The 57,671-nt window shown below is 45.3% G+C and carries 52 protein-coding genes (1 of these 52 running past the window's edge); 27 read left to right on the top strand and 25 right to left on the bottom strand.

Annotation, left to right across the window (positions count from 1 at the left end):
- A protein-coding gene (locus ACQEXU_RS19455; RefSeq protein WP_427011987.1) for a dicarboxylate/amino acid:cation symporter crosses the window boundary here: on the top strand, positions 1–1,123 show its 3' portion. Its footprint begins 182 nt before the window's first position; the window shows 1,123 of its 1,305 coding nt (coding positions 183–1,305); its start codon lies off the left edge, out of view; its stop codon occupies positions 1,121–1,123.
- Positions 1,124–1,173: 50 nt separating this feature from the next.
- On the opposite strand, the gene ACQEXU_RS19450 is transcribed toward ACQEXU_RS19455, so the two are convergent.
- The gene (locus ACQEXU_RS19450; protein WP_367990403.1) at positions 1,174–1,641 is read right to left on the bottom strand and encodes a YjiG family protein; all 468 of its coding nucleotides are present in this window, start codon (positions 1,639–1,641) and stop codon (positions 1,174–1,176) included.
- Entirely contained in the window at positions 1,638–2,375 is a 738-nt protein-coding gene (locus ACQEXU_RS19445; RefSeq protein WP_367990404.1) for a nucleoside recognition domain-containing protein, read from the bottom strand. Before ACQEXU_RS19445 ends, ACQEXU_RS19450 begins: the two co-directional genes overlap by 4 nt.
- A gap of 325 nt (positions 2,376–2,700) precedes the next feature.
- Between ACQEXU_RS19445 and nhaD the strand changes: the two genes are divergently transcribed.
- Positions 2,701–4,134, top strand: coding sequence for a sodium:proton antiporter NhaD (gene nhaD / locus ACQEXU_RS19440; protein WP_427011986.1), 1,434 nt, complete (start codon positions 2,701–2,703; stop codon positions 4,132–4,134).
- A 57-nt stretch (positions 4,135–4,191) separates the two neighbouring features.
- Here the strand turns inward: nhaD and ACQEXU_RS19435 are convergent, their stop codons facing one another.
- Positions 4,192–4,665, bottom strand: coding sequence for a methylated-DNA--[protein]-cysteine S-methyltransferase (locus tag ACQEXU_RS19435; protein WP_427011985.1), 474 nt, complete (start codon positions 4,663–4,665; stop codon positions 4,192–4,194).
- Positions 4,662–6,035 (bottom strand): DNA-3-methyladenine glycosylase 2 family protein, encoded by a 1,374-nt coding sequence (locus ACQEXU_RS19430; RefSeq protein ID WP_427011984.1) that lies wholly within the window; start codon positions 6,033–6,035, stop codon positions 4,662–4,664. Before ACQEXU_RS19430 ends, ACQEXU_RS19435 begins: the two co-directional genes overlap by 4 nt.
- A 183-nt stretch (positions 6,036–6,218) precedes the next feature.
- On the opposite strand from ACQEXU_RS19430, the gene ACQEXU_RS19425 reads away from it, so the two are divergent.
- Complete coding sequence (locus tag ACQEXU_RS19425; protein ID WP_427011983.1) at positions 6,219–6,422, top strand: hypothetical protein; 204 nt, start codon at positions 6,219–6,221, stop codon at positions 6,420–6,422.
- A gap of 54 nt (positions 6,423–6,476) precedes the next feature.
- Here ACQEXU_RS19425 and ACQEXU_RS19420 read toward each other — a convergent pair whose 3' ends face one another.
- Positions 6,477–7,370 (bottom strand): LysR family transcriptional regulator, encoded by an 894-nt coding sequence (locus ACQEXU_RS19420; protein ID WP_427011982.1) that lies wholly within the window; start codon positions 7,368–7,370, stop codon positions 6,477–6,479.
- Positions 7,371–7,509: 139 nt separating this feature from the next.
- On the opposite strand from ACQEXU_RS19420, the gene ACQEXU_RS19415 reads away from it, so the two are divergent.
- Positions 7,510–7,866, top strand: a complete 357-nt coding sequence (locus ACQEXU_RS19415; protein WP_367990410.1) for a DUF413 domain-containing protein — start codon at positions 7,510–7,512, stop codon at positions 7,864–7,866.
- Positions 7,867–7,930: 64 nt separating this feature from the next.
- On the opposite strand, the gene ACQEXU_RS19410 is transcribed toward ACQEXU_RS19415, so the two are convergent.
- The 6 genes from ACQEXU_RS19410 to ACQEXU_RS19385 all read right to left on the bottom strand — a co-directional run bounded on the left by ACQEXU_RS19410 (position 7,931) and on the right by ACQEXU_RS19385 (position 13,021).
- Positions 7,931–8,182, bottom strand: a complete 252-nt coding sequence (locus ACQEXU_RS19410) for a DUF3081 domain-containing protein (RefSeq protein ID WP_367990411.1) — start codon at positions 8,180–8,182, stop codon at positions 7,931–7,933.
- Positions 8,183–8,300: 118 nt separating this feature from the next.
- Complete coding sequence (locus ACQEXU_RS19405; protein ID WP_427011989.1) at positions 8,301–8,630, bottom strand: bactofilin family protein; 330 nt, start codon at positions 8,628–8,630, stop codon at positions 8,301–8,303.
- Positions 8,631–8,650: 20 nt separating this feature from the next.
- Positions 8,651–9,592: a M23 family metallopeptidase gene (locus tag ACQEXU_RS19400; protein ID WP_427011981.1), complete on the bottom strand. Its 942-nt coding sequence runs from the start codon at positions 9,590–9,592 to the stop codon at positions 8,651–8,653.
- Between the two features lie 213 nt (positions 9,593–9,805).
- Complete coding sequence (locus ACQEXU_RS19395) at positions 9,806–11,194, bottom strand: SLC13 family permease (protein ID WP_427011980.1); 1,389 nt, start codon at positions 11,192–11,194, stop codon at positions 9,806–9,808.
- 246 nt (positions 11,195–11,440) lie between these two features.
- Complete coding sequence (locus ACQEXU_RS19390) at positions 11,441–12,295, bottom strand: alpha/beta hydrolase (protein ID WP_427011979.1); 855 nt, start codon at positions 12,293–12,295, stop codon at positions 11,441–11,443.
- Positions 12,296–12,427: 132 nt separating this feature from the next.
- Positions 12,428–13,021, bottom strand: a complete 594-nt coding sequence (locus ACQEXU_RS19385; protein WP_367990416.1) for a TetR/AcrR family transcriptional regulator — start codon at positions 13,019–13,021, stop codon at positions 12,428–12,430.
- 245 nt (positions 13,022–13,266) lie between these two features.
- Here ACQEXU_RS19385 and ACQEXU_RS19380 point away from each other — a divergent pair, with 245 nt between their 5' ends.
- Together ACQEXU_RS19380 and ACQEXU_RS19375 are read left to right on the top strand one after the other, a co-directional pair.
- On the top strand, positions 13,267–14,292 hold the full coding sequence (locus ACQEXU_RS19380) for an acyltransferase (protein ID WP_427011978.1): 1,026 nt from the start codon (positions 13,267–13,269) through the stop codon (positions 14,290–14,292).
- 24 nt (positions 14,293–14,316) lie between these two features.
- Positions 14,317–14,946 carry an START domain-containing protein gene (locus tag ACQEXU_RS19375; RefSeq protein WP_427011977.1) on the top strand — a complete coding sequence of 210 codons (630 nt, stop codon included), beginning with the start codon at positions 14,317–14,319 and terminating at the stop codon, positions 14,944–14,946.
- A 12-nt stretch (positions 14,947–14,958) separates the two neighbouring features.
- On the opposite strand, the gene ACQEXU_RS19370 is transcribed toward ACQEXU_RS19375, so the two are convergent.
- The 4 genes from ACQEXU_RS19370 to ACQEXU_RS19355 form a co-directional block, all read right to left on the bottom strand.
- Complete coding sequence (locus ACQEXU_RS19370) at positions 14,959–15,471, bottom strand: DNA mismatch repair protein (RefSeq protein ID WP_427011976.1); 513 nt, start codon at positions 15,469–15,471, stop codon at positions 14,959–14,961.
- Positions 15,472–15,649: 178 nt separating this feature from the next.
- A complete protein-coding gene (locus ACQEXU_RS19365; protein WP_427011975.1) occupies positions 15,650–16,888 on the bottom strand; it encodes an NAD(P)/FAD-dependent oxidoreductase in 1,239 nt (412 codons plus the stop codon).
- A 27-nt stretch (positions 16,889–16,915) separates the two neighbouring features.
- Entirely contained in the window at positions 16,916–17,986 is a 1,071-nt protein-coding gene (locus ACQEXU_RS19360) for a methyltransferase (RefSeq protein ID WP_427011974.1), read from the bottom strand.
- A 27-nt stretch (positions 17,987–18,013) separates the two neighbouring features.
- The gene (locus ACQEXU_RS19355; RefSeq protein ID WP_367990421.1) at positions 18,014–18,406 is read right to left on the bottom strand and encodes a hypothetical protein; all 393 of its coding nucleotides are present in this window, start codon (positions 18,404–18,406) and stop codon (positions 18,014–18,016) included.
- Between the two features lie 76 nt (positions 18,407–18,482).
- Here ACQEXU_RS19355 and ACQEXU_RS19350 point away from each other — a divergent pair, with 76 nt between their 5' ends.
- From ACQEXU_RS19350 to ACQEXU_RS19270, 17 genes are read left to right on the top strand one after another with little or no spacing between them, the layout of a single operon-like run.
- Positions 18,483–19,214, top strand: a complete 732-nt coding sequence (locus tag ACQEXU_RS19350; RefSeq protein WP_427011973.1) for a beta-ketoacyl synthase chain length factor — start codon at positions 18,483–18,485, stop codon at positions 19,212–19,214.
- The gene (locus ACQEXU_RS19345) at positions 19,214–19,978 is read left to right on the top strand and encodes a lysophospholipid acyltransferase family protein (protein ID WP_367990423.1); all 765 of its coding nucleotides are present in this window, start codon (positions 19,214–19,216) and stop codon (positions 19,976–19,978) included. Before ACQEXU_RS19350 ends, ACQEXU_RS19345 begins: the two co-directional genes overlap by 1 nt.
- A 16-nt stretch (positions 19,979–19,994) precedes the next feature.
- Complete coding sequence (locus tag ACQEXU_RS19340) at positions 19,995–20,255, top strand: phosphopantetheine-binding protein (protein ID WP_427011972.1); 261 nt, start codon at positions 19,995–19,997, stop codon at positions 20,253–20,255.
- 15 nt (positions 20,256–20,270) lie between these two features.
- Positions 20,271–20,528, top strand: a complete 258-nt coding sequence (locus ACQEXU_RS19335; RefSeq protein WP_367990425.1) for an acyl carrier protein — start codon at positions 20,271–20,273, stop codon at positions 20,526–20,528.
- Positions 20,528–21,088, top strand: a complete 561-nt coding sequence (locus ACQEXU_RS19330; RefSeq protein WP_427011971.1) for a septation protein IspZ — start codon at positions 20,528–20,530, stop codon at positions 21,086–21,088. The genes ACQEXU_RS19335 and ACQEXU_RS19330 overlap by 1 nt, the downstream gene beginning before the upstream one ends.
- Positions 21,089–21,091: 3 nt before the next feature.
- Entirely contained in the window at positions 21,092–22,465 is a 1,374-nt protein-coding gene (locus ACQEXU_RS19325) for an AMP-binding protein (RefSeq protein WP_427011970.1), read from the top strand.
- Positions 22,466–22,479: 14 nt separating this feature from the next.
- A complete protein-coding gene (locus ACQEXU_RS19320) occupies positions 22,480–22,848 on the top strand; it encodes a 3-hydroxyacyl-ACP dehydratase (RefSeq protein WP_367990428.1) in 369 nt (122 codons plus the stop codon).
- Entirely contained in the window at positions 22,841–24,547 is a 1,707-nt protein-coding gene (locus ACQEXU_RS19315) for a glycosyltransferase family 2 protein (protein WP_427011969.1), read from the top strand. Before ACQEXU_RS19320 ends, ACQEXU_RS19315 begins: the two co-directional genes overlap by 8 nt.
- Positions 24,525–26,078, top strand: coding sequence for an HAL/PAL/TAL family ammonia-lyase (locus ACQEXU_RS19310; RefSeq protein WP_427011968.1), 1,554 nt, complete (start codon positions 24,525–24,527; stop codon positions 26,076–26,078). Before ACQEXU_RS19315 ends, ACQEXU_RS19310 begins: the two co-directional genes overlap by 23 nt.
- Entirely contained in the window at positions 26,078–26,521 is a 444-nt protein-coding gene (locus ACQEXU_RS19305; RefSeq protein ID WP_427011967.1) for an acyl-CoA thioesterase, read from the top strand. The genes ACQEXU_RS19310 and ACQEXU_RS19305 overlap by 1 nt, the downstream gene beginning before the upstream one ends.
- Positions 26,521–27,129, top strand: coding sequence for an outer membrane lipoprotein carrier protein LolA (locus tag ACQEXU_RS19300; RefSeq protein WP_427011966.1), 609 nt, complete (start codon positions 26,521–26,523; stop codon positions 27,127–27,129). Before ACQEXU_RS19305 ends, ACQEXU_RS19300 begins: the two co-directional genes overlap by 1 nt.
- Positions 27,101–29,455, top strand: coding sequence for an MMPL family transporter (locus ACQEXU_RS19295; protein WP_427011965.1), 2,355 nt, complete (start codon positions 27,101–27,103; stop codon positions 29,453–29,455). Before ACQEXU_RS19300 ends, ACQEXU_RS19295 begins: the two co-directional genes overlap by 29 nt.
- On the top strand, positions 29,452–30,075 hold the full coding sequence (locus tag ACQEXU_RS19290; protein WP_427011964.1) for a DUF3261 domain-containing protein: 624 nt from the start codon (positions 29,452–29,454) through the stop codon (positions 30,073–30,075). Before ACQEXU_RS19295 ends, ACQEXU_RS19290 begins: the two co-directional genes overlap by 4 nt.
- Positions 30,076–30,084: 9 nt before the next feature.
- The gene (locus ACQEXU_RS19285; protein ID WP_427011963.1) at positions 30,085–31,272 is read left to right on the top strand and encodes a beta-ketoacyl-[acyl-carrier-protein] synthase family protein; all 1,188 of its coding nucleotides are present in this window, start codon (positions 30,085–30,087) and stop codon (positions 31,270–31,272) included.
- A complete protein-coding gene (locus ACQEXU_RS19280; RefSeq protein WP_367990436.1) occupies positions 31,265–31,729 on the top strand; it encodes a hotdog family protein in 465 nt (154 codons plus the stop codon). The genes ACQEXU_RS19285 and ACQEXU_RS19280 overlap by 8 nt, the downstream gene beginning before the upstream one ends.
- Positions 31,726–32,451, top strand: coding sequence for a 3-ketoacyl-ACP reductase FabG2 (locus ACQEXU_RS19275; protein WP_427011962.1), 726 nt, complete (start codon positions 31,726–31,728; stop codon positions 32,449–32,451). Before ACQEXU_RS19280 ends, ACQEXU_RS19275 begins: the two co-directional genes overlap by 4 nt.
- On the top strand, positions 32,448–33,671 hold the full coding sequence (locus tag ACQEXU_RS19270; RefSeq protein WP_367990438.1) for a beta-ketoacyl-ACP synthase: 1,224 nt from the start codon (positions 32,448–32,450) through the stop codon (positions 33,669–33,671). Before ACQEXU_RS19275 ends, ACQEXU_RS19270 begins: the two co-directional genes overlap by 4 nt.
- Positions 33,672–33,761: 90 nt before the next feature.
- On the opposite strand, the gene ACQEXU_RS19265 is transcribed toward ACQEXU_RS19270, so the two are convergent.
- The 4 genes from ACQEXU_RS19265 to ACQEXU_RS19250 all read right to left on the bottom strand — a co-directional run bounded on the left by ACQEXU_RS19265 (position 33,762) and on the right by ACQEXU_RS19250 (position 42,361).
- Positions 33,762–35,048 carry a methyl-accepting chemotaxis protein gene (locus ACQEXU_RS19265; RefSeq protein ID WP_427011961.1) on the bottom strand — a complete coding sequence of 429 codons (1,287 nt, stop codon included), beginning with the start codon at positions 35,046–35,048 and terminating at the stop codon, positions 33,762–33,764.
- Positions 35,049–35,270: 222 nt separating this feature from the next.
- On the bottom strand, positions 35,271–37,439 hold the full coding sequence (gene glgB, locus ACQEXU_RS19260) for a 1,4-alpha-glucan branching protein GlgB (protein ID WP_427011988.1): 2,169 nt from the start codon (positions 37,437–37,439) through the stop codon (positions 35,271–35,273).
- A gap of 180 nt (positions 37,440–37,619) precedes the next feature.
- Positions 37,620–39,806, bottom strand: coding sequence for a 4-alpha-glucanotransferase (malQ, locus tag ACQEXU_RS19255; protein ID WP_427011960.1), 2,187 nt, complete (start codon positions 39,804–39,806; stop codon positions 37,620–37,622).
- Between the two features lie 101 nt (positions 39,807–39,907).
- Positions 39,908–42,361: a glycogen/starch/alpha-glucan phosphorylase gene (locus ACQEXU_RS19250; RefSeq protein WP_427011959.1), complete on the bottom strand. Its 2,454-nt coding sequence runs from the start codon at positions 42,359–42,361 to the stop codon at positions 39,908–39,910.
- 559 nt (positions 42,362–42,920) lie between these two features.
- Between ACQEXU_RS19250 and malT the strand changes: the two genes are divergently transcribed.
- Complete coding sequence (gene malT / locus ACQEXU_RS19245; protein ID WP_427011958.1) at positions 42,921–45,629, top strand: HTH-type transcriptional regulator MalT; 2,709 nt, start codon at positions 42,921–42,923, stop codon at positions 45,627–45,629.
- A 46-nt stretch (positions 45,630–45,675) separates the two neighbouring features.
- Here the strand turns inward: malT and manA are convergent, their stop codons facing one another.
- From manA to malX, 3 genes are read right to left on the bottom strand one after another with little or no spacing between them, the layout of a single operon-like run.
- Positions 45,676–46,863, bottom strand: coding sequence for a mannose-6-phosphate isomerase, class I (gene manA, locus ACQEXU_RS19240; protein ID WP_427011957.1), 1,188 nt, complete (start codon positions 46,861–46,863; stop codon positions 45,676–45,678).
- 22 nt (positions 46,864–46,885) lie between these two features.
- Complete coding sequence (locus tag ACQEXU_RS19235; RefSeq protein WP_427011956.1) at positions 46,886–48,073, bottom strand: MalY/PatB family protein; 1,188 nt, start codon at positions 48,071–48,073, stop codon at positions 46,886–46,888.
- A 48-nt stretch (positions 48,074–48,121) separates the two neighbouring features.
- Positions 48,122–49,696, bottom strand: coding sequence for a maltose/glucose-specific PTS transporter subunit IIBC (gene malX / locus ACQEXU_RS19230; protein WP_427011955.1), 1,575 nt, complete (start codon positions 49,694–49,696; stop codon positions 48,122–48,124).
- A gap of 205 nt (positions 49,697–49,901) precedes the next feature.
- Between malX and malI the strand changes: the two genes are divergently transcribed.
- The gene (gene malI, locus ACQEXU_RS19225) at positions 49,902–50,924 is read left to right on the top strand and encodes a Mal regulon transcriptional regulator MalI (RefSeq protein ID WP_427011954.1); all 1,023 of its coding nucleotides are present in this window, start codon (positions 49,902–49,904) and stop codon (positions 50,922–50,924) included.
- 66 nt (positions 50,925–50,990) lie between these two features.
- On the opposite strand, the gene ACQEXU_RS19220 is transcribed toward malI, so the two are convergent.
- From ACQEXU_RS19220 to ACQEXU_RS19210, 3 genes are all read right to left on the bottom strand, one after another.
- Positions 50,991–51,605: a hypothetical protein gene (locus ACQEXU_RS19220; RefSeq protein ID WP_427011953.1), complete on the bottom strand. Its 615-nt coding sequence runs from the start codon at positions 51,603–51,605 to the stop codon at positions 50,991–50,993.
- 27 nt (positions 51,606–51,632) lie between these two features.
- Complete coding sequence (locus tag ACQEXU_RS19215; RefSeq protein WP_427011952.1) at positions 51,633–53,660, bottom strand: hypothetical protein; 2,028 nt, start codon at positions 53,658–53,660, stop codon at positions 51,633–51,635.
- Positions 53,661–54,241: 581 nt separating this feature from the next.
- Positions 54,242–54,598, bottom strand: coding sequence for a YibL family ribosome-associated protein (locus ACQEXU_RS19210; protein ID WP_367990455.1), 357 nt, complete (start codon positions 54,596–54,598; stop codon positions 54,242–54,244).
- Positions 54,599–54,737: 139 nt separating this feature from the next.
- On the opposite strand from ACQEXU_RS19210, the gene ACQEXU_RS19205 reads away from it, so the two are divergent.
- Positions 54,738–55,469 (top strand): DUF4344 domain-containing metallopeptidase, encoded by a 732-nt coding sequence (locus tag ACQEXU_RS19205; protein ID WP_427011951.1) that lies wholly within the window; start codon positions 54,738–54,740, stop codon positions 55,467–55,469.
- Between the two features lie 262 nt (positions 55,470–55,731).
- Complete coding sequence (locus ACQEXU_RS19200; RefSeq protein WP_427011950.1) at positions 55,732–57,393, top strand: methyl-accepting chemotaxis protein; 1,662 nt, start codon at positions 55,732–55,734, stop codon at positions 57,391–57,393.
- The last annotated feature ends 278 nt before the right edge of the window (positions 57,394–57,671 follow it).

Genomic DNA, 57,671 nt, shown 5'->3' with positions numbered 1-57,671 from the left:
TGTCCCACTGATTTTTGTCTCACTAGTATGTGGTACTAGTTCATTAAAAGACATTTCAACCCTTGGCCGGATGGGTGGTAAAACACTCGGCTTTTACATTGCAACCACCGCCGTTGCTATTACACTTGCGCTCACAATGGGAACTGTCTTCCAACCGGGAGCCGGTGCCGACCTTACTGCGGCAAGTTCGTTTAAATCAGCAGAAGCACCATCGCTTGGTCAAGTGATCATTGATATGTTCCCAACCAACCCAATCAGTGCAATGGCCGAAGGCAAAACCCTTCAGGTGATTGTATTTGCTGTGTTGTTTGGTATTGCGATCAGTGCTGCTGGCAAGCCGGGAGAACGCATTGCCGCTGTATTCTCAGATCTAAACGAAGTGATCATGAAGCTCGTTGCACTATTGATGAACCTTGCGCCATACGGCGTGTTCTTCCTTATGGCAAAGCTGTTTACTGGTTTAGGCCTTGGCGCCATCATTAACTTAGCAGAGTATTTCCTTGTCCTTGCTGGCACATTGTTATTGCACGGCCTGATCACATACAGCTTAATGTTAAAAGGCTTTACTGGCCTTAGCCCTATTGCGTTTTTGAAGAAAATGGAAGACGCGATCATGTTCGCCTTCTCAACAGCCTCTTCTAACGCCACGATTCCAGTAACAATGGAAACGGTTAAAAACCGTATGGGTGTGGACAATAAAGTCGCCTCATTTACCGTGCCATTAGGTGCAACAGTAAACATGGATGGCACTGCGATCATGCAAGGCGTTGCTACTGCATTTATTGCTCAGGCATTTAATATTGACCTAACCATGACCGATTACCTCACGGTCATTCTGACTGCTACCCTTGCATCGGTGGGAACAGCCGGTGTACCTGGTGTTGGCCTTGTCATGCTCGCAATGGTACTTAACCAAGTTGGTCTGCCTCTTGAAGGGATTGCATTAATCATGGGTGTGGACCGCCTTCTAGATATGATCCGCACAGCCGTCAATATCACGGGTGACAGCTGTGTCTCTGTGATTGTTGCCAAATCTGAAGGAGTGTTGGACGAGAGCCGATTTAACGATCCTCAAGCAGGTGAGAAAGAAGAAGAAGTCAAACTCTCTAAAGCTGAAGCCTAATAACTAAAAAGCCCCGGTACATGACCAGGGCTTTTTATTCAATAACAGCTTTAAACCAGAATACTCATCACAAGCATTGCACCAAAAGCATTAAAAACCGAAATCGCAACCATGATTGGAATGTAGCGGCCTTCGGTTCCGATAGGACCAAGGATACGTCCCATATATTGAATTTGAGAACCCATTAGGTAAATGGCAGGAGCCAAAATGGCAATGTGAGTACCATTTAAGATGCCTTGGTCGAACAAGGTAATCACAACACCAACTGCACCACCCATTGACATCCATGCACCAATCAGAACGGCACCAGCTTCACCCGGTAAACCAAATAGAGCCATTACTGGTTCAAAGATACTGCCCATCAGAGCAAGTGCACCTGTAATTTGCAGCGCTTTGATGATCACAAATGCCATTAATACGTTAGGCACGGTTGAAGTTGTAGCGATCACCCACCCTTTCTTTGCACCTTCAACGAAGATGTCTGTCACCATTGGTTTCTTTGCTTTTACTTCGCTCATTGTGCAGCCTCTTCTTTCAGTTCTTGATTGCCTTGTGATGATTTGTCTTCTTTACCTTCAGTCATGTTGAGGTACATACGGAACAGATTCGCACCAACAAACTTGAAAACAAACATCACAGCGACCGCTAGACCGATAGAAGACGTCACCGCAAGTGAACCATCAGCCATAGTTAGTGTGAAAAGAACAGCACCTGAAGAGAAGAAGTTCACAATAGTTGCGCCTGCAGTAAACTGGAACATGGTAAACACATCAGTTTCACGCTTCGTTAAACGCCCTTCGTCTTTTAGCTGACGAGTCATCGCCGCACCAGCATCGGTACTCTGTAAAGAAGCAATCAACGCAAGGCCTGAGCTACCAGGAATACCCATTAATGGACGTAGTAAAGGGGTAAGCAGTTTGCGCGCTGCATCAAGCGCACCATAGTGCTCTAGGACATTAATCATGCCCAGTGCAAACATAACAGTCGGGATCAAAGTTAATGCGAAAAGGAAACCATCACGCGCACCGCTACCGCCTTTACCGCGTAGCGTTGTTGTTGCCGCTTCAACACCATCGGCTGTTTCGTTCACAGCATACGCGACTTTACCGAAAGAACCATTTAGTGTTGTGAAATCAAACACGCCATACCATTCATTCGATTGGAGCAGGCCAGAGAAAAAAACCACCGCGAACGCAAGGGCAACATAACAGCCCCACGTCACTTTACGTGTGGATTGGTTAGAGTTGGACATTGTAGACACCTATCTATTTTGTCATGTGGAACAGAACGCATAGGATTTTGAAGCAAATCGCAGAATAAGGTGATGATCCTAGTCAAACACTCATTTAGCTATTCATAACTCGTCATTAACCATAATATTTTGTGACAAAGCGCATGAACCGCATCGCTAATCTCACAATAAACCTAACAAACTCAACTCAACTTCTTCATCTATTCTTAAAAACCTGACGACAAATGTCGAAAAATCAATCAGATTGAATCTGCCTCACAATTCAAAAAACAAAAGCTCTCTACAATGAATCTGCATAATTCTTATAATTAAGGAGTGGGCGCATATGTTCAGACAATGGCTTGTCTTGTTACTACTTTCTCTTTTTTCTCCTCTATCCTTTGCCGCAACGGCTTCAGAAACACCACTTCCTTTAACGCAATCCACCATCGGATACGCTGCTATCATCATTTTTAGCATTGCTTACGTTTTGGTGATGTTAGAGGAATATTTACAGCTCAGAAAATCGAAACCTGTGTTATTAGCGGCCGGTTTGATCTGGGCAATGATTGGCTATGTTTACCAACAACACGGGCAAATCGAAATTGCCAAAGCAGCGTTAGAGCACAATTTATTGGAATACGCCGAGCTACTGTTGTTCTTGCTGGTTGCGATGACCTACATCAGTGCGATGGAAGAGCGCCGATTGTTTGATGCGTTACAAGCATGGATGACAGGGAAAGGGTTTGATTTTCGAACACTATTTTGGCTGACCGGTTTCTTATCATTCTTCATCTCACCGATAGCGGATAACCTGACAACCGCCTTGCTGATGTGTGCGGTGGTCATGAAAGTCGCTGGAGATAACCCTCGTTTCATTAATCTGGCATGCATCAATATTGTCGTCGCCGCCAATGCGGGCGGGGCATTCAGCCCATTTGGAGACATCACTACTTTAATGGTGTGGCAAGCAGGCCACGTCTCGTTCTCTGAGTTTATGCCACTGTTCTTACCATCGGTCGTTAACTATTTGGTTCCTGCACTTTTAATGTCCTTTTTTATACCAAATGCCAAACCGAACGTGATCCATCAACATGTAGAACTAAAACGCGGCGCTCGTCGTATTGTTGGCTTATTCATCCTAACGATCGCAACGGCCGTTGCGTTCCATGCGGTACTTCATTTCCCGCCAGTTATGGGCATGATGATGGGGCTCGCCTACTTGCAATTTTTCGGCTTTTTCTTACGCCGCACCCTCAAGCGCTCTCTCGCAAAGAAAGCAGCAAGAGCCATTGCAAACCGTGACGATTATGCATTGAAACGGCTTGGTTCAGTGGTTCCGTTTGACGTGTTCAAACGTGTTTCGCATGCAGAGTGGGATACATTACTGTTTTTCTATGGCGTTGTAATGTGTGTTGGCGGACTAAGCCTGCTTGGCTATCTAGCTATGATATCGGAAGTCATGTACACCCAATGGGACCCAATTTGGGCCAATGTGATGGTGGGTATTTTGTCAGCCATTGTCGATAACATTCCCGTGATGTTCGCCGTTCTGACGATGGAACCCACAATGTCGATGGGTAACTGGTTACTTGTTACGCTCGCTGCTGGTGTTGGTGGTAGTTTACTCTCGATTGGCTCCGCGGCTGGCGTTGCGTTAATGGGGGTTGCGCATGGCAAATACACCTTCTTTGGCCATTTAAAATGGGCACCCATTATTATGGTAGGCTATGGCGTCAGCATTGCTGTCCATCTCATGCTCAATGCCCATCTGTTTTAATTTTATCTATAAGGCTTTTGCGCTAGGGTGCAAAAGCCTTCGCTTTCATAGTTAACCTTAGACACCTTCTAGTTTCAGTAACGCTTCTTTACGTTCAACACCACCAGCATATCCCGTCAACTTTCCATTTTTACCAATCACGCGATGACACGGTACGATAATCGATATTGGGTTTTTGCCATTCGCAAGTCCCACCGCTCGGACAGCTTTAGGGTTATCGATCGCTTCTGCCAATTGCTGATAACTCCATGTTTGACCATAAGGAATGCTTCGAAGCGCTTGCCAAACCTTGCACTGAAAATCCGTACCAGAAGCGGCAACAGCCACCTCAAACGTTGTCCTTTGACCTGCAAAATATTCCGTTAGTTCCTTCGCAGCTTGTTGCAATACAAAATGGCTTGGCGATTCGATTCCTAACTGTTCAGGCTTAGTCGTGTGCGTTTCAAACCAAGTCCCCGTAATACCTTCATCACTGGCTTGCAGCGTGAGTTTTCCTAACGGCGTCGATATGATGGTGTAGTAATGTGTCATGCATGGCTCCAACAATGAAAAGTGGCATAACTCCCCCATGGAGAGACATTCTGTTTAGTTAAATGAGTAAATGTATTCAAGGCTTTCTTCACAACCAAATCATTATCTAAAAAGCAGTCTGGTTGCGAACATCCTCTTAGGTGTGCATAGCTCACCGTCCACGGCCCGATCCCTTTTAAGCACAGCCAGCTGTCAGGATCACTTTCCGGATGCTCTATCATGTATTGAGCGAAGCGAGTCAGTGTTTCCTTGCGACTTTGTGGCATTTTAAGAAAACTTAAATCTATCGATGCTACCTCAGCTGGAGTAGGAAAGGCCTTCACATCTTCCCCCTTAACAGTTTTGACCAAAGCGTTAAGGTGCGTAATAGCCGCTTTCACCGACACTTGTTGACCTAAAATCGCACGAACTCCCGCTTCCCAAGGGCTCCATACTCCCGGAATGCGAATTCCCTTCTGCTTTATCAGACTTGGCTCAATCGCATGAAGATGCTGCTCAATCTGTGTCGTGTTCACATCAAGATCAAAAAGGCGTCTTACTTGCTTCACAAGTTGGCGTAATTGGGTGAGTTCTTCCAGTTCAAACTCAACGGTTATACTACGTTCAGTCGTCTTTTTTGCACTGAACCACACTTGTTTTTCATCTATCTGACCATAACGCTGATAACTGTTTACCTCAACCGTCTCCAACCCCTTGACCACTCTCAACTGGTAAAAATCCAGCATATGTTGCCAGTCTAATTCACCATGAAAGCTCAGCTCAATTGAGTTGGCTAAATTGGATTTATCGTTTGAACGACGGATTTGGCGTGGGGACAATTGCAATACTTTGAGAAACGCATCATTGAATCGCCTCGTGCTATTAAATCCACTGGCATAAGCAATGTCCGTAATACTTAAGGCGCTTGAATGAAGCAATTGTTTGGCAAACATCAATTGATGAGCCAATGCATATTGCTTCGGTGACATACCTAAGTATTTCTGAAATAGCTGACGTAAATAGCGATCACTGACTCCAATTCGGTTAGCCAGCTCAGCTAAAGAGCTTGTTTGCAAACTACCTTGATCGATTAGGGTTAACGCTCGCTGAAACGTGGTTTCTGTGCCCTTCCAAGCCCAAGAGTCTTGTGCACTGTCGGGACGACAACGTAAACAAGGTCGGTAACCTGCTTGAATAGCCTGAGCTTTGTCGACAAAGTACTCTACATTGCACTCTTTGGGTAATGTGGCTGGACAGATCGGCCGACAGAAAATCCCTGTTGTTTTAACCGCAATATAAAACTGACCGTCAAAACGTGCATCACGACTCATTCGTGCACTTCGAAAAACATTAAGCATCTGCTGATTCATCGTTCCGACTCGGTTTTCCATTTCCAATGTCAGTTCAGTTTAATGAGACTGAACACAAAAACTAGCCATTTTCGGAACTCTATAAGATACCTTGCTGCAACTTTAACAATTAGCATTCAAAACTTGGAAGTAGAACATTTGCTTACTGCTTCATCCATTACTAAATTAGTAATGGCTAGGACAACAAATAAAAGGATGTTGGCTATGAATCTTCACACTTGCACGATCCAATTCTCAGATGATCGTATTCTCACCTATCAAACCGTAGAACAATCACTTGATGCTATTGAGCAGAGCGATTCGAGCAGTATCAGTGAAATCACTATTGATGCAACGGATGGCCGCTCAATACGAACCTATCAAAGTAAAAGCCTTGAAGAATCGATTGAAAGCTTGATGAACTTATAACCCCAAACAAAAAAGCCCTGACTCTTTCGTCAGGGCTTTTCAATCTGCGCCAATTTATTCATCGGCTGGCAAGTCAGCAAGTTGCTGCAAACTATAAGCTGTAAGCGGGTCGATATCCTTCACTAACTCTTCAACTTGTTTAATCGCGTCAACCGAAGTGCTTGCTTTGCGGTAGCTCAAATAAATCGGCCGACACCATTCATCGACACCGGAAACTTTATGCAATTGACCAGCACTAATAAAAGGGGCAACGAGCGAAACGGGCAAATATGCACTACCACCCTTTTCAAGAATAAAATCCAGTGCAATACGCGCCGTTGAAGTGCGCAAATACGGCGCAGGAACCTTAGGATGACGTTCAGCATGCTCTGAGGCAAATTTTGTTCCCCAGTCCACATAAACATATTTGCTCCCAAATACGGTATCTATGCTTTCTTGGTTTGTTGACACCATAATAAGCACTACTTCTGCCACTTTCTTACAAGATAACTCGTCTGCTTTTATCTGATCAAAAGCAAAAGCCATATCAAGCGTACGCTCTTGCAAGCTGCGGACTAATGCTTCTCGCCCCATCACCTCAGCCATAAAACCATAGCCACCAAACGAGTCTGTCACAGCACTCAAACAATTTTGCAAATACGCATCCCACACATTGGGCGTCCCCGCCATGGTTAACTGCAGAGCTTTGCCACTTTCAAGGGAAAGTTCGAGTTTAGCTTGCTGCAAAGTGGTAACCATTACCTCGGCGTACCCAACTAAACGTTCACCCGCCGAGGTCAATTTAATGTTATTTCGATCACGAATAAACAATTGCGTATCAAAGTAACTTTCAAGTTGTTTTATCCGCGCACTGACCGCGGCTTGAGTAATATAGAGGTTTTCAGCTGCACGTCCGAAGTGACGAACCTTTGCTAACTCTAAAAATGTACGGAAGACCTTTACGTCCATAAAAATTCTCCTGGTATGAATCCAACCAGATTAACAATCAATATTTATCTTAACGATAGAAAGTTTTTGTTTTTCTTTTTTAGAATTTACGCCTAATTTTCGCCTTGAATCATGACTACAGGTATAGAGGCTGTGTGATATGTCTGACATCGAATTTCGTCAAGGCAAAAAACGTTTTTACGACAACACTAAATTCCCGAGAGGCTTTGCTAAGTCTGGCGATTTTACGCTTGCTGAAGAAGAAATCCTAATCTTTTATGGGGATACCATGCTATCTCTTGAAAAAGGCGAATTAGACCCAGAAAATGCTGAAGAAAAACACTTTCTAAAAGTAATGGAAAACCCAGGAAAAGCGAAAACTAAGCTAGAAAGAACTTGGTTGAAATACGCACAACTTGCACGTGGTCGTAAGCGTTTCCATACATTGAATGGTCGTAGCAAACCAGACGCGAGTGAAGACTATTCAGAAGAGTGTGCACTGGCTGAAGAAGACTAATCTTTCTCCCAAAGCCCTGTCGGTATATCAAGCAGGGCTTTGTTTTACCTGCGATATGTCTGTGTTATTTCGCTAACATGGCGACTTTTTTCAGAAAACTATCCCGCAGATGCTCTTGGTCATACTCCAAGTGATAGGTATTGTGGAAACCAACTTTCAACTCAACACCATTTCCTCGCATGTAAACGTTATAGCCATCGTAGTCAGAAAAAGCTTCTACGCCTTCATAAATTTTGCCATGCTCCGTAGGAGCACCATGCTCCATCACCATTTCATAAGCCTGAAGAATTTTGTTCGGATCGAGTTCATTTTTCATGGCGACGCCCTTCTTTTTTCATGAAATCACTCTAAGTATTGGTGACAAAATGAGGTTCGCCAAATTAGAAGATGATTGTGATCAAACAAGCGTGATTGACCACAAATATCAGTGGTAATTAGCTAGTTGCCGTCTTCTTTTTTTCGGAGGTTGGTTGCTCTGGTTTGGTCTCAGCGGCGCTGCGTTTAATATCCACCACCTGCTTAGCTTTCGCAGGTTGGGTTACACCATTAAACTTGCCCCCTTGATCGATACTTAAGTCATCGGTGTACAGAGTGCCTGTCACTTGACCCTTTGCTAGGATTTCAATCTTGTCTGCATGGCAATTACCATCAAAGATGCCGTTGATCACCACACGTGTGGCAAAGATATCGCCTTTTACCGTGCCGGACTCACTAATCAACAATGAGTTGTTCACATGGACTTGACCGTCAACCAACCCATCGATTTGAATATCACTCTCCAGCTTTAGCTGTCCGGAGACGTGACAACCTTGTGCGATGAGAGTTGTAGCTGATTGCTGACTCTTAATTCGACTTTGTTTACTAAAGATTCCCATCGAATGCCTCTGATTTTACTAAAAATTGTATCGAAATTATCCACACCCCAGTCAACAAAAGGACGAGGGTCAAGTGCCCGACCAACAAAACGCACTTCGTAATGCAAATGCGGGCCCGACGATAAACCGCTATTACCGGAGTAACCGATTAAATCTCCCTTTTGAACAAACTCTCCGCGTTGCACCTTAAACTTACTCATGTGCGAAAAGGATGTCTTAAAGCCATAAGAATGTTGAAGCTGAAGGAAATTTCCCGATCCTTTGTTGCTTGGCCGCACGACTTCAACAACCCCATCAGCCGGTGCATAAATCGGGGTTCCCGTATTCACTGCGAAATCTAACCCACGGTGCATTTTGTAAGATCCCGTGACCGGGTGTTTACGCTTTCCGTAGCCTGAAGATAACCGCGCATTGTGTACAGGGGGGCCACTTGGTATTTGGGTCAGCATCACCATACGAACGGAAGACGTAATCGCTGCAGTATCAAGCCGCAGTTCAAGTTTGCCGTCCGCATCTCCCATGCCTAATACTCGTTCCAAATCACCTAATCGATCGGAAACCACATTAAAGCGTTCTTCACGCTCAACTAAATCGCTTTCTAAATTACTCTTCAGTGCTTTCAGTGAGGTGACTTCTTCTGTAAGAGACATGGAGCGTTGTTCAAACTCTTGGCTCTTTAAGAGCGCAAATTCTCGCTCACCCATCAGATAGTTAATCGCAATTCCAGTCGCAACGACGGCTGCGAGGCTAAACAAGCTTAGCCCTTTTAAAACACGACGAAACTTACGGCTAAAATGAAAATGTTTGGTCCCGTTTACCGAAGAAATGGAAACCAGTACGCGATCTTTCATTCTTTAAGAAATCCATTTTCACGAGGTTATTTCAATAATGCGACATGATATCAGTAACAAATAAGAGACAGGAAGTAAGAAGTTTGAACATTGCACCCAATTCACAGGGTTATTGTTCGGTTTGTGACTAAATCGAAGCTATTTTGGCAGGAAAAGCAAATAGCCAGAGCATTCACTCTGGCTATGACTCAATATCGAATTTACTACTTGAGGTTAAGTCCAAAATGTCATGGCTATCACTGTAAGGGCGCCGACACAAGCAATGTTAAGTATGATACCCACTCGCATCATTTCACTTTGCTTGATGTGACCAGAACCAAAAACAATCGCATTGGGCGGCGTTGCGACTGGCAACATAAATGCGCAAGAAGCCGCCACAGCAATCAATACGGACAAGATCACAGGCGACATACCAAACGCTTCCGCCACGCTAGCAAAAACAGGAATAAGTAGTGCAGAGCTCGCTGTGTTACTCGCAAATTCAGTTAAGAACACCACAAAGAGAGCAATAATAGCCACAATGAGCAAGATCCCCCATTGAGCTATCCACGCACTTAAACCATTGGCTAGGAATACGCTAGCACCTGTTGCTTTAAGAACATTACTTAAACAAATACCACCACCAAACAACAGCAGTACTCCCCAATCGGCGGTTTTCTCAATATCTTTCCAATGAACAACACGGGCAAAGTTCACCGCGACTATTGCGCCAAGCGCAACAAGGGTATCAAACTTAGCATAACCGCCGATCATCGCATTAATGGGTTTGCTGAAGATCCAAAGCACCACTGTGACCGCAAAAATGCTTAACGTCACTACTTTACCTTTGTCCCACTTCACTGGCTCATAATTGAGCTCAAACTCACCACTTAAATTGGGTTTTAATATTAAAAATAGCACCCCAATCGCGACAGGCAGGAGAATGATTGAAGTTGGTAAGCCAAATGCCATCCAATCAGTAAAGGTTAAACCTACCTCGGCAGCAGCAATTGCATTGGGAGGACTGCCCACAATCGTGGCGATGCCACCAATGCTGGCACTGTAAGCAATACCAAGTAGAACAAATACATAAGTTTTGTGACCACTCTCGGAGTTCACTTTACTCAGTACACCAAGCACCAGTGGCAACATCATGGCCGTGGTCGCTGTGTTGCTAATCCACATAGACAGACCCGCCGTAACACCAAACAGCATAACCACCGCAACACTCATCTTACCTTTGGCAATCAATAATACTTTGTCGGCAATGACTTTATCTAACCCCTGACGATGCATTGCAGCAGCAAGCGCAAAACCGCCAAGGAAAAGAAAAATGATCGAATTCGCGAAGTTATTTAAAGCGGTTTGGGTATCAAATACGCCAAATAGCACTGCAAGGATGGGAACTAATATCGCCGTCACCGTCACGTGAAGCGCTTCGGTTAACCATAGTACCGCGATAAATATTAGTAAGCTGATACCAAGTACGATATCACTTTCAAAAGGTAGGAATAGATAGAGAGCCAAAAACAGCACAACATCAGCAAGGATGATGAGGCTGTTTCGGTTAAAAAACCACTCTCGGGTGTTGTTGGGCAAAGGGACACTATCGTTTCTGTTCATTATTATGCTTCCTAAATATGGCCTAATGGCACAAGCGCTACCGGCTAAAAGTTCCGACCAAGTAGCAACATGCAGCATCACACATATTCAACAATGGAGATAATAATCGATGCGAATTTGTTAACCTAATCAACATCAAAACGACATACATTAACATTATGATTACATTGATGTATTTCCCATAATTTCTATCAACCTAACTCTTAGGCTTACCCTCATTACTGTCTGCCAACTCCTAGGCTTTGTTTAGTCAGAATCTATCAGTGCATTAAACGCGGTAAAGACTTCGGGACACTTCATCACTCGCCCATGCCCCTGACCTTGCGTTGCGAATAACGTTACGTTTTCCATTTCCACTGCAGCTTTCTGTGAAACTGAAAATTTTGTAAATTTATCCTCTTCGTCATGGACGATATACGTCAGTGCATGGCGTAATCCAAGCTTTTGGTACGGATCGACCGACTGAATAGGATAGCGGTACTGTTCTTCAACTTGGGAAACGATTTTGCTAAACAGTTTCATGGAGTAGCCAGAGCGGGCAACACTACTGAATAAATTATCAACATAATCCAATACTGGAGCGATGAGCAACATCGGTTTATTGATAAGCTTTTGATGATGACATTCAAGCGCAGAAGCGGTTCCCATACTATGTCCAACAAGGCCAGCAACGTCATCAACACTATCTAGAATGGCCTCTAAACCTGCAACAAATCCAGGAATATGACCATAAACGCCACCACTCTCCCCATGGGCTGGATGATCATACGCTAGCGCAGTAAAACCACGCTCGGCTATGTATTCCATAAGCGGATAATACTGACTGGCAGAGCCAGACCAACCATGCGTTAGAACCCATACAGGGCCAGAGCCCAAACGGTAAGTTTTGAGTACACCTTCCTTCGACTGCACCTCACCTTTTACCAACTCTGTCGGTTCAGCATTTTTAGGTTGAGTCCGGACTGGTGTAAGCAGCAGTTTGCGCGCCGTCTTCTCCGCATGTTTCGGAGCGAGTGTATGGTGCAGCCGAGTTGTCATATTGACCAAACTTCGTTTCAAGCTGAACTTGTTGGACGTATTGAAATAAATCTTCTCACTCATGGTCGCTTTCCTTAACGTAGTTCGCAAAAACGAACGACCGTACTATTTTTTAATAAAATTAATGGCAGGATCATCCTGCCTGTTAAAGCCTCAGCAATCTAACGAGGCTGTAATCGACTCATGCAACCCACATTATGCCGCTTTCCAGCTCACTAATAGCTTGTCGACACCTTGCCAAAAATGCTCGGCACTCATTTGCTCACCATGGATGGTGTAGAACAAATTAGCACTGAGGTATAAACCGTAGAGCTCAAACACCGCCTGACGTGGCGATAAGTGTTGATCGAACTCTCCGAGTTCAACCCCTTTTGCAATTTGAATTTGCAGATAATCAACCCACACCGAAATGGCTTTTCTCAGCGCTTGCTGGATCGGACATTGGTTTGTCGCCGCATCTTTCCATGCATCAAGAAACATGCAGCTGCCTTGAAAAGAGTGATTCCAGCTTAGCCAGCGTGTTAACAGCAGACGTATTTTATTCTCTTGATCCGGTGATGATGCATCTCTCGCGGGTACAATCACTTTTTCGGCAAACACTTGCTGTGCGTATTCAATAACACCAACTTGCAAGTTGTCCTTGGAATTAAAATGAGCAAACAAACCGCTTTTCGACATACCACAGTGCTTTGCTAACTCACCTATCGTCAGGCTTTCGAGGCCACCTTCACTTGCCAGCGCAAACGCCTGTGCCAGTATGTTCTCACGTGTGATTCGCCCTTTACTCATTTTCCACCAACATCCGCAGTCATTAAATTAGTTTTAGCACGGTCGTACTTTTTTGCAAGTATTAAACTCATTTAAAACGACTTTCATTGAATACCTGACCCGTATCTCAAATCCTACTTTTTACGACGTAAACCATTCTACACTTTGATTTAAAACGCCATTTTTAATTTCTTCTCCTGATAGTTTGAGGCCACTTTTTCGATGATTTGCGACTCTCCGAGTCGATTTTTATTTAGGTATTTATGATGTCTGATAGGTCCAAAATCGCCAGCCTAGAGCTAGGGCGCCTCGTCGCCATGATCGCAATTATTATGTTGCATTGCCAAATGTTCCTCTCTTACTTCACTCTTGGTGGAGAACCTTGGTTTGGCTATGTTTTCAACCAATTGACGCGCTTTGCCGTTCCACTATTTTTTCTTATCGCCGGCTACCTCATCCAACCTAAATTGACCAATAAACCTTGGCAAACCGTCCTGAATTACGGCTCTCCACTGATTCGTATCTGGGCAATCTGGAGCGTGATCAGTTTGCTTATGCCATTTAACTGGAGCGTACTTTTAGAACATGGTTACTTAGCGGAAAGACAAGGTTATTGGAGCTATCTGCTGCAAACACCACTTAACTCATTGATTGAAGGCGGTTTGGTGCACTTGTGGTTTATTCCAGCTTTACTCAGCGCCATTGTGATCATAGCGGCGTTAATAGACTTCAAGCTCAGTCGCTGGATCCTCCCGTTATCACTAGCACTGTATTGTTATGGCGTTCTTGCTGGTAGCTATGCCGTATTAACTGAGCTTCCAAGTCCATTCTTCACTCGTAACGGCCCTTTCTTTGCAACCTTGATGGTCGCAATAGGTTTTACGCTGCGACAATCTGAGTTCCAATTTTCTGCATCAAAAGCAATATGGCTTACTGGATTGGGGCTCTCTATCCACATTGTGGAGGCCTATTGGCTGCATGGAATGGGACAAATATTTAATACTAATGACTTCTTATTTGGCACCATTTTTTGGGCAACAGGAATCATGATGTATCTGCTAACCCATCCAGATTTAGGCAGAAACGCGATTGTTTTTTCCTTGAGTAAGCGTGTCTTGCCTGTCTATGTCTGTCATCTACCCATGGTGATTGTGATGATGAATGTGGCGGGTTTCTTTGGGCTTACTCATGCTCCAAAGGATGCTATCGTATTAATAGGAACATTGGTTTTCAGTTACTTATTGGTTGTAGCGACAGAAAAAACACCGCTGAACCGTTGGTTATTTCGCTAAATTCGCAAACGGCAGGAGGCCATAATGCAGCGTCGCTTAGGATTATTACTCATTCTTTTCGCTCCGCTCGTCTTCGCCTCCGGAGAAAGGGGATGGCAGTTTGCAAAAACTTACGATGGCATCACACTGCATACGCGGCCACACAGTGATGGCTTGGTTGAGATTCGTGCTCAAATGTTTATCCCCACCAGTTATTCCGCATTTTTGCTGCTACTGGAAGACAGTGAGCACGTTCCCAAATGGATCGATAATGTCTCCCACAGCCGAGTTCTAAAACAGATCAGTGCGAACGAAAACATCGTTTACACCCAATTTGCCGCCCCATGGCCAGCTGCCGATCGCGATATGGTGACCTATTCACAATATCAAGTGAATGAACAAGCCTTTAAACTGGTGATCCGTGATGCTCCCGCGACGTTTCCTAAACAAGAAGGATACCTTCGTATTACTGGGGTATCTGCTGAATGGGTGTTAGAAAAATTAGATAACGGCACCACCCATATTGAATATACCGCTTTTGCCAACCCCCAAGGACAACTGCCAGATTGGTTAGTGAACAAACTTGCGACGGACAGTGCCCTAGCAACGTTTCAAGGGCTAAGACGAGAAGTACAGCAATATCAGGGAAAACAACACCCTAATATTGAAGAGTAATCAAGAGAGTAATTAGCGTTTTCGCGCTAAGTCTCTGGCTAAGATGAGCGCCAATCCAAAAATTTGTAGAAACAGAGCAAACACTTTGTAACGTGCACTACGCTCATTTAACTCGGCCATGGTTTCGGTGATGGATAAGTTCGCTAAGTAATGGCCATCAATCCTATCTCGCTCATGTTGTTGTGCTTGATTAATTAACGTCATTAACGTCGCTAGATTATCTTGTTGGATGGGAGGAACGGCTTGATTGACCCATGGAGAAAGCTGACCTCTTAATAATTCATCAATCTCACCGGATACAATCTTGTTTTGATCCAAGTGCAGCAGCATAAATTCACGTTTTCGTTCTAAGGTTTCAACCTTATCCCACGCTAACTGAATGGCGTAACTGTTGGCATTTTTTTGCTCATCACGCGCGCTGACCTCCTGACTCAATTGATCAAGAACCACACTCGACACCAGAATAGCCATGATATTCAGCACCAAACCAATCGCCACAAGTACCCATGCTGACGGCCATTTCATGCGCTTCTCCTTCTTGATACGGTTTGAACCTCATGAGGGAGAACGATTCATCACATAACGCTGCCTCCTCCCATCACAACAACAATGTAGTAAGCGTAGTCAAATTAAAGAAACTGGCTGATTTTTAAGTATAAAAAAAGCGCGACACCTATCGCGCTTCTAAAGAGGTTCACTTTGCTTAGTCTTGATTAATAAACTCAGCTAAGCTGGTTAGTCGACGTTTTGATTCTTTAACATACGGGTTAGCTTCATCCCATGCATAACCAGCAAGTATTGAGGAAATCATCTGCTTAATACGCGGGTTAGGATTTTGATAAAAAATTACGTCTTGCAATGTGCCTTGGTACCATCCTTCCACATACGTCCTGAAAGTATCGACACCAACCATCAGCGGATCGGCGTACTCTTTCTGCCAATCAACCGTTTCACCATTGAGCTGGCGCACCACGCAATCAACCGCAAACTGGGCCGACTTCATTGCAATGGTCACACCGGAGGAAAACACCGGATCTAAGAATTCGCCAGCATTACCAAGCAGCGCATAATGCGACGTGGCCAAATGTTTCACATTGGCAGAGTAACCGCCGAGTTCACCTGCTGAGTTAGGATATTCCGCATTCTGTAGTAATGCCGCTAACCCTGGTTCTTCATTAGCTAATTGCTGAATTGCGGCGATCTTATCTTCCGAATACTGCTCGAAAAACTCAGGTTCACCCACAATACCAAATGAACATATGCCATTGGAAAATGGAATCAACCAATACCACACATCTTGGTGTTCAGGGTGCACTGAAATCAGGATTTTATTGCGATCATAATCGGTACTTTCAGCATCAATGTTATCAACAATATGGGTGAAGATGGCCTTACGCGGCGGAAGACAAGATGGTTCTTCTAATTCCAGTAGTTTTGGCAGCACACGCCCAAACCCACTCGCATCCAACACATAATCAGCTTGTAAAAGGTAGTCTTCCCCCCCCTCGACACCAACCTGCAAAATAGAATGCGCATCCACAAACTCGATGCTTTTCAGCTCATGTTGATATCGAATTTCAACACCTTGCTCGCTCGCAGAATCTGCCAGAACTTTATCAAAGTGCGCACGCTGAACCTGAAACGTCGTCCCCGGTCCTGCTGAAAACTTATCGGTAAAATCAAATTGGGTATAAACCCCATTTCGCCGAAAAGCTGCGCCGTCTTTATATTGGAATCCTGCTTGATTAACAGCCTCTAACATCCCCGCCTGTTCAACCACTTCCATACATGCAGGCAGTAGGCTTTCTCCGATAGAAAACCTTGGAAACTGTGATTTTTCAATCACAACAACATCAATATTTTGGGCATGTAACAATGCCGCTGCGGTTGAGCCGGAAGGGCCAGCGCCAATCACGACCACCTGCGTTGATTGCTTCTTCATTTATTTTTGCTCATTTGGGCTAGGACACTAAGCCTTTGCTTTTAGTTTTAATAAAGTATGACCAAGACCGATATCATCGGTGCGCTCAACCACTTCCAGTTCCGCCGCTTCAACGATCTCTAAAAAGTCATCGCTACGATAGAACCGGCTGTTACCATTGGCTAAACAAGTAAAGTAAAGAGAAGTAGCATTTAAGCTGTAAGAAGCCGCCTCATATTTTTGAGAGTCCCAGAACAATTCTAGGATGTAGACATGCGAATCCGGCGTGAGCTGAGCTTTAACGCGTTGCAGAATACTTAGGATCTCCATTGGTGAAAAGCAGTCTAGAAACTGACTCATCCACCAAATATCAGCGTGTTCTGGTAAGCTCTGTTGCTTGTCTAACATGTTGGCAGGGAAAGGGTGCACTCGCTCTTGAAAACCATTTTCCTTAGCATTTGCCATTGCCATTTCAAGCTGTTGGGGTAAGTCCACAATCGTGATTTCAACATCCGCATTGTAATTGCAGCATTGCATCGCCCATTTGCCCGTATTACCACCGATATCAACAATATGCTTTGGCTTTGCCGCAAACACTTCTTTCAACAAAATAGGGAAAGAGCGATCTGAGTAAAAGTGATCAAATTTGAACCAGCTCTCTTTGGCTTTTTCCGGTAACGTCGACAGCCCTTGGTAAATGGTCTCCCAATCCCCAAGTTCTTTTAGGCCAGCTGGTTTACCCTCTTGGATGGATTCGGTTAAATGCATCATCGCGGCGTAACAAACGTCTGCCGTAAAGTCCATGTTGGCATTCGTCATACCATCGTGGAGTAGAAAGAAACCAAGATTGGCTAGAGAATAGTTAGGTTTTTCCCAAAGAACGATATGGGCACTGATCGCCATGTCCAGTAAGACTTTTACGCCATACTCAGAGACACCGGTCTCTTGTGACAATTGTTCAGTACTCATTCCCTCTGAACCCGCTTTATCGAGTGCAGCCAGAAGGCCTAAATCCCGAAGTGTACGGGCTGTGTGAAAAACAATGGGGGCAAATGAAAGCTTTTGTGCTTCCGTTTTTGCCTCTAGAGCATTAAAAGGGTCAATATTTTGATTTAACACGAAAAAACCTAACTTAAGTTTGTATTATTATTGTGCTGCAGCTGTCAGTGACAACTGTTTTTTAATATCAACATTTAAATTGTTGATCCAGCGGTTGTAGTTACGATGAATTTTGCCATCTTCTGCGCGCAAGTTTTCTGAGCTAACGTAAAGAATTGAATAATATTTCTCGTTATACGGAATTTTTACTTCTGCAAAATGAGAGCGAACGTGAAGTTTGGCACTTAATTCACCCGGTTTAACTTCATCAACAATCCAACCGCGATTAGTAGCGGCTTGCAGAATAGCCATTTTGACTTGTTTGCTTTGAAGATTATAAGCAACTGGAGTATCCTCCACTGTCATAATAGGCTGCACGCGACCACAGCCGGCTAGTAGAAGCACTAAAAATAGTGAACTTAATAGCTTTAATGATTTCATATTATTTCCTTTTTTGAAGGTTGTGTGGAATAGGCTGCAATAGTATTTAGCTGTAAACGAAACAATTCAATATTATATGTCAAATACACAACAAATAATGTCTGTAAATATAGACGCTTGGTCCGCAAACTCATTGGGATTGCATGATTCACAAGCATGGAATAGCTGGGCTCAAGATCTTCAGTGGCCCGAAGAAGGGAAATTAGAGGTAAGTGCCATCCCACCAATGATGCGCCGCCGAATGAGTTCTCTTAGCAAAATGGCCGTTCAAACCGCGATTGAGCTACTGAACCAACACGACGTAGATTATCTGGTTTTTGCCAGTCGTCACGGAGAGCTACAAAGAAGCGCACAACTCATCAACGATATTCTTTGTGGCGAAGAGGCATCACCAATGGCCTTTTCTCAATCGGTTCACAATACAGCGGCAGGGCTTTCAACCATTGCGACAAAAAAGCCGATTCCCTTAACGTCTATCGCTGCAGCCGACAACACTTTCCAAAGTGCCCTGCTTGAAGCTTGGTTGTACTTGCAAGCAAATACAACCGATAAAGTTCTGGTGCTTGATTTTGACGAACCACTACCTTCCCCTTATCAGCAATACGAAGAGAATCAATTTCAAGGTTATGCCATTGGCCTCGTGCTGTCTGCTGGTGAATCGGTTCAATTTGCAGCACAACCCAATACACGTAGTCAGCAAAACGACCAAGCATTACCACAAGGCTTAGCGTTTTTGCGTCACTTCCTAACTTCACATAACCGTTGGCAAATTCATTCCAAACAACAAAGTTGGACGTGGCAACGCTAATGCTCAACTGGAATAAGTACTGGCGCGTGTTTGCCACTGGATTTTGTTTTGCGGTATTTGGACTTGGTGGGCTAATTCTTAGCTTTGTGCTTATTCCTGTGATCAGTATATTTACACGCGATTTAGCAATGCGCGAATATAAAGTTCAGGGCGTTATTCGCTATAGCTTTAATACTTTCTGCAAGCTAATGAAATATACCGGCGCTATTGACTATAAAATAACGGGGGCAGATACGCTCATTCAGGATAGAAATTGTCTGATTGTCGCCAATCACCCAAGCCTTATTGATTACGTCCTCATTGCCTCTCAATTACCACGTGTTGATTGCTTAGTGAAATCTGCTATTTGGTCGAACCCATTTATGAAACATATCGTAAAAGCAGCAGGCTATATTCCAAATGAAGCACCCGATGATTTATTAGCGCAATGCGATGAAAGATTTGAACGTGGCAATGTATTACTGGTATTTCCTGAAGGAACCCGAACCACACCTGGATTAAAATCAAAATTACAGCGCGGCGCAGCTCAAATTGCAATACGTACCGAGCGAGACCTCCGTGTAATCCATATTACGGTTTCTCCGAGCTTCTTAACAAAAGAAAAAAAATGGTATCAGGTTCCTGACACGAAACCCTTTTTCCATGTGGAAATTAAAGGTAAAGTTGACGTGAAACCCTTTATTGAAGGGGCGACAAACCCAACTTTAGCCGCTCGGCAGTTAAATCGTCATTTGGCTGAAGCTATTTTTCCATCAAATCAATAACTCAAAGTAGGTCCCAGTGGAAGTACTACACAACGATATCAAACAGTTGATCATTGATGCTCTAAACCTAGAAGACATTTCGATTGAAGACATCGAAACAGAAGCACCACTTTTCGGTGACGGTCTTGGTTTAGACTCTATCGATGCATTAGAGCTAGGCTTGGCGATTAAGAAGAAATTTAATATTGTGATTGATGCAGACGATGCAAACACACGTGAGCATTTTGCATCGGTGGCAAATCTGGCAAAATATATTTCATCTCAATCTAGCCAATAATTTATAAATTTGAACATGACAGAAGTAAATCAAGAACAAGTATTTGAACAAGTGAAAAGTGCTCTAGTAGAGCTGTTTGAAATCGATGAAGCGGATATCCAGCCGGATGCCCACCTGTATCAGGATCTCGATCTCGATAGTATCGACGCGGTAGACCTTGTTGTTCATCTACAAAAAGTCACTGGTAAAAAAATCAAGCCAGAAGAGTTTAAAGCCGTTCGCACCGTGAATGACGTTGTGGAATCCGTGACTGAACTTCTGAAAGGTAACTGATGCGTCAATTGCTGACAGCACTGTCCGCAATTGTTCTGCTCGCCTACCCCTTTGCCGTATATTTCGGTATCGATAAGTTCGGCCTGACGGTTATCGGGGGACTGCTCGTTGCGGTCTTCCTGCTGAGAATTGTTTCAGCAAGTCAGGCTAAACTCAGAGAGCTCAAACAACTTGCATGGATAAGTGGTGTGACCGGATTGGTTCTCACTGCTTTAGGGATCTGGTTTAAACAACATGGTTGGTTAACCTTTTACCCTGTTGTGGTTAACGTTTGTATGTTCACTGTATTTGCTCATAGCCTACAACAACCACAAACCATCATTGAGCGCCTCGCTCGTTTACAAGAGCCAGATCTTCCCGAGAGTGGTGTGCGTTATACACGTAACGTCACTTTGGTATGGTGTGGCTTTTTTGTTTTCAATGGTGCCATTGCTTTTTACACGTGTTTTCAAAGTATCAAAGTATGGACGTTATATAACGGTTTGATCAGCTACTTGCTTGCCGGCGGCCTATTTGCTCTGGAATGGATAGTCAGACAATTTGTGCGAAAGGATACCTAACTGATGAATCACCCCCCAATGAACTTTACCCCACTTAGAACATTGTTAGCTGCAAAGCGGCCAGACAATTATCCTGTGTCTTTTACGGGGAATCACATCAATCATTGGCAACAGTTTTTGCAAGATGTGACTCAGTTAAGTCAAGTGCTCTCGACAAAAACGGGTAACAACATTGCCCTATGTTGCGGCAATAGCTATCAGTTTGCTGTCGGTTTTTTTGCTGTTTGTGCTGCAGGAAAAGCGCTCGCTCTACCGGGAAATTATCAACCAGCCGCATTAAATGAGTTAGCTATCCATTTCGACTTACTGCTTGTCGATAACGAAGTCGAGGTACCCTCAGGCATTAATGCATTGGTCATTCCTCAGCGTACATTTAGTCAGGAAAGCACCGTCCCAGTCATGCTCACTCTGGCTGACATTCGCTTAACGTTATTTACCTCTGGCTCCAGCGGTACTCCAAAAGCCATTGAAAAAACGCTGACACAGCTTGAAAGTGAAATCGACATTCTACAGCGCTTATGGGGAGAGCAGTTAAGTGCGACACAAATAGAAAGTACGGTTTCACACCAGCACATTTATGGGCTGTTATTTCGTGTGCTTTGGCCACTGTGCGCTGCAAGACCATTTGCCGCTTACAACCTTGAGTTCCCTGAACAGGTGATCTCTCACGCAGGCCCTAACACCACACTCATCAGCAGTCCTGCATTACTAAAAAGACTTAATGAAGAGCACCAGTCAACAAAGCTGCGCATGGCATTTTCTTCTGGAGGGCCATTAGCAAATCAAGCGGCCAACCACGCTTGTGAGCTTTTTGGTCAATACCCTATTGAGGTCTATGGCAGTACTGAAACTGGTGGTATCGCTTTTCGACAGCAGCATAGCGCTACCACGCCATGGCAGCTGTTTCCCGGTATTGAAGCGGAACTAAATGAAGAGTCCTGCCTCAAACTAAAATCTCCGCATATCGATGCCAACAATTGGTATCAAACTGCCGACGAATGCATTTTCCATGATAAAGTGCATTTTGAGCTCAAAGGACGCACTGACCGTATTATTAAGGTCGAAGAGAAACGCGTTTCTTTGGTTGAAGTAGAACGACGCGTTGAGCAACTAAGTTGGGTAGAAGAAACCGCCGTGATCCCAATGATGGAAGGCGACCGACTGACTTTAGTTGCAGCAATCGTCCTTAACCAACAGGGAAAACAGCAGTTTGCGCTATCAGGGAAAGGAAAGTTCTGGCTACTTCTGCGTAATGAATTGCGTCAATGGCTTGAGCCAATTGCTGTGCCGCGACGTTTTCGAGTGATCGACGAGATTCCGTTGAACAGTCAAGGAAAACGACAAACCGCAGAAATTGAAGCTCTTTTTCAACAATAAAAATCGACATTTGTATGGCTAAACGAAAACCCACGATCATTTCTACCGAAGTTCACGCTCATCAGGCGTCGCTGACATTCAAAGCAGACGCAGATATCTTGGACTTTTGCGGCCACTTCAGTCACTTTCCTCTGCTTCCGGGGGTAACTCAAATCGACTGGGCGCTGCATTATGCAGTCGAACTTCTTAACACTCCACCCGCTTTCAAAGGGATGGAAGTTATTAAGTTTCAAGAGCCAATCCTCCCAGAGGCTGAAGCACTATTAACATTAAGTTGGGATGACGAGAAACAAAAACTGAGCTTCAAATACACCTCACAACGAAATGGTGATCTTGTTGTTCACTCTTCAGGAAAAATGAAACTGGGTGAAGCCAGTGAGTGAGCACAACCCCTGCTTTCTTATCCCTTGTTATAACCATGGCAGTACCGTGGCTGACGTTGTTGCATCACTCGCTCCTTTTGCATACCCAGTATTACTGATTGATGACGGCAGCAACCTGCAAACCAAGCAGGCACTAGAAGACGTCGCTGAACAACCCCACGTCCATCTGCTGACTCTTGCTGAAAATCAAGGCAAAGGTGGCGCGGTAATGGCAGGCCTTCGTCAGGCGCATCAACTTGGTTATTCACACGCAATCCAAATTGATGCTGATGGACAGCACGATATTGAAGCGCTACCAAAACTGCTCTTCGCTTCACAACAGCAACCTGAACATTTAATTTCTGGTCAACCTATCTACGATGAAAGCGTCCCTAAGTCTCGCTTGTATGGCCGCTATGCCACCCACATTTGGGTATGGATAGAAACCCTTTCCTTTGCTATTAAAGACAGCATGTGTGGCTTTCGTTCTTATCCTCTGGCACAAACTATAGCAGTGCTGGATAAGTACGATATTGGCGCACGTATGGACTTCGATATTGAAATCTTAGTGCGTATGTATTGGGAAGGAACTGACATTGAATTTGTTGAAACGCGGGTGATATATCCTGAAGGCGGCATTTCTCATTTCGATGCGCTCACCGATAACCTAAAGATCAGCTGGATGCATACCCGACTATTTTTTGGGATGCTCCCAAGAATCCCAGCGTTGCTCACTCGAAAATCCAAAACTAACAAGCAACAACACTGGTCTAAACATCAGGAACGAGGCACCATTGTTGGTATCAAACTCATGCTCGCAATTTACAGTGTGCTGGGCAGAAAAGCCTTTAATGTGCTCCTGAAACTGGTGATGCGCTACTACCATCTGACCGGAAAGCAAGCCAGAACCGCCTCCGAACAATTCTTAGCGCAATTACACATCTATGCGGCTGAGCGAGACATCCAACTGACGCAACCACTAGACAGTTATCATCACTTGCTCTCTTTTGGTCACACCATGCTCGACAAACTCGCAGCATGGAAAGGCGATTTCTCTGTTGATAATCTGACCATTCACGGACAGGAACACTTCGAGCAAATTGTGGCTAACCAGCAAGGAGTGGTGCTCTTAGGCTCACACCTTGGGAATATCGAACTTTGTCGAGCATTAGGCAGACGCCATAAACATATCAAGATCAATGCATTAGTGTTTACAGAACACGCAGAACGTTTCAACACTGTAATGAAAGCAGTTAACCCAAATTCCGAATTAAACCTAATACAGGTAAGTTCATTGGGACCAGACACCGCGATCTTGCTACAACAGAAGATTGAACAAGGCGAATGGATTGTCATTGTCGGCGATCGAACATCCACCAGCAAAGAGAGTCGATCAGTCTGGGCAGACTTTCTTGGTAAGCCTGCGCCGTTCCCTCAAGGCCCATTTATGTTAGCCTCTATTCTCAAAGCGCCGGTGTTCCTGTTGTTCGGATTACGTGATGATACTCGCAATGAACCACATTTTAATGTCTATTTTGAGCATTTTAGCGACAAAATAGTCTTGCCACGAAAAGAGCGACAAATTGCATTGAAACGGGTTGTACAACAATACGCTGACCGTCTTGAATTTTACACCTTAAAAGCACCGCTGCAGTGGTACAACTTTTTCAACTTTTGGACTTTAAGTAACCAGCAACATGACGAAGCAAACCCCAAATAGTATTACTTTTGGCGCAGAGCGCCTGACTATAGAAGATGTTGTCGCTATCGCTCAGGGCGCAGAAGCGACAATTAACACCACACCAGAGTACACGGCTAAGATAGACCGAGGTGTTGCCTTCCTTGAGCGCCTTCTGAAAGAAGAAGGCGTCATTTACGGTGTCACTACCGGTTATGGTGACTCCTGCACGGTTGCAATCCCACCAAGCCTTGTTGATGAGCTTCCTTTGCACCTTACCCGTTTCCACGGTTGTGGCCTAGGAGAAGTCCTGACACATGAACAAGCAAGAGCCGTTTTAGCAACACGCTTGTGTTCTTTGGCGCAAGGTGTTTCCGGTGTCACACACGATTTACTCAACCAAATCATTACCTTGATTAACCACGATATTTCACCCCGCATCCCTCAAGAGGGTTCAGTGGGCGCAAGTGGTGATCTTACGCCGCTCTCTTATCTTGCTGCCGCTTTAATCGGTGAGCGTGATGTGATTTATAAAGGTGAGATCCGTCCAACTGCCGAGGTATACGCAGAGCTGGGTATTAAGCCAATCAAACTTAAGCCAAAAGAAGGCTTAGCATTGATGAACGGTACATCAGTGATGACTGCTCTCGCTTGTTTGGCATACAAACGTGCAGAGTATCTTGCTCAGCTTTGTACTAAGATCACCGCGATGGTTTCTGTGGGCATGCATGGTAATGATTTCCACTTTGACGAAGCATTGTTCGCGGTCAAACCGCATCCGGGTCAACAACAAATTGCTGCATGGCTACGAGATGATCTCAAAGCTGACCGTCCACCACGTAACAGTGACCGCTTACAAGATCGTTATTCACTACGCTGTGCGCCGCATGTCATCGGTGTCGTTCAAGACTCTCTGCCATGGCTACGTCAGATGATCGAAAACGAACTGAACAGTGCTAACGACAACCCAATTATCGATGGCGATAATGAACGCGTACTGCATGGTGGTCATTTCTATGGCGGCCACATCGCCATGGCTATGGATACATTGAAAACAGGCATCGCTAACTTAGCTGACCTACTGGACCGTCAAATGGCCCAGTTAATGGACTACAAGTTTAATAATGGCCTACCATTTAACCTCACTGGAGCAGAAGGTGAGCGCAAACCAATTAACCATGGCTTTAAAGCCGTCCAAATTGGCATCTCAGCTTGGACTGCAGAAGCGCTGAAACACACCATGCCTGCAAGCGTATTCTCTCGTTCAACCGAATGTCACAACCAAGATAAAGTCAGCATGGGCACCATTGCAGCACGTGACTGTTTGCGTGTTCTTGAGTTGACTGAGCAGGTTGCGGCCGCTTCACTGCTTGCTGCAACACAAGCACTGGAAATTCGCCGCCACCGAAATGAGCTTGATGAGACTCACATGAGCAGTAACCTCAAAATGATTCGCGATGCAGTATTGAGTGAATTCGATTTCGTTACAGAAGATCGCCCGCTTGAAGCCGACCTGCGCCACTTTATTGGTCGCATTCAGCAAGGTTACTGGCCGCTATATCAGGAGAATTGATGAGCGACATTCAATACCCACTAAATTCTGAGGTGACATTAGTCACCTCATTTCAAGATGCCGACCCCATGGGCGTTGTGTATCATGGCAATTATTTCCGTTTCTTCGAAGAAGCACGCCGCGTATTGATGGACAAAATTGATTACGGCTATCTGGCGATGAATGAATCTGGTTACATGTGGCCGGTGATCGATACTCGAGTCAAATACGTCAAAGCCATTCCGTTTAATCACCAAATCCGTGTGACGGCCACTTTAACCGAATGGGAAAATCGTCTTCGGGTCGATTACATTGTTTTTGATGCGCAGACAGGTCAACGTATGTGTAAAGCGCATACTACACAAGTCGCAGTCTCTATGGCAGACCAAGAAATGTGTTTTGTATCACCCAAAGTATTCACGGATAAAGTTCTACATTGGCACCAAACAGGAGCTTGCCTCTAATGCGTCGATTGCTGCTCTCTTTGCTTTTGTCAGTATCACCAGTGTGCTTGGCTCAGGTCACCGATTTAGCCTCGCTTCAAACTCAGCTTGCCCAACACCAGTTAGTTCGTGGTGACTTCAGTCAGGAACGACATATCGAGATGTTTGAGCAACCACTGACATCTTCAGGCCGGTTTACTCTCGATAAATCAGCTGGGTTATTATGGCAACAAACTGCACCATTTCCGGTCAACCTTACCTTAACCAAAGATAAGCTTCGCCAGACGTTTGCCAACCAACCAGCACAAACCATCACAGCAGAACAAAACCCAATGGCATTTTACTTTAGCCATATATTTTTAGCTGTCTTTCATGGTGACACCAAGGCATTAAGTGAACAGTTTACGCTGGATTTTATTGAAGATAACGGTAAGTGGACACTTACTCTCACACCTAAAAAAGCCCCATTAAATGCGGTATTTCAACACATTACTTTAGTGGGGAAAGACGATATCGATACGCTGACTTTGCAAGAAATTCGAGGCGATCAAACCCAAATCCATTTTACCAACCAAACTCATCAGCCCGAGGTATTAACTGATGCAGAGAAAGCGCAATTCTCTTTCTAAACAATGGATTGGAAGTAAAGCGGTCGCTTTTCTATGGCTTGCGGTTGTACTTAGCTGCAGCGCATTGCTGGTAAAACAGTGGGCGTTTACTGCCCACTCCCCCATTGAAACGGATATTCTAAAGCTGCTGCCAACGGATCAACAAAACCCATTGGCAGAACAAGCATTTAATAAAGTCACGGCGAATATGAGCGATAAGGTGGTGTTTGTTCTCACCGCCTCTGAGCAAGTGAAACTGCATCAAGCTGCGAGCGAGTTTGAGCTTCAATTGTCACAAAGTCAGTATTTCGACAAGGTCACGGGACGTATCTCTGAAGCACAGCAACGTCTTTGGGCAAAATACTATTTCGAGCATCGATTCCAACAACTGACACCAGAGCAACGAACAAGGTTAGCGTCATCACCTCAAGAACAAGTACAACAGGTCATTCAGTCGTTATATAACCCATTTTCAGGTGTGACTGGGCAAGAACTCAAAAATGACCCATTCTTAATTTTTCGCGACTATCTGGCGCATATCAGTGCCACATCATCACAGTTTCAGCTCAAAGATGGTTACTTAACAACAGAGTTTGAAGGAAACACCTACCTGCTGATAACCGCAGAGCTTAAAAATTCTCCATACAGCCTATCTGCCCAGCAAGCCGTACCAATGATCGAGCAGCTTGAAAAACAGTTAGAAAACCAATACCAAGTAAAAACTGCGCATACCGGTGTACTTTTTTATGCCGATTTTGGTACCCGAAGTGCAAAATCAGAAATCAGCACCATCGGGCTGTTTTCTTTGCTTGGCGTGATCTTACTCATCGCCGTCGTCTTCCGCAGCATTACGCCACTCACATTGGCATTGCTTTCTATCTCAGTTGGCTTATTGGTTGCCCTAGCGATCACTACGTGGTTATTTGGCCAAGTTCATTTATTTAGTCTCGTCTTCGGTGCCAGCCTCATTGGGGTTTCAATTGATTATGCGTTCCACTACCTCACTGACCGTCTAGCGGCAGGGAATCAGTGGCACAGCACCAAAGGGCTCAAACATATTCTAGCGGCCATCACATTAGGTTTGGTCACCAGTTTGATAGGTTATTTGGGATTGCTTATTGCCCCATTTCCTGGTCTGCAACAACTGGCGTTGTTTTCTGCGATTGGTTTGACAGCCGCCTACGCGACCGTAGTGGCTTGGTATCCCATTTTGGCAGCCTCACCAGCGAAAGCACGGCCACTTCCGGGGCAAACCTTGTGGCAGCAATGGTTTCAGTTATGGACTCGTCCTTACGTCCGAATCGGGTTGCCTAGTACCATTTTTCTGCTCAGCGTAGCCGCCCTAACTCAGGTTACCTACAATGATGATATTCGCCAGCTTCAGGCGATGCCAAGTGATCTCAAAGCGCAAGAACAGCTGATAAGTAAATTGAGCGGGCTACAGCCTTCCCAACAAATGGTCGTGGTCAGTGCAGAGAACAACGAAACCTTGATGCAAAAGTTAGAACGCTTCGATCAGCAGCTACTAAGTTGGCAGCAAGACCATGTTATTTCAGGTTATCAAAGTTTGAGTCAGTATATTGGTTCAGAGCAGCGTCAGCACCAAGACCATGAGTTGATCAAAACACTGTACAACAACTTTGCGCAGCCGCTTGCCCACTCGCTCAAACTCGCAACCACACCAAAACTTGATGCAGATTATACACCCGTTCACTTGCAGGATTATTTGGAAAATCCCGTCTCTGAAGCTGTGCGATTTTTGTATCTTGGACAGGTTGCTAGCACGGCGGAACCACAACAAGTAGCCGCTGTTGTGCTGTTAAATAAGGTGCAAAATCCTGAGGTAATACGCGGAGTCACAGAACAAAACCCAGATATGGCCTATCTCGATAAAGCAGCAGATATTTCAGTCTTGTTTGGCCAGTATCGCATAAAAATTATGGAGCTATTGGCGATTGCGATTCTAGTGATTGGAGCACTGCTAACTAAGCGCTATGGCTTTAAACACACGATTCGTATTCTATTACCATCATTAATTGCTTGTTGCGTCGGCATTGCTATCACTGTGGTGGTTGGCTCAGCGTTGAATCTGTTTAATTTATTGGCTTTGATCCTCATCATTGGCATCGGCATTGATTACACCTTATTCTTTGCCGAACAAGCTCGAAGCCATAGCACACTACTTGCGATCACACTGTCTGCCATGACAACTTTGCTCTCTTTTGGCTTGCTTGCGTTAAGCCAAACGCATGCTATTCACAGTTTTGGTGTCACGGTGCTGAGTGGTATTTTTATCGCTTGGCTATTATCACCTATCGCAATCGCAGCGCCACAGGAGACAAAATGATCAAACGCACTGCTTTACGTTTTGCTGGCTTAATCGCGCTTGCCTGTTCGCTTACGGCTTGTTCGTTAGTCCCAGATTCCAGCTCGGCAAGTGTACAAATTGCCGCAGACACTTATGTTGAGCTCCCTCAACCAGCCGCTCTCGGTTATCAAGTCACAGCCAGTCAGCTTATTTCCGCCACTTGGCATACAGAGAAAGGCGCAAACACCCAGCAGCTACCTGTGCAACTACAAGTCAAAAATAACCAAGTGGTGCTCGCTGGTTTTTCTTCATGGGGAACCCGGATACTTTCGCTGGATTATCAAAATGAGCAGATCAATACACAAGTGCTCAATGGCTTAGAAGGTTCACTGCCTCAGCCAGAGCAAGTACTGTTCAATCTGATGATCACGCTGTGGCCGCAAAGCACTTGGGAAGCACCGTTAAATAAGGTAAGGTGGTCGATGGTAGACACCAAACAGACACGAACGGTCTACAACCAGCAGGGTAAAAAAGTTATCACTGTACGCTATGGCGCAGACAAACCATTAGACGGCGATATCTTATTTCATAACGAGCTGTTGGATTACTCGATAAAAATCCAGACGCTTAATTATCAAACCCACAATGAACAACCGTAGATAGCCATCATGCTTACACACTCTTTTTCTCCCATTTTTATTCAAGACTGTGGCTTTCATTCTGCAATGGGCAATCAAGCAATGCGTATTCATCAGAGCCTAACGCTTGGTGAAAATGCCCACATGGAGCAGGATGCAGAAATTCTCAACACGGGCACGCCGACCATCATCGGTCGAGTCAAAGAAGCGCTGCCGGAGATCCCAGAGCCACTAGCCGAGTATCGTTCACGTAACAATCAACTCGCACTGTCGGCACTGCTGCAAATTGAAGATTGCATCCGCACGGCCATCGACCAATATGGTTCTGATCGTGTCGCGGTTATCGTTGGCACCAGTACCTCCGGCATTGGTGATGGTGAAATTGCTTTTGACGAAAAGCTCGCATCAGGCGAGTTCCCTTCTGATTACCACTACCGCAAACAAGAGCTAGGCAACTGCAGTGAATTTATCGCAGCCTACTTCGGTTTAACTGGCCCATGCTACGCTATTTCTACCGCCTGTTCCTCAAGCGGTCGGGTATTTATCTCAGCAAAACAGATGCTTGAAGCAGGTCTTGTCGATGCCGTGATCGCCGGTGGAGCGGACACCATTTGCAAGCTAACATTGAATGGCTTCAATGGATTGGAAGCACTTTCTCAAACCCTTTGCCAACCGTTTGGCGCCGATCGCAACGGTATCAATATCGGTGAGTCAGCCGCGTTTATGCTGCTAAGCCGAACACCGTCAGACATTGCTCTACTCGGTGCAGGCGACAGCTCAGATGCTCATCATATTTCCGCGCCGCATCCCGAAGGCAATGGCGCGGAGCAAGCCATGCGCAAAGCACTCACAAGTGCAGGCCTTAAAGCGGAAGATATTGGTTATGTAAATGCACACGGAACAGCAACACCACTCAATGACAGCATGGAGAGCAAAGCGATTTATCGCGTCTTTGGCGATACCGTTCCAGTTAGCTCAACCAAACCATTGACTGGACACACACTAGGTGCTGCCAGTGCAACCGAAGCAGCCATTGCGTGGCACATTCTCAAACATGATTTGCCGCTACCGCAACAGCGCTGCACTAACAAAGCGCCAGACATTGAAATTAACTTGGTTGAAGAAACAACTCATCTCAATCGCAAAGCGATATTGAGTAACTCTTTTGCTTTTGGCGGCAACAATATTAGTCTGATTTTTGGTTACGTTAATGACTGACATTCCTTCAATTGATCAATTACTTCCACACGATAAGCCAATGATTCTGGTTGATCGTGCCATCGACGTCCAAGCAGACACTATCCATTGTCAGGTAGACATTGGCGATCATAATCCCTTTTTTGATCACCAAACTGGCACCATCCCCGCCTACGTGGGTATTGAATTTATGGCTCAGTCAGTTGCCGCTTGGTCGGGTTATCACTCACGCCAGCAAGGCCAAGAGCCTCCTATTGGTTTTTTATTGGGTAGCCGACGTTATAACGCAAACTGTGACGTATTCCAGCAAGGACAAACACTGGATATTTATGCCCAAAAAGTCATGGAAGATAATGGCATGGCCGTTTTTTCAGCCCAACTTGAATATCAGGGCGAGCCAGTCGCATCATGTCAGTTGAATGTGTATGTGCCATCAGAAGAAAAATTAAAAGAAATGAAAATCAGGAGTCAACAATGACCCGTCAGGTCTTAGTTACAGGCGCGAGTAAAGGCATTGGTCGCGCCATTGCTATCCAGCTCGCTCAGGATGGCTTTAACATTGCCGTACATTACATGGGCGATCAAAAAGGCGCTCAAAATACGTTGGACACCATCGTTGAAAACGGTGGTTCCGGTCGTCTGATTCAGTTTGATATCAGCAACCGTGAAGAGTGCCGTGCGAAACTTGAAGCCGATATTGAACAACATGGCGCTTATTATGGCGTGGTGAACAACGCGGGTATCACTCGTGATACCGCTTTTCCAGCCATGACAGAAGAAGAATGGGATGGCGTGATCCATACCAACCTTGATAGTTTCTACAACGTGCTCCACCCATGTGTGATGCCTATGGTACAAAAGCGCAAAGGGGGCCGTATTGTCACGCTGGCTTCCGTCTCAGGCTTAATGGGTAACCGCGGCCAAACCAACTATTCAGCGGCAAAAGCAGGCGTAATTGGTGCTACGAAGTCACTTGCACTGGAGCTGGCGAAAAGAAAAATCACCGTAAACTGCGTTGCACCTGGGTTAATTGACACTGGCATGGTGGACGAGCACGTCAAAGAGCATGCCCTGCCACAAGTACCAATGCGTCGTATGGGCGAACCCGAAGAAGTTGCGGGCTTGGTGAGCTACTTGATGTCAGACATCGCTGCTTACGTCACGCGTCAGGTGATTTCTGTTAATGGAGGCCTAATATGAGCCGTCGAGTTGTTGTTACTGGCATGTCTGGTGTTACTGCATTTGGAAATGATTGGCAGGCGATTGAGCCTAAATTGCGTGCATGTGAAAATGCCACCCAATATATGCCAACCTATGAGCAGTATGATGGCCTCAACACCAAACTCGCCGCTCCGGTCGATCACTTTGAATTACCGAAACACTACAAGCGTAAGCAAGTTCGCGGGATGGGTCGAGTCTCTAAATTGGCAACCGTTGCGACTGAAAATGCGTTGATTCAATCAGGCCTTCTTGGCAATGAAGTACTGACAAACGGTCAAACTGGTATCGCTTACGGCTCTTCAACTGGTAGTACCGATGCGATTGGTGCATTCGGTGTGATGTTGAATGAAAAAACCACCAAAGCCATCACTGCTACAACATACGTGCAGATGATGCCACATACCACAGCGGTTAACGTGGGTCTGTTCTTCGGTTTGAAAGGCCGCGTAATTCCAACCAGCAGCGCCTGTACCTCTGGTAGCCAAGCCATTGGTTACGCCTATGAAGCGATTAAACACGGTTATCAAACCGTTATGGTTGCCGGTGGTGGTGAAGAGCTTTGCCCAACAGAGTCAGCCGTATTCGACACCTTATTCGCGACCAGCTTAAAAAATAACGCACCAAAGACCACACCAAGCCCTTACGACAGTGATCGCGATGGCTTAGTTATTGGTGAAGGTGCGGGCACTTTAGTGCTTGAAGAGTACGAACACGCCAAAGCGCGCGGAGCTAAGATCTACGCTGAAATCATTGGCTTTGCTAGCAATTGCGATGCAGCCCATGTAACGCAACCTCAGATGGAAACCATGCAGATCTGCATGGAAATGGCGTTAAAAGATGCCAACTTAGCGGCAGAAAAAATTGATTATGTTTCTGCTCACGGTACAGCCACTGACCGTGGTGATATTGCAGAAAGTAATGCCACTGCCAATGCGATTGGTAAAGTGCCAATCAGCTCGCTCAAGAGCTATTTTGGTCACACCTTAGGCGCTTGTGGTGCTATCGAAGCTTGGTTAGGTCTTGAGATGATGCACAGTGGTTGGTTTAACCCAACCCTCAACCTCAACAATCTCGACCCACAATGTGGCGAGCTCGACTACATCACCGGCAGTGGTAGAGAAATGGAGGTGGAATACCTGATGAGCAATAACTTTGCTTTCGGTGGCATTAATACCTCCATCATCTTCAAAAAACTATAAGCCTATCGTTTATTAATAATCGCCCAACGCTGTTATGTGTCGGGCGATTACGTTCCCTTCCATTTCCGATACGTGCTGGCTTAAGAAACGCTACTTTTCAGTAAGCAAAGACACACTGGATGCAACGTTGTTCGCCCCTTCGTAAATCTGATTCATGACTTCTGACACTTCAGACATTTTGTTCTTGCCATATTTAGCCGACTCCGACACTTGTTCAACGAGGGTGCAAACCTCTTGAGCGACCAGTTGATTGCTGCTTACCACGTTATTAATGTCATTGGTCGATGTGGACGTCCTTGATGCCAACGCACGAACTTCCTCTGCCACCACAGCAAAACCTCTGCCCTGCTCTCCAGCCCTAGCCGCTTCAATCGCGGCATTCAGTGCTAGCAGATTGGTTTGATCCGCAATTTCTTTGATCACCTGAACAATATCAGTCACATCTTTCGAACGTTGGTTGAGTTCAAAAATCCGGCCAGAGATTTGAACCAGCGTATCTGATAGCTCTTCAGAGATACGGGCACTTTCTTCTAAAGAGGAATTACCTTGTAAGGCAATTTCAGCGGTTTCCACAGATGTAGAATGCGCAATATGCGCGGCATCTGAAATAGCTAATTCATGTTCTACATAGCTCGTAATGTCTGACGCAAATTTAATTATCTTATAAACCTTACCATTATCATCAAAAATAGGGTTGTATGTTGCTTCAATATATATAGCGCGACCATCTGATGCTTTTCTTTTAAAACGGCCAGAACGAAACTGTCCTTCTCCGAGCTCTTCCCAGAACAGCGGATTTTTAGCGTAAAAATCATCAAAGCAAAATAGTCGATGATGTTTATTTTTTACTTCTTCAAGTCGATAGCCCAATACACTTAAAAAATTATCATTTGCGGTAATTACATTGCCATTTACATCAAATTCAATTACGGCCAGAGATTTATCCAGTGCAGAAAAAATATTATTCTTTTGTTGGCTATCAACATATGACTTTGTTATATCAGCCGCTATTTTTACTATTTTTAAAATGTTATTTTTGCTGTCTAAAACTGGAAAGTAGGTTGCTTCAAGCATGATCAGCTCACCATATTTATCAAATCGCTGAAACGTTCCGGTAAAACTCTTTCCTTGATTTAGGGTATGCCAAAAATCTTGATAAGCGGTTGAGTTAACATATTCTTTGTCACAAAAGATCTTATGATGCTGACCTATAACCTCATCTCTTGTATAACCGACACAGCCTAGAAACTTATCGCTTGCCTCAATCACGTAGCCTTTCACATCAAATTCGATGGTAGGTAAATTATTTTTTATGGAGCGATAAAATAATGTATCACTTGGAAGTTCCACTTCTTTTTTATTCTTTTTAAAAAACATAGATCATTCCTATTTTTATTGGCTGATTAATATCATGATGTCCTTCATCACCGTTATCGGCATTTCTATTTAGTTACTTGAGTAAAGTTAAAAAACTATAATGACAAATAATTATTGATAATATTATTTATGTAAATAAAAGTATTTTTATGATGGCATAAAAAATCCCTACTAACTCCGTTAGTAGGGACTATTTTGAATTAAATCTAAAAAGTCATTTAATTAGACTAGTTTATAAAATACCGTTGATAGTGGCGGAATATGAAGTTGTAACGACTGTGCTAATCCTTCACTTTCGATAGGCTCACTTGATACTCGCTGTAACACGTTGTACCCACTACCGTGATAAGCCAAATCATCCGTATTGAGCAGCAATTGATACTCGCCTGCTAATGGCACACCAAGACGGAACTCATCATGCGGTACTGGCGTAAAATTGGTGATCACTAAAATCCGATCACCGTTATCGCTTAATCGTTCATGGGCAAGAACGCTTGCATCCGCCGCATCTTGGAGCCGCCATTCAAAGCCACGAGGTTCACTGTCGAGTTCATACAATGCTTTCTCACTACGATAAAGCTTATTCAGATCACGGGTTAATTTCTGAATCCCCTGATGTCGCTCGAAGTCTAGCAAATACCATTGCAACTGATCATCGTGATCCCATTCACCCGTTTGACCAAATTCTGCACCCATAAAATTCAGCTTCTTACCCGGCTGACCATACATGTAACCATAGTAAGCACGCAAATTGGCTGTTTGCTGCCACTCATCACCCGGCATTTTGCAGTGTAACGCCCCTTTACCATAGACCACTTCATCATGTGATAACGACAACACATAGTTCTCGCTATGTGCGTAAACCATTGGGAATGTGATGGTATTGTGATGGTATTTGCGATGAACTGGGTCTTCTTTAATGTAAGACAGGCTGTCGTGCATCCACCCCATGTTCCATTTAAAGCCAAAGCCAAGCCCACCCATAAATGTTGGGGCAGAAACACCGGGAAACGCCGTGGATTCTTCAGCAATCGTCATCGCATTGGGGAAGAACTTGTAAACTTCCTCATTCATCCACTTCAACGTGGCAATGGCGTCATAGTTTTCATTCCCCCCGTCAACATTGGGAATCCACTGATCATGGCTGCGTGAATAATCGAGATATAGCATCGATGCCACTGCATCGACCCGCAAGCCATCAATATGGAATTGCTCCAACCAGTAAAGCGCATTCGACACCAAGAAACGACGTACGTGCTCCTGTCCAAGATCGTAAATAAAGGAATTCCAGTCCTGATGCCAGCCACGACGAGGATCTGGATCGTGGAACAGAGGAGTGCCATCAAAATTGGCCAAACCGTGATCATCTGATGGGAAGTGGGCAGGAACCCAGTCTAATACCACACCAATATTGGCTTGGTGACAGGCATCGACAAAGTATTTGAAATCATCCGGAGAGCCAAAACGGCTGGTCGGGGCAAACAAACCGACAGGCTGGTATCCCCACGAGCCATAGAACGGGTGCTCCGAAACTGGCATCAACTCCACATGGCTGTATCCCATATCCACCAAGTACGGCACCAATTGATCCGCCAGCTCACGATAATTGAGGAAATCGCCATTGCTGTCTCGGCGCCAAGAGCCAACGTGCAGTTCGTAAAAGGAGAGCGCGTCTTTACGCTTTTCAGTGATAGCACGCTGTTGCCAAGCGTCATCTTGCCATTGATAGCGCGTGTGATCGTAAGTAACAGAAGAGAAAGAAGGGTGCTGCTCTGCATAAAAGCCCCAAGGGTCCGCTTTGTGCGGTAGACCTTCACCATTTGGCCCTTTAAGCTCATATTTGTACTGAGCCCCCTCAGCCAAACCCGGAATAAAGAGTCCCCAAATGCCGTAATCTAACCGCTGCATAGGGAGGCGTCGTCCATCCCAATGGTTAAAATCACCGACTAAACTGCAAGCCGAAGCGTGCGGCGCATAGACTAAAAAACGTGTGCCACTGATTTTTTGGCCGTCTCGTTCTAAGGTGATGAACTGGGCCCCCATGTGGTGATACATGGTTTTTGGAGTATGCAAATCATCATATTCTGCATAAATGGTGTGATATTGATATGGGTCATCAAGAAGCTGCTCTACTCCTTGCCAGTTCACGGCGAGCTGATAGTGAGTAAAGCGCAAATCGCGTGGCTGATTGAGAACAAACCCTGAAGCGTCTTCGCGCACTAGCTCGATACGCTCCTCTCCTTCAATCACCAATGAGACTTTATCCGCTCCGGGCATCCATACCCGTAAAGACACACCACTTTCGTCGATAAATGGGCCTAAAAATGCAAAAGGATCAGCAAACGAAGCGTGTGAAAGTTGGTTATAAGCCTTGGTTTTTTTATCAAGCATGGTGGTTTTCAAGCGATTATCTCCCTAACCTAACTTTCTGACTGTCCCAGTTAATTGGAACCAATATTTATAGCGAAAAGCCCGCAAACAGCGGGCTTCAAATCGCATGAGGTTACTTTACAGTATTCACGCTGCACGTAGAGTGACAGGCTCGATACTTCTCTATGTAACACTTTGTTATTAACGTTGATTACTAACTTTAGCCCGAGCTTTTGTTAACTTTTCTGCGATACGATTAACGCCCTGATGAGCAAAGATTTCATCCAAGTTCATCGACAGTTTGCGACGCCAGTTTGGGTATTCACTAACGGTTCCCGGAATGTTGACCGGTTTATCCATCTCTAACCAATCTTCCAGTTGCACACTCAACAATGTAGAAGCACCACCAGCGACATGCTCTTGCAAAGCCTCAGCCAAATGTGAGTCCATCGGAACATATTGAGCATCTCGGCCGACACCGTCAGGCAAGTATCCGTGCCATGCCACCGAATTGAGAATGCCTTGCTTACTTTCCAAGCGATCGCGAAAGAGTTTTTCTAGTTGCGCTTCATCAGGGTACAAACCTAGCTCACGACCCGTTTTCAGGTCGTCACAATGCCAAAAACCACGGAGAGTTGGCATGTCATGAGTGCATAGTGCCGACATCGATTGCTCTGGATAATGCTTTGGCGAGATGTAGCCACCATCCTCTTTTGATGTTTCAAAGAAAAACACCTTGTAAGAGTGCACACCCGCATCACGAAGAATCTCGACAATTTCATCCGGTACCGTGCCCAAATCTTCTCCGATCACACTGCACTGATGGCGATGGGATTCCAGTGCCAAAATCGCCAGCATGTCTTCAACCGGGTAGTAAATATAAGCGCCTTTTGTAGCGTTCTCCCCTTTCGGTATCCACCACAAACGTAATAAACCTAGAACATGGTCAATACGCAATGCACCGCAATGTTTCATATTGGCTTGCAGGAGTTTGATATACGCATCATAACCTGTCGCTTTTAGCACTTGAGGGTTCAGTGGCGGTAACCCCCAATTTTGACCAAGCGGCCCAAGCACATCGGGCGGAGCACCAATGCTGGCATCCAGAATTAAGTTGCCTTCATCAGCCCAAGTTTCACTGCCCGAGTCTGCGACCCCAACAGCTAAATCTCGGTACAAGCCAACTTTCATGCCTTTTTCTTCTGCTAGCACTTGCGCTTCCTTGATCTGAACATCAGCCACCCATTGTAAATACATGTATAGATGAACCAGATCTTGGTTATTTTGAATGAATTTTTGTACTGCATTGCTACTGAAATGGCGATATTGCTCTGGGAAAACAGGCCAGCCCCACACTGACGAATCTTCTGCGTGCAGCGTCGCATGCAAGGCGTCAAAAGCCGCTTGATGCATTAAACTATCACCACCGACTTCCACAAAATCGAGGAACGCTTTAGCGCGATCAGTATTTTTATCCAAATGGCGCGCTTTAAACTCAGCAAACAGCAACGGCAATACGGCCATTTTTAATGCAGCAACTTCGGTATAGTTGACCCAATGAGCATCACGCGCTTGTTGCAGACGCTGCTGAAACTCTGCGCTGCCAACGGTTTGCTGCGCTTCGGCGCTCAGCGCGAACTCGGGCACAGAGCTTACATCGATGTACAAGATGTTGAGCCAGCGACGCGAGGATGGGCTGTATGGGCTGGCCCCTTCTGGGTTTGCAGGAAAGAGCGAATGAATTGGGTTTAGCCCCACAAAATCACCACCACGAGAGGCAATATCCGCCACCAACTGCTTTAGATCGCCAAAATCGCCAATCCCCCAGTTATGCTGCGTACGTAGGGTGTAAAGCTGAATACTCGGCCCCCACATTTTTTTACCTTGTTCTATCGCCGGTTGTTTAAAACATGCGTTCGGTGTGACAATAAGCGTCATCTGATAAGGCGACTTACGGCGTTTTCGTACCAGCGTTAAAGTGTGATAACCCCAAGGTAGATCACTTGGCAGAGCAAACACTAAAGGGCCACCCTCACTACGCTCATCGGACACAATTTGCGATTGAAGATAGCCTTCCAGTACCTCTCCCTGCTCCGTCTCCAGACGCCAGCTAAAATCACTCTCTCGGGCACTGCTTCCTAAATATAAAGGGACATGAACAGGCTTGCCATCACGCACCACTAATACTGGGTCAATAACATCTTTTTTATGTTTTTTCTCTGCAGATTTAAGCAAAGTTTCATCATTTGTCGTGTCGTAACCTAAAGACGTCAGTAAATGAAGGATCGTGGACTCTTCCACTTTCGCTTCATCTCCCCACGCGCTAACGTAGCTGTCGGCAATTTTTGCCATTTCAGCGACTTGTTTTAATGCATTATCATGTTTCATCGCTCTCTCCGAAGGACGGCTTACACCTTCAAAAATGTAGGGTTTAATTCATTAATAATAGGCAGCCAAGGCACAATGGCCTTGGCTTAATAGGATTGTGATTAACGATGAACAGCTTCCAATTTCCAGATGTTATTCACGTAATCACGGATACTGCGGTCTGAGCTGAATTTACCGACCAATGCGGTATTGAGTATCGCTTTCTTCGCCCAACCTGATTGATCACGGTATTGCTTATCCATATCTTCATGCGCTTGAATGTAGGATGCAAAATCGGCCAACACCAAGTACGGATCACCGCCATCCAACAAGCTTTCGTACGTAGCTCGCAGTTTACCGACTTCACCCGGCGTAAACTCATCCGTCAGTAGCAAATCTAGAGACGCTTTCAACAATGGATCCGCATTGTAATAGTCATACGGGTTGTACCCACTGGCTTTCAGCGCTTCCACTTCATCCACTTCCAAACCGAAGATATAGATGTTGTCGTCACCCACCTCTTCACGGATCTCAACGTTGGCACCATCCATCGTACCGATCGTCAACGCACCATTCAGCGCCATCTTCATGTTACCGGTACCCGAAGCTTCTTTACCCGCAGTCGAAATTTGCTCAGAAACATCCGCCGCTGGAATGATGATTTCAGCCATGCTGACGCGGTAGTCTGGGATAAACACCACTTTAAGCTTATTGCCGATACGCGGGTCGTTATTCACTTTTTCAGCAATCATGTTGATGGCATAAATGATCTCTTTGGCTAAGTGATAACCCGGTGCTGCTTTAGCCGCAAAGAACACCACACGCGGAGCCATATCAAACTCAGGGTCATTCACCAAACGATGGTACAGCGACAAAATGTGGAGCATGTTCAGGTGCTGACGTTTGTATTCATGCAAGCGCTTAATTTGCACATCAAAGATCGCATTGGTATCCAGCTCGATCCCCATATTTTCTTGTACCCAATCGGCTAAACGCTGCTTATTCTCTTTTTTCACAGCCATGAATGACTTCTGGAATGCCGCATCCTCTGCGTATTGAGCAATGGATTCTAATTGGTCTAGATCCGCAGGCCATTCATCACCAATTTTCTCGGAAATCAACGCCGATAAACCCGGGTTACAGAACTTCAACCAACGGCGCGGCGTAATACCATTGGTCACATTGTGTAGACGCGTTGGGTAGAGTTCATGGAATTCAGGGAAGAGATCGCGTTTCACCAGCTCTGAGTGCAATGCGGCAACGCCGTTTACTGCATAAGATCCAACCACACAAAGGTTAGCCATACGCACCATGCGGTGGAAACCATCTTGGATGATAGACAGCTTTTGCTGCTTAGCAACATCCCCCGGCCACTTCGCACGAACCTCTTCCAAGAAGCGGTGGTTGATCTCGTAGATGATTTCCATATGACGAGGCAGTAGGCGCTGGATCAGAGATTCATCCCATGTTTCAAGCGCTTCAGGCAGTAAGGTGTGGTTGGTGTAAGCAAATGTCTGTGAACAGATATGCCATGCATCATCCCAACACAGCGCTTTTTCATCCATCAGAATACGCATTAACTCTGGGATTGCGATGGTTGGATGGGTGTCATTGAGCTGAATTGTTTCGTATTTTGGTAATGAGGCCAACGTATGACCCGTTTCTTCGTGGCGACGAAGAATATCTCGAACCGAGGCTGCACTGTGGAAATACTGTTGCATCAGGCGCAGTGTCTTGCCTTTTTCATGGTTATCATTTGGATACAGCACTTTGGTAATGTTACCTGCATCAATCAGTGCATGCTGCGCTTCAAAATAGTCGCCGTTATTAAAACTGGCGAGAGAGAACGGTGCGATGGCCTGACATTCCCATAAACGTAGTGGATAAACCGTCTCACTTTGGTAACCAACAATTGGCAGATCCCACGGCATTGCTTTTACAGCCATACCCGGAACCCAGCGGCGACGCTCTTTACCGTTGTCTTGATAAACCTCGACATGACCATAGAAACCAATTTCCTGAGCGAGTTCAGGACGTGCCACTTCCCATGGGTACCCTTCAACACCACACCATGCATCTGGCGCTTCTTGTTGGTGCCCTTTCGCAAAAGACTGCTTAAATAGGCCGTATTCATAGTGCAGACCATAGCCAACCGTTGGAAACTCTTGCGCAGCGAGTGAATCCATAAAGCATGCTGCCAGTCGGCCTAAACCACCGTTTCCTAACGAAGGATCGCGCTCTTCTTCAAGCAAATCTGTTAGGTTTTGGCCTAACTCGCTCATAGCCTCGGCGATTTGTTCGTATAACCCCATACTAATCAGGTTATTACCGGTTAGACGGCCAATCAAAAACTCAAGCGAAAGATAGTTCACACTCTTCGCTCTACGGATAGCATCGTCTTGTTCTGTTTGCAGCATATCAAAGGTGGTCAGCTCAGCCAGAGCGCGTCCCATCGCTAAATACCATGCACGGCTAGAGGCTCGCTCTACCGTAGTAGCATAGGTTGCTGAGAGGTGTTTTTTCACGCTTTCTTGGAAAGCAGCTTTATCAAAAGCAGTTTGTTGCGCAGGTTTCATTCCGAAATCTCACTTACATTTTTTTAGTTTTAATCCATCTGTGCCATATCGTGCATGGCGACAGACATCAAAACATCCTCCTACCCCAGAGGAGTATTAGGAGGAGATGTCAGGGCGTAGACGGCGTACAAACAACGGCCAGGTGATCCAACTCTCATTAACCACGACACGCAGCCAAATCCATAGTGATTAAGATCACAACGCCAACTCAAATAAAACTAGTCGTTAATGAAGACCGAGCATGGAGAGTCTCTGATTGAATTGATAAGAATGTACGTGAGATCACACTCCGCTTTTTCGCATTCATAGAATTGCACTAATAACGGTGCAATTTTGTGCGAACAACTTGCTTTTACACCTATCTTTAAGTGATTCAGTTCACAAATATAAGGCGTAGAAAAGTACGCTTCGCGAAATAAGTAAAAAACGGGCCTCTGATCAATAACCGTAGTGATCGAGTTCCGTTACCATCCGCCCAATCCTCCGGGAATAGATTGATAACCCAAGATATAACGTGCTCATCCGAAGCACTGAAGATATAAGAACAGGATGTAAGAAGATGTGGATTCCTTCGAAGTTAACTCGTCCTGGGCGCTTGCATAATGCGATTGTACGTCCAAGAGTACTCGACATACTCCAGCAAGCACCTTGCTACAAACTTATTTTGTTTCGCTCACCGGCTGGTTATGGCAAAACCACCATGGCAGCACAGTGGTTAGCGGATAAACCTAATGTCGGCTGGTACAGCATTGATGAAAGCGACAACGACTCATTTCGCTTTATGAACTACCTGCTTAAAGCCTTGAACAAAGCCACCAATGATGCCTGCCCAAACTCGCAGAAATTAGCTGAAAAACGCCAGTTTTCTTCCCTGCACTCCCTTTTCGGCGAAGTGTTTGCTGAAATGTCGCAATTTCATCAAGAGTGCTACTTGGTACTCGACGATTATCATTTGATCGCAGAAGACGATATTCACGAAGCGATGCGCTTTTTCCTTAAACATATGCCCGACAATCTCACACTGGTTGTGACCAGTCGCGCCGCGCCTCCACTTGGTACAGCAAACTTACGTGTTCGTGATTTAATGATTGAGATTGGTAACGATCTCTTGGCCTTTGATACCGAAGAAACAACCCGCTTCTTCAATCAACGAGTCGCTGACGGCATTGATGATGTCACGGCAGATAGCCTCCGCCATTACGTTGAAGGTTGGCCATCCGCCTTGCAGTTAATCGCGCTGCAAGCACAGCATCAAAGACGTACCCTCGCGCAATCAGCAGAATCCGTTTCCCAGTTTAATCACGGTCACCTGTGGGATTATCTAGTTGAAGAAGTGTTTGATTTGCTCGACCAAGAAACCCGCCAGTTTCTGATGCAGTGTTCCGTGCTCGACCATTTTAACGATGCGTTAGTGTCAGCACTGACCAAGCGCGACGATGCTCTCAGTATGATTGAATCCCTCAACCGTTTTGGTTTGTTCATTCATCCGTTGGAAGGGGAGCAGAATTGGTTCCGATTCCACAATCTATTTGCCGAATTTCTCTCTCACGAACGATTAGCGCGTATTCCACAACAAGAACAAGAGTTACATGAGGCAGCCGCCCACGCGTGGTTGAGCCAAGCCTCACCGCATCAAGCACTGCGCCATGCACGAAAAGCTCGCAACGGCCAACTAGTCGCAGATATCTTGACTCAATATGGCTGGAAAATGTTCAACCACGGTGAGTTGCAAACCTTGGAACGTGCCATTAACGCTTTGAAACCTGAACAGCTTTATAGCGAACCTAAACTGTGTATGCTGCAGGCATGGCTTGCACAAAGTCAGCATCGCTATGACGATGTCGGCGATCTACTGAAAAAAGCCGATGACCAAATGAACGCGTTTAACGTGCAGCTCTCTACTAATGAGCAGGGTGAGTTCAATGCACTGAGAGCACAGGTCGCCATTAACCAAAACGAACCAGAAAAAGCATTAGAGCTGGCAGAGTTGGCCTTAAGCCAACTCGACAGCACAGTTTACCGCAGTCGAATCGTCGCCACTTCGGTGGTGGGCGAAGTCAATCACGTACTCGGGCAACTGAGCCGTGCACTGCCGATGATGCAGCAAACAGAGAAACTGGCGCGCCAATATCAGGTCTACCATCAAGCGCTTTGGGCCATGTTGCAGCAGAGCGAAATTTTGATCGCTCAAGGTTATGTTCAGGCAGCATATGAAGTGCAAGACAATGCCTTTCGTCTGATTGAAGAGCAGCAGTTACATCAAGTGCCATTGCATGAATTTTTGCTGCGGGTTCGCGCCCAGATCCTCTGGTGCTGGAATCGACTTGATGAAGCGGAAGAGTGTTCGTACAAAGGACTTGATGTGCTGGGTAACCATTCACCGAGTAAGCACTTACATAGCTACTCGATGTTGGCACGTATAGCCATTGGCCGAGGAGAGTTGGATAAAGCAGCCAAGTTTATCGATCAAATTGTCCATCTGCTAAAACAGTCAACCTACCATGTTGACTGGACAGCCAATGCCTCTCTATCGTTAATTCTATACTGGCAAGCCCGTGGAGATATGGAATCCATTCAACACTGGCTCAAAACGACGACTCGACCAGAGAAAGCGTGCAACCACTTCACTCAGCTACAATGGCGCAATATTGCTCGTGCGTATATCAATTTGGGTGAGCTTGAAAAAGCCCACGAGACACTGGATTTCTTGCAACAACAAGCCCAAGAAAACCAGTTGATCACCGATACCAACCGTAACTTGATTGTTGAAGCGGTACTGGCTGCCACAGAAGAAAACGAAGAAGCTGCACGAGCGTTATTAAAGCAAGCATTGGAGCTGACCAACCAAACTGGGATTTTAGGCAACTTCCTAGTAGATGGCAGCAAAATTGGTCATATTTTAGAGAAATTAAGCCACAAATCGGAGCTGGGTGATTTGGAGCGCCACCGTGCGCAGAAGCTCACCAAAGAGATTTCCACCACGCAACGCAGTCGCTCTGTCCACTTTGATGAAGAGTTTGTAGAAAAGTTAGTGAACCACCCAAATATTCCGGAATTGGTTCGCACTAGCCCACTAACTCAGCGTGAATGGCAGGTGCTTGGACTGATCTATTCTGGCTTTAGTAACGAGCAAATTGCACAAGAGCTTGATGTGGCCGGCACCACCATTAAAACTCACATTCGAAACCTCTATCAAAAGCTGAATATCGCCAATCGAAAAGAAGCAATATCAACTGCGGAAAACCTTCTTCAATTGATGGGGTACTAAACAGAAAAAGCCCTGAACACGTTCAGGGCTTTTACTCATCTGTTCTTTAATTGTATGCCCTTGCGAGCCTTCCTTGACCGCTATAAACATAGGAATGGCTATTGTTACCGATCAATATCGAGTCACCAGTTTTCAGCGCTAATTCTTGCTCTCCTGAAGAAATCACCACATTACCTTCAATACAAAACAGAATTTCTGCACTGCGAATGAATTGAATTTTACCGACATGATCGACCGTGATGATATCAAGGCTAAAGTCATCCACTGGGATCGGAAAACTTTGGCGATCTTCTTTCGAAACTGGACTTACTTTTAATGCATCCGCGCACACGGGAATAAACGCGGTGTTATCAATTAGCTCTGGAATATCTATAAATTTCGTAGTTAATCCTGCCCGCAACACGTTATCCGAATTGGCCATCAACTCTAACCCGGTTCCCTGAACATACGCATGCGGTGTTTCAGCATGCAAGAACATCGCCTCTCCGGGCTCAAGTTCAATCGTGTTCAAAATCAGCGGAGACAGCAACCCGATATCATCTTGATAGTGTTGCATGAACTCTCGAATATAGTGATACGCTTCTCTTAGCTGAGCAGTCTTCGCTGGCCTATTTAGCGAGGTATATAGCTCCGTCAATACGCGTTCTTTACGCATTTCATCCAACGACATAATGGTGGTAAAGAACTGTTTTAACCCTGCGGAGTTGGGCGTCGACTCCAGCAAATCCAGCTGTGGTTCCAACGAATACAACCCTGCCTGACGAAACAGCGATACGATCTGCGCTATCGGGCGAAAGCCGTTCATCGCGCGGTAAAAGGTCAGTGCATATACCAGCTCCGGTTTATGGTTCGGATCTTTGTAACTGCGGTTCGGCGCGTCCAACGGTAAACCTTGTTGGTTTTCTCGGGCAAAACCAATTTCCGCTTTTTCTTTTCTTGGATGAACCTGAATCGACAATGGCGTTTCTGCAGCCAACACTTTGAACAAGAAAGGCAATTCGCCATACCTTGCCGTCGTATAGTCCCCTAACAGGCCCAATTTGTCGGCATTAATCACTTCAGAAATATGGCACTGCGTTTCCGATACTTTAGAGCACCCTGCCGGGTGAGCCCCCATCCAGATTTCCGCCATCGGTTCATTGGTTGGGTTCGTGATACCAAACAGCTCGGTGACGGACTGTTTGCTCCCCCACGCGTAGTGTTTAATTACATTATCAAGCTTATACAATGACATAATGCTCACTCTCTTGTTGTGGTCATTCACCAGTCAACTGAGCTTGTATCGCGGCAATCAATGCCGCCACACCCGCTTCAACCTTACTTCTTGGGCATCCAAGATTTAAACGCACATATGCCTTTCCAACATCGCCATACGTACTGCCCTGCATGATTGCCACATCATACTGATCAATTAACGTCCGGTTTAACGCCGCCATATCCAGCGGTAACGAAGAAAGGTCTATCCAAGCAAGATAAGTTGCTTCCGGCGGTTGATAATTGATTTGCGGTATCGCTGAATTTAGGGCCGTTTGTACATATTTGTGGTTACCAAGCACATAGTCATTTAGTGCATCCAACCACTCATGCCCTTTTTGGTAGGCAGTCATGGTTGCGAGCACACCGAGAATCGCTGGCGAAGAAAGCCCATCAACATGCTTGAGTTTAAATAAGTAATCATCACGACATTGCTGATCGGGAATGATGGCATACGCACCAGTTAGGGCTGGGATATTGAACGACTTACTCGCCGAGCTCACCAATGCCCATGGCATTTCAAGCCCAAAACCTTGCCATGGTGTGTGCGGTTTGAACGCAATATCCATATGAATTTCATCGGAGATCACGGCCACTTTGTGTCGCTGGCACAGCTTGGCAATGCGTATTAATTCTTCTTTGCTCCACACTCGCCCCGTTGGGTTGTGTGGGCTACACAATAAGAAAATCCGGTTATTTGGATCAGCCAGTTGCTGCTCAAGCTCACACCAGTTGATACTGAACTGACCATGCTCTTTGAGCAGTGAGCTTGGAACACACACGCGCTGCTGGCCGGCAATCATGCGATCAAACGCATCGTAGCCGGGCGCGTGGTATACCACGCCTTGTCCTGGCTTGCTCCATTGTTGGATCAAACTAGAGATGATGTAGATAACCGAAGGGCCATAAACGATCGCTTGTTCGTCAAACATGGCATCAAAACGCCGATGAAACCATGCGGTTACTGCAGATCTAAAGTCGCGGTGATTCCAGCGGCTGTAACCAAGAACCGGATGCTCCAAACGTTGTTTCAAGACATCTAGAACAACATTCGGTGCTGCGAAATCCATATCCGAGATTGTGAAAGGCAATAAACCTTCCTTACCAAATCTATCTTGCACATAGTCCCATTGCGTGCAGTAGGTCCCCGTACGATCAATTGAGGTATCAAAGTCATACTGATGAGTCATTACCGTCTCCTCATTCCCCCTTGCATTACCGCAAGGGGGAATGTTGTTTTAGCTGGCAGTCATCAAAGACTGAATTTCATTTTTGACGAGATGAACCTGCGTCCCGATCACCACCTGCAAGTTATGCTCATCCAGTTTCACCACCCCCAACGCACCGTGCGCTTTCAAACTAGCATCGTTGACCAAGGACATATCTTTAACCGATAAGCGCAAACGGGTAATACAGTTGTCTAACGCAGTAATGTTATCTTTCCCACCTAAAGCTGCCAGTACTGCCGCACCTTTGCCTGATTCATTGATAAAACTTGCCTCAAGTTCTTTGTCAACTTCTGCGGTATCGACTTCACGGCCAGGGGTTTTGAGGTTGAATCTGAGAATAGCAAAACGGAACACACTGTAATAAACCGCAAACCAAATACCAGCAACAACAGGCACTAAGTACCACTTGGTAGCTGTCCCTTGCAGAACCCCAAAGACGAGGAAGTCAATTAGGTTGCCATCGGTATTCCCGATAGTGACTTCCAGCATGCCCATGATCATGAAGCCAAGACCCGTGAGTATCGCGTGAATGAAGTAAAGTACCGGAGCAACGAATAAGAACAGGAACTCTAATGGCTCAGTAATACCACCGACCATACACGCTACAACACCTGAAATAAGCAGTGCTTTAATTTTATGGCGACTTTCCGGCTTGGCGCAGTGGTACATCGCCAAAGCCGCACCCGGTAACCCGCCAAGGAAAGTCGGCATTTTTCCTTGTGATAAGAACGCTGTGACTTCAGGCGTAAAGCTTTGCGTGGTTGGGCATGATAGTTCCGCATAAAAGATATTCAGTGCACCAGATACCGTGTGATTACACACCTCCATTGTGCCACCCGCTTCTGTAAAGCGGATCAGCGCCACCAAAATATGGTGCAAACCAATTGGTAGTAGTAGGCGTTCACCAGTACCAAACAGCATTGGACCGAAGTCCCCAGCACCAGCAATCGCATAACCGATGCCGTTGATGCCTTTTGCAAAATATGGCCAGATAAATGGAATAAGAACACCGACGATACCTAATACGATGGCAGAGATAATCGGGACAAAACGCGCACCACCAAAGAACGCCAGAGCATCTGGCATTTTAAAGGTGTAGTAACGCTGGTGAAGACGAGCCACAATGATGCCCACCATGACCGCACCTAGGATCCCTGTATCAATGGACTCAATACCGATAATGCTTTTGACACCGTAGGCACTGCGCTGCGCTTCATCGGCCAGCACACCATTGACGGTTAGAAAGAAATTGATCGCTAGATTGAACGCCGCGTATCCGACAAAACCCGAGAAAGCCGCTACCCCTTTTTCTTCACGAGCTAGACCGAGAGGGATCGCAATGGCAAACATTACTGGTAGGTAAATAAATGCGACCAAACCGATTTTGGTCATCCACATAAATAGGTATTGCAAGATCGTATTATCGAGCAGAGGTATCGCTTCTTGAATAGCGGTGCTCGACAATGAACTCCCTACCCCAAGCAAAATACCTGAAAAGGCAAGCAGGGCGACAGGCAGCATAAATGTCTTTCCTAAACTCTGTAGAAATTCCCACATTGTGGTTTTATTAGCATTGCTGGACATAACAACTCTCCGAGGATGAGAACGTAGGGTTTTATTTTGTTTATGCAACCGAACTTACACCGCTAAAATTTTTGGTAAAACGTTTTATCAATTTATTTGTGATCCAGTTATATTTCTTTCGATTGTTATGTGATCGCCCTTTAATAATCAGGACAATACCTGTATGTTTTCCTGATGAAACGTTTCTTCAATTACTAGTAGGCTTATGTCATCCAAAAAAGTGACCATTACCGAAGTTGCGAAACACGCTGGCGTCTCTGTCACCACGGTTTCAATGGTGTTGAGCAATAAGGGACGTATCTCCCCAGACACCGCGAAAAAAGTGAATCAAGCTGTTGAAGCCCTGGGATATATTCGCAACCGTGCTGCTGCTAACTTGCGCTCCAATACCAGCGAAATCATTGGTCTAATCTTGAGAGACATTAGCGATCCTTACTATGCGGAAGTGGCGGCTGGGCTAAGTGAAGAAGCCGAAAAACAAGGCTATATGCTGTTTTTAGCGCAATGTGGCGAGAGTCAGGAAAAGTTTGATCATTGCTTGAAAACCCTTGCTCACCAAGGCGTAGGTGGGGTTGCATTTTGTCCTGTTGGTGAAAATCAGCAATTTGATATCGACCAACTCAACACCTTTAAGCTGCCTTTGGTGTGTATTTCTCGCGCGTCTGTCGATAAGCAAGTCGATTATGTCGGCCCCGACAATAGCTATGCAGCAAAACTGGCCACGGAGCACCTGATCAAACAGGGGCATCGTTGCATCGCCTATGTTGGCGGGCAAAGCAATTCACTGTCTCGGGCTGAACGGATTGGGGGCTATTGCAGTACCCTAGTGCAATTTGGTTTGCCATTTAAGACAGAGTGGGTTGTTGAATGTCAAAAGACTCAAGCCTCTGCGGCGCAAACGGTACAACAGTTATTGTCGGAGCATCCTCAAGTCACCGCCGTGCTTTGCCACCATTCAGCAACGGCTCTAGGTGCAGTATATGGGATCAATCGTGCAGGAAGACAGGTGGGTAAAGATCAGTTTGTCGGCGAACAAGTTTCCGTTATTGGTTTTGATGATGTGGAAGCCGCAGAGCTTATCGAACCACCACTGACTTTCGTTAATTCCAATGCCAGAGAAATGGGAAAACAAGCGGCGAGACGTTTAATTGAAAACATGAACTCCGAGCAACATCAGCCTCATAGTTTAATTCTTCCTCCAAGTCTGATCATAAGGGCCTCTGCATAATTTCCTTAACTCCTTATGAAAAAAGCCAGCGTTATACGCTGGCTTTGAACAAGGTAAATACCTGCTTTAACGAATTGATGCTGGCAGTGACGCCGCTTCCATCGTAATGGTTGCACCCCATGAAGGTTCGTCACGCTCTTCTTTCACAAAACCACGGTTAGTCAACCAAGACACTTTCGTGTCTGTTGTTAAAATCGCTGGGTAATAAGTTTCGCTGCTGACTTTACACGCTTCTATAGTTCCAGCGCCGACCATCACTTCTTCTTTGCCAAGGTAGGTTTCTTGGTAGTCGAATACGGCTAATGACCAAATATCTGTCATGTCTGTCAGTGGTGTTTCTACCGTTACCGTTCTCACCCCTGGTCTGATTTCCAATGCAGGATAAACACTGTAATCAAACTCAGACGCTAAAGGCATATTGGTCGCACTGCCAAACAGCGCAGGTACATTCAGCAATTTTTCAGTATCTGCAATCACCAGAGGCAGAACGGCTTTTGCCGTCCCCCAGCCAAACGAACCATCTGGATTAAACCCTTCTTGACCTAAGTAATGATCCGCTGAGCTGTAAGCATTTTCATGACCAATCACATCACCCACACTGTCTTTCATCGTGACACGCGTTTTCTCAAGTGCGCCTTGCATGTCGGTGATCCAGCTTGGCAGGCCTGTCACCAAAGTCACATCGTCTAGCCAAGAGAACGTGCTGCCTTAGAACTCAAACTCATAACTAAAGCTTTGAGGTAAGCCATCATTTGCCCATGGCACGGCACGCTGCACATCGTAGACAGTAACATCACCAATCGCTGCTTGATAACCAGCATCAGGTAGTGAGTCCAAACACGCTTGTAGGTTGAGTGGGGTTGGTTCTGGTTGTGGCAGCGGCTCTGGCTTAACAAAGTTATCCAGAATGAACTGTTTCGTTGCCGCATCAAAGATGTACTCTTCACTGCCACGCTCTGCCGCAACGTGCCAAGTGATACGTACAAAACCATCAACCACAGCAAGATAGGTCGCGTTATCCGCACCGTAGTTTGACCATTTGGCCTGCGCTTTCACAGATGTCGGTAGTGTCACTTTGCGAAGCTGCTGACCATTGACTGTGATGTCTTCCCATGAACCTGCATCAGCAAATTTAGTAAACGGTGCACTCCAATCCCAAGAGCGTTCGTAGTAAACAACGGTACCATCAGCCAATAACTGAGCAAAAATATCACCATTACTCATACCCGCCATCGGGATCAGATCAGCATTGTTGGTTGCACCATCGCGATCGCTCTCATCCTGCGCTAAGGTGTCAGCCAATGTGGCTAACCATGTATCAGCCCCCTCTTTAAAGGCGCTAATACCATTACACATATTGTTGAGTGCAGCATAACGATCTGGGTTACTGGCGATACACCAATCCCCTTTATTGAATGAATAGAAGCCATCATTCACACTTTGCACAGACAACTTATACGCTACCGCATTATCAGGGAATGTCAGTGCAGTTGGCATGACTTGCCCCCATACCCCTTCATCCGCAGTTTTGTTCATGATTGAACCAACGTTCAAACCACTCACATCAACCTGCTTAGCACTCGCACGCTCATTCAGTACCGGAGTCGCCATTTCAAGTTCTATGGATGCATCATCGTTCACTTTGATGCTGACGATGGTGTCGTTTTCAGCAACCCAACCACCTTCACCCAATACCATTTGATTCGTATTGATCGGTTGTGGTTTTGATGGATAGAACTGCTCTGCAACGTAATCATAATGATGCTCAACATCAGAGACTGAATCATCCGCTTCAAGCTTTAACGTACCGTACTCTAAACGAAGATCTTGATCAGCAACATCAGCGCCACCAAACCAGTTGAGGCCATCGTCTTTCACAAGCTCGCCAAGATCAGTGACAACAGCCTGCTTATTGGCCTCATTTTCATTCACTTTGTCGGCTAGATTGCTTTCATCCAAACCAATATGATCGCGGTTGATGTCGGACGCAATCGCAGATGGGTCAAAGCTGTCACCAGCAGCATCGATGTTCGCCACTACATTCTCAAGCACACGAGTAACTTCTTCAACGATCAAAGAGGTAAGCGCTTCAACCGTGATACCCGCTCCAGCTGCTGCTTGCGTTAGCGCATCAGTGTTGTCTGCCATCACTGAAGCCGTAACTTGAGCAACGCGGTGCAAATTTGCATATTCCGCTTGTTCAGCCGCATCAAATTGGTCAGAGTTTTTCGCTTCAATGTAGTCTTGTGTGAGGTCTAACGTTGTGCCCAACTTTGCCTGAATCGCTGTTTTCGCTTCTTCTAAGGTTGAGCCTTTTTCAACTTCATTTTGTACTAAGGTAGTTAGCGGACTAATGAATGAAGAACCCGGAGGTGCAGTCAGTTTGTAACTCTTGCTCAAAACGACATCTGGGTTATCAGTGTCAATTGTTTGACCCGCAACCACTTCTATTAACAGAACACCTTGATCGATTTGCTCTTGAGTAAGCCCATCAATCGTAAATTCACCGTCATCACCTGTTGTGGCATTCGGTTCATCATCATCACAAACTTTATTGTCATTTAAGTCCAAACACGCATTAGCCCCTACCAGATAACCGTCAGCGGCCTTGGCAGTTAAAGACGTTGTATTGGTCGACGTATCTGTACCTGAACTACCTGTATCCGTGCTATCACTACCACATGCTGCTAGTCCTAGCGCGATCGCGACAGCTAAAAGTGAACGTTGAGAATTCATCTTACCTCTCCGTAATTAATCATCGATGAAAATCCATAAACCAGACATGCATTCACAAAATAACTAGTAACCATACAGCATGTTACAAATCCATTGCCTGCAGTTCACAAACATAACAGTAGAGTCAATATTCAAATATGGGCATACTGTGTTTTTGCGAGTCAGATTTTTGACATTAATATCACTTTGCGTATCACTTCCCAAAAGCAGAAAATTTAATATTTACTAACAAGAAATCAGTAGGTTGATGTTATAAAAAACTGCGACATAATCCTGCTTTGTTATACCTAAACATAAACGTTAAACCGAGCTTCAAAGGTATAAAAAAGCCCAAAGATCACTTTGGGCTAAAAAGCAGTAGAATGCGTCACGCACCCCTAATAACAAATGTCAGACTAAAAGTTATAGATGAGTGTCAGCTCAATACGTGCAATATCATCACTAATCGGTATTCAGATCGGCATAAAGCTTGTACTGATGCTCTATTTTGACAATCTCCACATGCGGCCATTCAAGTGTATGACAGAGCTTCAATTGGTTATTGCTGTGTAATATGAAAAAAGCGCCGATCGGCGCTTTTTTTAGAATTTCTTCGGAGCAAATCCCGTCATCACATTCAAATGTAGCTCTTTACCAAGCTTGGTCATTGGGTGTACTACCACGAGCCCTTTTACCGATTTCTTCAACTTCCCAAGATCCGCTTGTTCTGCTTTCGTGATCTCACGAGAAAATGGCATATCCAGTAAGCTCTTACGCTCTTTGTTCATGTCATATTTTTGCTTACTTTTTAAAGAGTTTGCTTTCTTTTCCAGCTTTGCCAAATCATCAGTAAACTTACTGATCATCTCATTATCGCCACGAGCTTGGGCAGCATTGAGCTTGTGTCGGCAAGTATCAATGCGGTTATTCAACTGCTGGATTTCATTTTTTAAGCTCATGATTTCGACTCTTTATCGGTAAATGGGCGCGGAGTATAACACGAAGCCGCATGGCTCTCTATTTCTACAGGCATAAGGCGCTATTTTATGTCAGTATTGACAGCAAATATAAATAAACCAACGTTTATAAGGATAACTTATGCGCGTCACCGTAACCTTGCCGTTACTGATTTCAGTCTTATCGCCTGCCGCCCTTGCTCAACAAAATATTATCATCGACTACGCTACCCCTCAGTCACAAGAGGAGCACAACATCAAAGTGCGCCTAAAGCAGAGTGGCGTGAATGACACTGTTATAGCCCTTTCCGAGCAGTATTTTCCCTTCAATCAAGCACTAACCATTCAATATGGTGGTCAAGAGGGCCCGATGTACGATCCACAAAGTCATAAAGTACATATCCCCTATTCTTTTTACAGCGAAGCCTTAGACCACTTCACCAAAAATAAGTACGCCGAGCGATTTGGTAAACCAGAGAGAGAAGGTGTGATTGACACTATTCTCCACACGCTTTTACATGAAGCAGGCCATGCCTATATTGCTGACCAAAATATTCCCGTTTTAATGCTGCACTATGTCGACGGTGGTGCGGATGCTGCAATCAGCGCTGCCGATATGTTCGCATTTGAGTCAGAGGATCGGCCAGATTATTACGATTTTGGGGAGTATATTGACGAACATAGCTTCGATCTTCAGCGATATTTCTCCACCTTGTGCTTAGTTTATGGCAGCGCCCCAGAAAAACATCAATCGCTACTTGATGAAATCGAAAATGACTATTTGACTGAACGAAAAGAGTTTTGCATCTACCAATTTGACGCCATCAGTAGTAACTGGCATCACTACTTCAAACAAGAACAAAATACAGATTAATTTGCTAGAGGTAGCCATAAACTACCTCTTTTTGATTAGAATAGTTAAAACTATCTAAACCCATGAATTTTATACGGTTTCAAACCACCTCGCCATTAGAACTAAAGTCCAATCTCATTTTCTAAACAAATAGTTCAAGATTCATCTTCATTGGTCGAAAAATTAGCTAACCTTTAGTTTATAAAATCACCTAAACCGAAGGCAAAACACAACAATCATAAATGCCATCATAAACGGCTATATAAAAAGACAGGATGTACCTATGAGTCTCACTATTAGAACCCGACTTTATGTTCTCTCGCTTGTGCCTCTACTCGTAATTGCACTAGGTATGCTCACGTTTACCTATATGAAAACGACAGAATTAAACGATCAACAAATCGAAGTGACCCGCTCTAACATGATGAACATGAAAAAAGCGGAGTTAAAAAACTATATTCAAATGGCAAAATCCGCCGTTCAGCCATTCTTGGATCGTGGTGCAACTCTGGAAGAAGCGCTACCAACATTAAAGCAACTTGAATACGGTGAATCAGGTTATGTCTTTGGCTACGACTCTAAAGGGGTACGAGTCGTTGTGGGTAAAAGTGACAAGGGCGTCGGCGACAATTTCTATAACCTTCAAGACAAGCAAGGTAATTATTTAATCCAAGATCTGTTAAAGAACGCCAAAACTGGTGATTTCACCACTTACTACTTCCCTAAGCCAGGTCAAACTGAAGCACTACCTAAATTGAGCTACTCCATTTTTGTTCCTGAGTGGGATTTAATGCTGGGAACTGGTTTCTACACTGATGATATCGATGCAATCGTCAAAGAGATGGAAGATGCCACCACTGAGGCGCTACAAACCACACTGTCTGCCATCATCGTCTTTTGCTTGGTTATCGCTTTAGGGGTTGCAGCCTTCGCAGTTGCAGTAAACCGCACCATTATGCGCCCACTCGAATTATTTGATGCGTCAATCAGCTCTTTTGCCAGTGGTGATGCCGACCTAACGGCACGTATGGAGAATTTCAAGGCTCCTGAATTTGCAAAACTTAGCCAAAATTTCAATGCCTTTGTCGAAAGCCTTCAACAGATCATTCGCCAAGTGAGCCAAGCAGGCCAGCAAGTCGTGGCTGAGACCGACAACATGTCTCACCGTGCAGCGCAAGTGGATGAAATTGCTTCTGGTCAACGCTCTGAAACAGAGCAAGTGGCAACAGCAATGACCGAAATGACAACGACCGCACAAGAGATCTCAAGCAACGCCAATCAAGCCGCACAATCAGCAAGGGATGCCGATGACAACGCCAAAGATGCCCAAAATATTGTGAATTCTGCTGCGAAATCCGTTGAGAGTTTAGCCGGTGAAGTATCTCAAGCTAATGACGTAGTTTCACGACTAGAAGGTGACGTACAGAATATTTCCTCTTCACTGGAGGTAATTCAAGACATTGCAGAACAGACCAACCTGCTTGCGTTAAATGCAGCCATTGAGGCCGCTCGAGCCGGAGAACAAGGTCGCGGATTTGCCGTCGTTGCCGACGAAGTTCGTAAACTTGCCAGCAGAACACAAGACAGTACTGGCGAAATTCACCAAATGATAGAGCAGTTGAAGGCTGCTTCTGATGCCGCTGTAAAAGCTATGGAATCGAGTCAAAACCGCAGTGCCAGCACCGTAGAAGAAGCCAATGCCGCCGCAGAAGCGCTGGTTAAAATTCAACAATCTATTGGTACCATCATGGATATGAACTCACTCATCGCAACTGCGACAGAGGAGCAAAGTATTGTCGGACAAGAAATCTCACAGCGTGTCGTGGTTATCTCAGACCAAAGCTCTCAATCTGCCGATCTCGCCAACGAGAACCGTGCCGGTAGCCAAAACCTCAACCATACCGCTAACGAGTTGTACGACTTGGTTGCACGATTCAAAGTTTAAACCGATATTTACACTGTAAAATATAGCCACGGTGAACACCGTGGCTTTTTTATACCGCTTCTTTTTCACATAAACTTGCCTGTAGAAGCAATAACTTGCTCAAAACTGGGCAGCTTATTGCTTAACTCAATCTAACTTACTGATTCTACGGACCTTAATCCTTGGCATCCCCTTTGCTCTATCCCCTTCGTTCAATCACAAACTCATTCAAAAATGGATTAAAGGAAGGATTACGATGCCAACTCCATGTTATATCTCTATCGAAGGTCAGGTTCAGG

Origin of the sequence: Vibrio sp. TRT 21S02, assembly GCF_050113675.1 — a bacterium.
In the GTDB taxonomy this organism is placed as follows: Bacteria; Pseudomonadota; Gammaproteobacteria; order Enterobacterales; family Vibrionaceae; genus Vibrio.
This window is presented reverse-complemented; position numbering and strand designations above follow the sequence as displayed.

Excerpts from the sequence above, each read along its gene's own strand:
- ACQEXU_RS19300 (WP_427011966.1), top strand. The coding sequence starts at position 26,521 with ATGCGTCGATTGCTGCTCTCTTTGCTTTTGTCAGTATCACCAGTGTGC.
- nhaD (WP_427011986.1), top strand. The coding sequence starts at position 2,701 with ATGTTCAGACAATGGCTTGTCTTGTTACTACTTTCTCTTTTTTCTCCT.
- glgB (WP_427011988.1), bottom strand. The coding sequence starts at position 37,439 with ATGCTTGATAAAAAAACCAAGGCTTATAACCAACTTTCACACGCTTCG.
- ACQEXU_RS19325 (WP_427011970.1), top strand. The coding sequence starts at position 21,092 with ATGAATCACCCCCCAATGAACTTTACCCCACTTAGAACATTGTTAGCT.
- malX (WP_427011955.1), bottom strand. The coding sequence starts at position 49,696 with ATGTCCAGCAATGCTAATAAAACCACAATGTGGGAATTTCTACAGAGT.
- ACQEXU_RS19320 (WP_367990428.1), top strand. The coding sequence starts at position 22,480 with ATGGCTAAACGAAAACCCACGATCATTTCTACCGAAGTTCACGCTCAT.
- ACQEXU_RS19290 (WP_427011964.1), top strand. The coding sequence starts at position 29,452 with ATGATCAAACGCACTGCTTTACGTTTTGCTGGCTTAATCGCGCTTGCC.
- ACQEXU_RS19445 (WP_367990404.1), bottom strand. The coding sequence starts at position 2,375 with ATGTCCAACTCTAACCAATCCACACGTAAAGTGACGTGGGGCTGTTAT.
- ACQEXU_RS19385 (WP_367990416.1), bottom strand. The coding sequence starts at position 13,021 with ATGAGTAAAGGGCGAATCACACGTGAGAACATACTGGCACAGGCGTTT.
- ACQEXU_RS19410 (WP_367990411.1), bottom strand. The coding sequence starts at position 8,182 with ATGAAAAATGAACTCGATCCGAACAAAATTCTTCAGGCTTATGAAATG.
- ACQEXU_RS19355 (WP_367990421.1), bottom strand. The coding sequence starts at position 18,406 with ATGAAATCATTAAAGCTATTAAGTTCACTATTTTTAGTGCTTCTACTA.
- ACQEXU_RS19295 (WP_427011965.1), top strand. The coding sequence starts at position 27,101 with ATGCAGAGAAAGCGCAATTCTCTTTCTAAACAATGGATTGGAAGTAAA.
- ACQEXU_RS19285 (WP_427011963.1), top strand. The coding sequence starts at position 30,085 with ATGCTTACACACTCTTTTTCTCCCATTTTTATTCAAGACTGTGGCTTT.
- ACQEXU_RS19345 (WP_367990423.1), top strand. The coding sequence starts at position 19,214 with ATGCTCAACTGGAATAAGTACTGGCGCGTGTTTGCCACTGGATTTTGT.
- ACQEXU_RS19365 (WP_427011975.1), bottom strand. The coding sequence starts at position 16,888 with ATGAAGAAGCAATCAACGCAGGTGGTCGTGATTGGCGCTGGCCCTTCC.
- ACQEXU_RS19265 (WP_427011961.1), bottom strand. The coding sequence starts at position 35,048 with ATGTTTTTTAAAAAGAATAAAAAAGAAGTGGAACTTCCAAGTGATACA.
- manA (WP_427011957.1), bottom strand. The coding sequence starts at position 46,863 with ATGTCATTGTATAAGCTTGATAATGTAATTAAACACTACGCGTGGGGG.
- malQ (WP_427011960.1), bottom strand. The coding sequence starts at position 39,806 with ATGAAACATGATAATGCATTAAAACAAGTCGCTGAAATGGCAAAAATT.
- ACQEXU_RS19450 (WP_367990403.1), bottom strand. The coding sequence starts at position 1,641 with ATGAGCGAAGTAAAAGCAAAGAAACCAATGGTGACAGACATCTTCGTT.
- ACQEXU_RS19280 (WP_367990436.1), top strand. The coding sequence starts at position 31,265 with ATGACTGACATTCCTTCAATTGATCAATTACTTCCACACGATAAGCCA.
- ACQEXU_RS19205 (WP_427011951.1), top strand. The coding sequence starts at position 54,738 with ATGCGCGTCACCGTAACCTTGCCGTTACTGATTTCAGTCTTATCGCCT.
- ACQEXU_RS19330 (WP_427011971.1), top strand. The coding sequence starts at position 20,528 with ATGCGTCAATTGCTGACAGCACTGTCCGCAATTGTTCTGCTCGCCTAC.
- malT (WP_427011958.1), top strand. The coding sequence starts at position 42,921 with ATGTGGATTCCTTCGAAGTTAACTCGTCCTGGGCGCTTGCATAATGCG.
- ACQEXU_RS19235 (WP_427011956.1), bottom strand. The coding sequence starts at position 48,073 with ATGACTCATCAGTATGACTTTGATACCTCAATTGATCGTACGGGGACC.
- ACQEXU_RS19210 (WP_367990455.1), bottom strand. The coding sequence starts at position 54,598 with ATGAGCTTAAAAAATGAAATCCAGCAGTTGAATAACCGCATTGATACT.
- ACQEXU_RS19395 (WP_427011980.1), bottom strand. The coding sequence starts at position 11,194 with ATGAACAGAAACGATAGTGTCCCTTTGCCCAACAACACCCGAGAGTGG.
- ACQEXU_RS19380 (WP_427011978.1), top strand. The coding sequence starts at position 13,267 with ATGTCTGATAGGTCCAAAATCGCCAGCCTAGAGCTAGGGCGCCTCGTC.
- ACQEXU_RS19200 (WP_427011950.1), top strand. The coding sequence starts at position 55,732 with ATGAGTCTCACTATTAGAACCCGACTTTATGTTCTCTCGCTTGTGCCT.
- ACQEXU_RS19215 (WP_427011952.1), bottom strand. The coding sequence starts at position 53,660 with ATGAATTCTCAACGTTCACTTTTAGCTGTCGCGATCGCGCTAGGACTA.
- ACQEXU_RS19435 (WP_427011985.1), bottom strand. The coding sequence starts at position 4,665 with ATGACACATTACTACACCATCATATCGACGCCGTTAGGAAAACTCACG.
- ACQEXU_RS19305 (WP_427011967.1), top strand. The coding sequence starts at position 26,078 with ATGAGCGACATTCAATACCCACTAAATTCTGAGGTGACATTAGTCACC.
- ACQEXU_RS19425 (WP_427011983.1), top strand. The coding sequence starts at position 6,219 with ATGAATCTTCACACTTGCACGATCCAATTCTCAGATGATCGTATTCTC.
- ACQEXU_RS19270 (WP_367990438.1), top strand. The coding sequence starts at position 32,448 with ATGAGCCGTCGAGTTGTTGTTACTGGCATGTCTGGTGTTACTGCATTT.
- ACQEXU_RS19275 (WP_427011962.1), top strand. The coding sequence starts at position 31,726 with ATGACCCGTCAGGTCTTAGTTACAGGCGCGAGTAAAGGCATTGGTCGC.
- ACQEXU_RS19430 (WP_427011984.1), bottom strand. The coding sequence starts at position 6,035 with ATGGAAAACCGAGTCGGAACGATGAATCAGCAGATGCTTAATGTTTTT.
- ACQEXU_RS19415 (WP_367990410.1), top strand. The coding sequence starts at position 7,510 with ATGTCTGACATCGAATTTCGTCAAGGCAAAAAACGTTTTTACGACAAC.
- ACQEXU_RS19350 (WP_427011973.1), top strand. The coding sequence starts at position 18,483 with ATGTCAAATACACAACAAATAATGTCTGTAAATATAGACGCTTGGTCC.
- ACQEXU_RS19370 (WP_427011976.1), bottom strand. The coding sequence starts at position 15,471 with ATGAAATGGCCGTCAGCATGGGTACTTGTGGCGATTGGTTTGGTGCTG.
- ACQEXU_RS19400 (WP_427011981.1), bottom strand. The coding sequence starts at position 9,592 with ATGAAAGATCGCGTACTGGTTTCCATTTCTTCGGTAAACGGGACCAAA.
- ACQEXU_RS19420 (WP_427011982.1), bottom strand. The coding sequence starts at position 7,370 with ATGGACGTAAAGGTCTTCCGTACATTTTTAGAGTTAGCAAAGGTTCGT.
- ACQEXU_RS19335 (WP_367990425.1), top strand. The coding sequence starts at position 20,271 with ATGACAGAAGTAAATCAAGAACAAGTATTTGAACAAGTGAAAAGTGCT.
- ACQEXU_RS19375 (WP_427011977.1), top strand. The coding sequence starts at position 14,317 with ATGCAGCGTCGCTTAGGATTATTACTCATTCTTTTCGCTCCGCTCGTC.
- malI (WP_427011954.1), top strand. The coding sequence starts at position 49,902 with ATGTCATCCAAAAAAGTGACCATTACCGAAGTTGCGAAACACGCTGGC.
- ACQEXU_RS19250 (WP_427011959.1), bottom strand. The coding sequence starts at position 42,361 with ATGAAACCTGCGCAACAAACTGCTTTTGATAAAGCTGCTTTCCAAGAA.
- ACQEXU_RS19310 (WP_427011968.1), top strand. The coding sequence starts at position 24,525 with ATGACGAAGCAAACCCCAAATAGTATTACTTTTGGCGCAGAGCGCCTG.
- ACQEXU_RS19390 (WP_427011979.1), bottom strand. The coding sequence starts at position 12,295 with ATGAGTGAGAAGATTTATTTCAATACGTCCAACAAGTTCAGCTTGAAA.